General features: G+C 42.1%; 59 protein-coding genes, 12 tRNA genes, 2 pseudogenes and 1 riboswitch. Of the genes and pseudogenes, 20 read left to right on the top strand and 53 right to left on the bottom strand.

The window, feature by feature from the left end:
* Window positions 1-87 precede the first annotated feature (87 nt).
* The 3 genes from BSG1_RS08150 to BSG1_RS08140 form a co-directional block, all read right to left on the bottom strand.
* On the bottom strand, window positions 88-2484 hold the full coding sequence (locus BSG1_RS08150; RefSeq protein ID WP_044022596.1) for an immune inhibitor A domain-containing protein: 2397 nt from the start codon (window positions 2482-2484) through the stop codon (window positions 88-90).
* Between the two features lie 323 nt (window positions 2485-2807).
* Window positions 2808-3881 (bottom strand): tetraprenyl-beta-curcumene synthase family protein, encoded by a 1074-nt coding sequence (locus tag BSG1_RS08145; RefSeq protein WP_006836499.1) that lies wholly within the window; start codon window positions 3879-3881, stop codon window positions 2808-2810.
* A 33-nt stretch (window positions 3882-3914) separates the two neighbouring features.
* Complete coding sequence (locus BSG1_RS08140; protein ID WP_006836498.1) at window positions 3915-4724, bottom strand: alpha/beta hydrolase; 810 nt, start codon at window positions 4722-4724, stop codon at window positions 3915-3917.
* Between the two features lie 85 nt (window positions 4725-4809).
* Between BSG1_RS08140 and BSG1_RS08135 the strand changes: the two genes are divergently transcribed.
* Window positions 4810-5328, top strand: coding sequence for a gamma carbonic anhydrase (locus BSG1_RS08135; RefSeq protein WP_006836497.1), 519 nt, complete (start codon window positions 4810-4812; stop codon window positions 5326-5328).
* Between the two features lie 847 nt (window positions 5329-6175).
* Here BSG1_RS08135 and metK read toward each other — a convergent pair.
* Window positions 6176-7375 (bottom strand): methionine adenosyltransferase, encoded by a 1200-nt coding sequence (metK, locus tag BSG1_RS08130; RefSeq protein WP_006836496.1) that lies wholly within the window; start codon window positions 7373-7375, stop codon window positions 6176-6178.
* A gap of 206 nt (window positions 7376-7581) precedes the next feature.
* Window positions 7582-7827, bottom strand: a riboswitch (SAM riboswitch).
* A gap of 516 nt (window positions 7828-8343) precedes the next feature.
* Here metK and pckA point away from each other — a divergent pair.
* Window positions 8344-9933 (top strand): phosphoenolpyruvate carboxykinase (ATP), encoded by a 1590-nt coding sequence (gene pckA, locus BSG1_RS08125; RefSeq protein ID WP_006836495.1) that lies wholly within the window; start codon window positions 8344-8346, stop codon window positions 9931-9933.
* Window positions 9934-10204: 271 nt separating this feature from the next.
* Here the strand turns inward: pckA and BSG1_RS08115 are convergent, their stop codons facing one another.
* Window positions 10205-10447 (bottom strand): DUF2584 domain-containing protein, encoded by a 243-nt coding sequence (locus BSG1_RS08115; RefSeq protein ID WP_006836493.1) that lies wholly within the window; start codon window positions 10445-10447, stop codon window positions 10205-10207.
* A 15-nt stretch (window positions 10448-10462) separates the two neighbouring features.
* Window positions 10463-11248 carry an alpha/beta hydrolase family protein gene (locus BSG1_RS08110; protein ID WP_006836492.1) on the bottom strand — a complete coding sequence of 262 codons (786 nt, stop codon included), beginning with the start codon at window positions 11246-11248 and terminating at the stop codon, window positions 10463-10465.
* 587 nt (window positions 11249-11835) lie between these two features.
* Between BSG1_RS08110 and BSG1_RS08105 the strand changes: the two genes are divergently transcribed.
* The 3 genes and pseudogenes from BSG1_RS08105 to BSG1_RS08095 all read left to right on the top strand — a co-directional run.
* Window positions 11836-12840, top strand: a complete 1005-nt coding sequence (locus tag BSG1_RS08105) for an ABC transporter substrate-binding protein (protein ID WP_006836491.1) — start codon at window positions 11836-11838, stop codon at window positions 12838-12840.
* An 83-nt stretch (window positions 12841-12923) separates the two neighbouring features.
* Window positions 12924-13697 (top strand): ABC transporter ATP-binding protein, encoded by a 774-nt coding sequence (locus BSG1_RS08100; protein ID WP_006836490.1) that lies wholly within the window; start codon window positions 12924-12926, stop codon window positions 13695-13697.
* A pseudogene (locus BSG1_RS08095) lies at window positions 13630-14148 on the top strand (ABC transporter permease); the annotation flags it as partial. The gene BSG1_RS08100 and the pseudogene BSG1_RS08095, both read left to right, overlap by 68 nt.
* A 59-nt stretch (window positions 14149-14207) precedes the next feature.
* Here the strand turns inward: BSG1_RS08095 and BSG1_RS20815 are convergent.
* The 8 genes from BSG1_RS20815 to BSG1_RS08060 all read right to left on the bottom strand — a co-directional run bounded on the left by BSG1_RS20815 (window position 14208) and on the right by BSG1_RS08060 (window position 18522).
* Entirely contained in the window at window positions 14208-14348 is a 141-nt protein-coding gene (locus BSG1_RS20815) for a hypothetical protein (RefSeq protein WP_156791438.1), read from the bottom strand.
* A gap of 293 nt (window positions 14349-14641) precedes the next feature.
* Window positions 14642-15526, bottom strand: coding sequence for a hypothetical protein (locus BSG1_RS08090; RefSeq protein ID WP_006836487.1), 885 nt, complete (start codon window positions 15524-15526; stop codon window positions 14642-14644).
* A 68-nt stretch (window positions 15527-15594) separates the two neighbouring features.
* Window positions 15595-16026 carry a hypothetical protein gene (locus tag BSG1_RS08085; protein WP_006836486.1) on the bottom strand — a complete coding sequence of 144 codons (432 nt, stop codon included), beginning with the start codon at window positions 16024-16026 and terminating at the stop codon, window positions 15595-15597.
* A gap of 89 nt (window positions 16027-16115) precedes the next feature.
* Window positions 16116-16661, bottom strand: a complete 546-nt coding sequence (locus BSG1_RS19785; protein ID WP_052302373.1) for a hypothetical protein — start codon at window positions 16659-16661, stop codon at window positions 16116-16118.
* A 105-nt stretch (window positions 16662-16766) separates the two neighbouring features.
* Complete coding sequence (locus BSG1_RS08075) at window positions 16767-16988, bottom strand: hypothetical protein (protein WP_006836484.1); 222 nt, start codon at window positions 16986-16988, stop codon at window positions 16767-16769.
* Between the two features lie 102 nt (window positions 16989-17090).
* Window positions 17091-17891, bottom strand: a complete 801-nt coding sequence (locus BSG1_RS08070) for a hypothetical protein (protein WP_006836483.1) — start codon at window positions 17889-17891, stop codon at window positions 17091-17093.
* A gap of 177 nt (window positions 17892-18068) precedes the next feature.
* A complete protein-coding gene (locus BSG1_RS08065; RefSeq protein ID WP_156791437.1) occupies window positions 18069-18296 on the bottom strand; it encodes a hypothetical protein in 228 nt (75 codons plus the stop codon).
* Between the two features lie 46 nt (window positions 18297-18342).
* Entirely contained in the window at window positions 18343-18522 is a 180-nt protein-coding gene (locus BSG1_RS08060) for a hypothetical protein (RefSeq protein WP_006836480.1), read from the bottom strand.
* A gap of 288 nt (window positions 18523-18810) precedes the next feature.
* Between BSG1_RS08060 and BSG1_RS08055 the strand changes: the two genes are divergently transcribed.
* Complete coding sequence (locus BSG1_RS08055; RefSeq protein WP_006836479.1) at window positions 18811-19191, top strand: helix-turn-helix domain-containing protein; 381 nt, start codon at window positions 18811-18813, stop codon at window positions 19189-19191.
* Between the two features lie 40 nt (window positions 19192-19231).
* Here the strand turns inward: BSG1_RS08055 and BSG1_RS20810 are convergent, their stop codons facing one another.
* From BSG1_RS20810 to BSG1_RS08015, 10 genes are all read right to left on the bottom strand, one after another.
* The gene (locus tag BSG1_RS20810; protein ID WP_156791436.1) at window positions 19232-19387 is read right to left on the bottom strand and encodes a hypothetical protein; all 156 of its coding nucleotides are present in this window, start codon (window positions 19385-19387) and stop codon (window positions 19232-19234) included.
* 13 nt (window positions 19388-19400) lie between these two features.
* Complete coding sequence (locus BSG1_RS08050) at window positions 19401-19613, bottom strand: hypothetical protein (protein ID WP_006836477.1); 213 nt, start codon at window positions 19611-19613, stop codon at window positions 19401-19403.
* Window positions 19613-20149, bottom strand: a complete 537-nt coding sequence (locus tag BSG1_RS08045) for an HNH endonuclease (RefSeq protein ID WP_044022593.1) — start codon at window positions 20147-20149, stop codon at window positions 19613-19615. Before BSG1_RS08045 ends, BSG1_RS08050 begins: the two co-directional genes overlap by 1 nt.
* A gap of 55 nt (window positions 20150-20204) precedes the next feature.
* Entirely contained in the window at window positions 20205-20624 is a 420-nt protein-coding gene (locus tag BSG1_RS08040; protein ID WP_006836475.1) for a phBC6A51 family helix-turn-helix protein, read from the bottom strand.
* A gap of 3 nt (window positions 20625-20627) precedes the next feature.
* The gene (locus BSG1_RS20805; RefSeq protein ID WP_006836474.1) at window positions 20628-20792 is read right to left on the bottom strand and encodes a hypothetical protein; all 165 of its coding nucleotides are present in this window, start codon (window positions 20790-20792) and stop codon (window positions 20628-20630) included.
* 155 nt (window positions 20793-20947) lie between these two features.
* Window positions 20948-21190: a hypothetical protein gene (locus BSG1_RS08035; protein ID WP_006836473.1), complete on the bottom strand. Its 243-nt coding sequence runs from the start codon at window positions 21188-21190 to the stop codon at window positions 20948-20950.
* Window positions 21187-21732 carry a hypothetical protein gene (locus BSG1_RS08030; RefSeq protein WP_006836472.1) on the bottom strand — a complete coding sequence of 182 codons (546 nt, stop codon included), beginning with the start codon at window positions 21730-21732 and terminating at the stop codon, window positions 21187-21189. The genes BSG1_RS08035 and BSG1_RS08030 overlap by 4 nt, the downstream gene beginning before the upstream one ends.
* A 19-nt stretch (window positions 21733-21751) precedes the next feature.
* Window positions 21752-22435 carry a hypothetical protein gene (locus tag BSG1_RS08025; RefSeq protein ID WP_006836471.1) on the bottom strand — a complete coding sequence of 228 codons (684 nt, stop codon included), beginning with the start codon at window positions 22433-22435 and terminating at the stop codon, window positions 21752-21754.
* Window positions 22436-22681 (bottom strand): hypothetical protein, encoded by a 246-nt coding sequence (locus tag BSG1_RS08020; protein ID WP_006836470.1) that lies wholly within the window; start codon window positions 22679-22681, stop codon window positions 22436-22438. It abuts the gene before it with no gap.
* Window positions 22682-22828: 147 nt separating this feature from the next.
* Window positions 22829-23074, bottom strand: a complete 246-nt coding sequence (locus BSG1_RS08015; protein WP_006836469.1) for a helix-turn-helix domain-containing protein — start codon at window positions 23072-23074, stop codon at window positions 22829-22831.
* Window positions 23075-23397: 323 nt separating this feature from the next.
* On the opposite strand from BSG1_RS08015, the gene BSG1_RS08010 reads away from it, so the two are divergent.
* Together BSG1_RS08010 and BSG1_RS20800 are read left to right on the top strand one after the other, a co-directional pair.
* Window positions 23398-24144, top strand: a complete 747-nt coding sequence (locus BSG1_RS08010; protein ID WP_006836468.1) for an AsnC family protein — start codon at window positions 23398-23400, stop codon at window positions 24142-24144.
* A gap of 306 nt (window positions 24145-24450) precedes the next feature.
* A complete protein-coding gene (locus tag BSG1_RS20800) occupies window positions 24451-24609 on the top strand; it encodes a hypothetical protein (protein ID WP_156791435.1) in 159 nt (52 codons plus the stop codon).
* Window positions 24610-25845: 1236 nt separating this feature from the next.
* Here BSG1_RS20800 and BSG1_RS08005 read toward each other — a convergent pair.
* A complete protein-coding gene (locus tag BSG1_RS08005; protein ID WP_006836466.1) occupies window positions 25846-26283 on the bottom strand; it encodes a hypothetical protein in 438 nt (145 codons plus the stop codon).
* A 240-nt stretch (window positions 26284-26523) separates the two neighbouring features.
* Between BSG1_RS08005 and BSG1_RS08000 the strand changes: the two genes are divergently transcribed.
* Both BSG1_RS08000 and BSG1_RS07995 read left to right on the top strand, forming a co-directional pair.
* On the top strand, window positions 26524-28083 hold the full coding sequence (locus BSG1_RS08000; protein ID WP_006836465.1) for a recombinase family protein: 1560 nt from the start codon (window positions 26524-26526) through the stop codon (window positions 28081-28083).
* Window positions 28084-28142: 59 nt separating this feature from the next.
* Window positions 28143-28496, top strand: a pseudogene (locus BSG1_RS07995) (ABC transporter permease); the annotation flags it as partial.
* 28 nt (window positions 28497-28524) lie between these two features.
* On the opposite strand, the gene ytkD reads toward BSG1_RS07995, so the two are convergent.
* From ytkD to BSG1_RS07980, 3 genes are all read right to left on the bottom strand, one after another.
* The gene (ytkD, locus tag BSG1_RS07990; RefSeq protein ID WP_006836463.1) at window positions 28525-29001 is read right to left on the bottom strand and encodes an RNA deprotection pyrophosphohydrolase; all 477 of its coding nucleotides are present in this window, start codon (window positions 28999-29001) and stop codon (window positions 28525-28527) included.
* A 234-nt stretch (window positions 29002-29235) separates the two neighbouring features.
* Window positions 29236-29559 carry a hypothetical protein gene (locus BSG1_RS07985; protein ID WP_006836462.1) on the bottom strand — a complete coding sequence of 108 codons (324 nt, stop codon included), beginning with the start codon at window positions 29557-29559 and terminating at the stop codon, window positions 29236-29238.
* A gap of 61 nt (window positions 29560-29620) precedes the next feature.
* Window positions 29621-30025 (bottom strand): phage holin family protein, encoded by a 405-nt coding sequence (locus BSG1_RS07980; protein ID WP_156791434.1) that lies wholly within the window; start codon window positions 30023-30025, stop codon window positions 29621-29623.
* A 139-nt stretch (window positions 30026-30164) separates the two neighbouring features.
* Between BSG1_RS07980 and BSG1_RS07975 the strand changes: the two genes are divergently transcribed.
* Window positions 30165-30422 carry a DUF6154 family protein gene (locus tag BSG1_RS07975; RefSeq protein WP_442852154.1) on the top strand — a complete coding sequence of 86 codons (258 nt, stop codon included), beginning with the start codon at window positions 30165-30167 and terminating at the stop codon, window positions 30420-30422.
* A 201-nt stretch (window positions 30423-30623) separates the two neighbouring features.
* Here BSG1_RS07975 and BSG1_RS07970 read toward each other — a convergent pair whose 3' ends face one another.
* Window positions 30624-30815, bottom strand: a complete 192-nt coding sequence (locus BSG1_RS07970; RefSeq protein ID WP_044022590.1) for a hypothetical protein — start codon at window positions 30813-30815, stop codon at window positions 30624-30626.
* Between the two features lie 142 nt (window positions 30816-30957).
* Here BSG1_RS07970 and ytzI point away from each other — a divergent pair, with 142 nt between their 5' ends.
* The 6 genes from ytzI to BSG1_RS20255 all read left to right on the top strand — a co-directional run bounded on the left by ytzI (window position 30958) and on the right by BSG1_RS20255 (window position 35777).
* Window positions 30958-31134 (top strand): YtzI protein, encoded by a 177-nt coding sequence (ytzI, locus tag BSG1_RS20260; protein WP_006836458.1) that lies wholly within the window; start codon window positions 30958-30960, stop codon window positions 31132-31134.
* 118 nt (window positions 31135-31252) lie between these two features.
* Window positions 31253-31489 carry a membrane protein insertion efficiency factor YidD gene (gene yidD / locus BSG1_RS07965; protein ID WP_006836457.1) on the top strand — a complete coding sequence of 79 codons (237 nt, stop codon included), beginning with the start codon at window positions 31253-31255 and terminating at the stop codon, window positions 31487-31489.
* 130 nt (window positions 31490-31619) lie between these two features.
* Window positions 31620-32720 (top strand): metal ABC transporter solute-binding protein, Zn/Mn family, encoded by a 1101-nt coding sequence (locus BSG1_RS07960; RefSeq protein WP_006836455.1) that lies wholly within the window; start codon window positions 31620-31622, stop codon window positions 32718-32720.
* A 399-nt stretch (window positions 32721-33119) separates the two neighbouring features.
* Window positions 33120-34472: a cytochrome ubiquinol oxidase subunit I gene (locus tag BSG1_RS07955; RefSeq protein WP_006836454.1), complete on the top strand. Its 1353-nt coding sequence runs from the start codon at window positions 33120-33122 to the stop codon at window positions 34470-34472.
* Window positions 34473-34514: 42 nt separating this feature from the next.
* Window positions 34515-35543, top strand: a complete 1029-nt coding sequence (locus BSG1_RS07950) for a cytochrome d ubiquinol oxidase subunit II (RefSeq protein WP_006836453.1) — start codon at window positions 34515-34517, stop codon at window positions 35541-35543.
* Window positions 35544-35621: 78 nt separating this feature from the next.
* On the top strand, window positions 35622-35777 hold the full coding sequence (locus BSG1_RS20255) for a DUF1540 domain-containing protein (RefSeq protein ID WP_006836452.1): 156 nt from the start codon (window positions 35622-35624) through the stop codon (window positions 35775-35777).
* A gap of 141 nt (window positions 35778-35918) precedes the next feature.
* On the opposite strand, the gene menC is transcribed toward BSG1_RS20255, so the two are convergent.
* The 6 genes from menC to BSG1_RS07920 form a co-directional block, all read right to left on the bottom strand.
* Entirely contained in the window at window positions 35919-37025 is a 1107-nt protein-coding gene (menC, locus tag BSG1_RS07945; protein WP_006836451.1) for an o-succinylbenzoate synthase, read from the bottom strand.
* Window positions 37015-38511, bottom strand: coding sequence for an o-succinylbenzoate--CoA ligase (locus BSG1_RS07940; protein ID WP_044022589.1), 1497 nt, complete (start codon window positions 38509-38511; stop codon window positions 37015-37017). Before BSG1_RS07940 ends, menC begins: the two co-directional genes overlap by 11 nt.
* Window positions 38512-39049: 538 nt before the next feature.
* Window positions 39050-39868, bottom strand: coding sequence for a 1,4-dihydroxy-2-naphthoyl-CoA synthase (gene menB, locus BSG1_RS07935; protein ID WP_006836448.1), 819 nt, complete (start codon window positions 39866-39868; stop codon window positions 39050-39052).
* Window positions 39869-39883: 15 nt separating this feature from the next.
* Window positions 39884-40687, bottom strand: coding sequence for a 2-succinyl-6-hydroxy-2,4-cyclohexadiene-1-carboxylate synthase (menH, locus tag BSG1_RS07930; RefSeq protein ID WP_006836447.1), 804 nt, complete (start codon window positions 40685-40687; stop codon window positions 39884-39886).
* 125 nt (window positions 40688-40812) lie between these two features.
* Window positions 40813-42546 (bottom strand): 2-succinyl-5-enolpyruvyl-6-hydroxy-3-cyclohexene-1-carboxylic-acid synthase, encoded by a 1734-nt coding sequence (gene menD, locus BSG1_RS07925; protein WP_006836446.1) that lies wholly within the window; start codon window positions 42544-42546, stop codon window positions 40813-40815.
* Window positions 42536-43942 (bottom strand): isochorismate synthase, encoded by a 1407-nt coding sequence (locus BSG1_RS07920; protein ID WP_006836445.1) that lies wholly within the window; start codon window positions 43940-43942, stop codon window positions 42536-42538. Before BSG1_RS07920 ends, menD begins: the two co-directional genes overlap by 11 nt.
* Window positions 43943-44218: 276 nt before the next feature.
* Between BSG1_RS07920 and BSG1_RS07915 the strand changes: the two genes are divergently transcribed.
* Together BSG1_RS07915 and BSG1_RS07910 are read left to right on the top strand one after the other, a co-directional pair.
* Window positions 44219-45139: a 1,4-dihydroxy-2-naphthoate polyprenyltransferase gene (locus BSG1_RS07915; protein WP_006836444.1), complete on the top strand. Its 921-nt coding sequence runs from the start codon at window positions 44219-44221 to the stop codon at window positions 45137-45139.
* Between the two features lie 728 nt (window positions 45140-45867).
* Window positions 45868-46623 (top strand): TraR/DksA C4-type zinc finger protein, encoded by a 756-nt coding sequence (locus BSG1_RS07910; protein WP_006836442.1) that lies wholly within the window; start codon window positions 45868-45870, stop codon window positions 46621-46623.
* A 94-nt stretch (window positions 46624-46717) separates the two neighbouring features.
* Here BSG1_RS07910 and BSG1_RS07905 read toward each other — a convergent pair whose 3' ends face one another.
* From BSG1_RS07905 to glgB, 6 genes are all read right to left on the bottom strand, one after another.
* Window positions 46718-47140, bottom strand: a complete 423-nt coding sequence (locus BSG1_RS07905) for a hypothetical protein (RefSeq protein WP_006836441.1) — start codon at window positions 47138-47140, stop codon at window positions 46718-46720.
* Between the two features lie 148 nt (window positions 47141-47288).
* The gene (locus BSG1_RS07900) at window positions 47289-49697 is read right to left on the bottom strand and encodes a glycogen/starch/alpha-glucan phosphorylase (protein WP_006836440.1); all 2409 of its coding nucleotides are present in this window, start codon (window positions 49695-49697) and stop codon (window positions 47289-47291) included.
* The gene (gene glgA, locus BSG1_RS07895) at window positions 49687-51138 is read right to left on the bottom strand and encodes a glycogen synthase GlgA (protein WP_006836439.1); all 1452 of its coding nucleotides are present in this window, start codon (window positions 51136-51138) and stop codon (window positions 49687-49689) included. The genes BSG1_RS07900 and glgA overlap by 11 nt, the downstream gene beginning before the upstream one ends.
* Window positions 51135-52163 carry a sugar phosphate nucleotidyltransferase gene (locus BSG1_RS07890; protein WP_044022588.1) on the bottom strand — a complete coding sequence of 343 codons (1029 nt, stop codon included), beginning with the start codon at window positions 52161-52163 and terminating at the stop codon, window positions 51135-51137. The genes glgA and BSG1_RS07890 overlap by 4 nt, the downstream gene beginning before the upstream one ends.
* Before the next feature lie 32 nt (window positions 52164-52195).
* Window positions 52196-53356, bottom strand: a complete 1161-nt coding sequence (locus BSG1_RS07885) for a glucose-1-phosphate adenylyltransferase (protein WP_044022587.1) — start codon at window positions 53354-53356, stop codon at window positions 52196-52198.
* Entirely contained in the window at window positions 53286-55238 is a 1953-nt protein-coding gene (gene glgB, locus BSG1_RS07880; RefSeq protein ID WP_006836436.1) for a 1,4-alpha-glucan branching enzyme, read from the bottom strand. Before glgB ends, BSG1_RS07885 begins: the two co-directional genes overlap by 71 nt.
* 210 nt (window positions 55239-55448) lie before the next feature.
* Here glgB and BSG1_RS07875 point away from each other — a divergent pair, with 210 nt between their 5' ends.
* A complete protein-coding gene (locus BSG1_RS07875; protein ID WP_006836435.1) occupies window positions 55449-55628 on the top strand; it encodes a hypothetical protein in 180 nt (59 codons plus the stop codon).
* A 747-nt stretch (window positions 55629-56375) separates the two neighbouring features.
* On the opposite strand, the gene BSG1_RS07870 is transcribed toward BSG1_RS07875, so the two are convergent.
* From BSG1_RS07870 to BSG1_RS07815, 12 genes are all read right to left on the bottom strand, one after another.
* Window positions 56376-56447 (bottom strand) — tRNA-Glu (locus BSG1_RS07870).
* Between the two features lie 9 nt (window positions 56448-56456).
* Window positions 56457-56547 (bottom strand) — tRNA-Ser (locus BSG1_RS07865).
* A 7-nt stretch (window positions 56548-56554) separates the two neighbouring features.
* Window positions 56555-56629, bottom strand: a tRNA-Asn gene (locus tag BSG1_RS07860).
* A 9-nt stretch (window positions 56630-56638) separates the two neighbouring features.
* A tRNA-Ile gene (locus BSG1_RS07855) sits at window positions 56639-56715 on the bottom strand.
* A 1-nt stretch (window position 56716) separates the two neighbouring features.
* Window positions 56717-56790, bottom strand: a tRNA-Gly gene (locus BSG1_RS07850).
* A 9-nt stretch (window positions 56791-56799) separates the two neighbouring features.
* Window positions 56800-56875 (bottom strand) — tRNA-His (locus tag BSG1_RS07845).
* An 18-nt stretch (window positions 56876-56893) separates the two neighbouring features.
* A tRNA-Phe gene (locus tag BSG1_RS07840) sits at window positions 56894-56969 on the bottom strand.
* 169 nt (window positions 56970-57138) lie between these two features.
* Window positions 57139-57215, bottom strand: a tRNA-Asp gene (locus BSG1_RS07835).
* A gap of 36 nt (window positions 57216-57251) precedes the next feature.
* A tRNA-Met gene (locus tag BSG1_RS07830) sits at window positions 57252-57325 on the bottom strand.
* Window positions 57326-57340: 15 nt separating this feature from the next.
* Window positions 57341-57433 (bottom strand) — tRNA-Ser (locus BSG1_RS07825).
* A 19-nt stretch (window positions 57434-57452) separates the two neighbouring features.
* Window positions 57453-57529 (bottom strand) — tRNA-Ile (locus BSG1_RS07820).
* 6 nt (window positions 57530-57535) lie between these two features.
* A tRNA-Met gene (locus tag BSG1_RS07815) sits at window positions 57536-57609 on the bottom strand.
* Window positions 57610-57671: the final 62 nt, after the last annotated feature.

The following is a 57671-nucleotide window of genomic DNA, read 5'->3' as shown; positions in this document are numbered from 1 at the left end:
AATTCTGTCTTAAGCATTATTTCTAATAAGTGCATATCAATAACACGCTTAAAGGGTGAGAGCCTCGGCCCTCACCCTTTAACTTTTTTATTTGTAAATCAATACTTTACCTACAGTTTTGTCAGCACTTTGACCAACAACACGGAATTTCAAGCCGTATTCAGGGACGTTTCGGCCTGCATCTACAAGGCCTTTGTTGCTGTAATCTGCACTGTCATTGAACAATGGATTGCGTTTTGTGTAATTATCTTTCATTGTGATACCCAGGAGATCAGAGTAATCCAAGAACATTTTCTCAGACTTTTCAAGGCTGAATGCCGCATCATGAACCTGGTAGCGGGTCGATGCAACAGAACCGTCACTCCAGTAGTTTGTATGCTGGTCAGCATCGACTACCCCTACAAAGCCATCGCCAGGGTGAAGTCCAGTCCAGTTTTCGCTGTACTGCTTATCGACATACCATACGACTAGACCTTCATCAAATGTCATCAAGCTTTCGCCACGGCGAATGTTCTCAAGACCTTCATCCACCCCATTGTGGCTTCTCCACTCTAACAGGTAGTAATGATCAGAGCGTTTGATACCATCGTTTTGCTCAAAGCCTGCAAGCGTGAATTGAGTGTCTCCCTCAGCATCATCAAACAAAACTTCTTCCCCGTCTACTACAATTGAAAGATCATCTGCAAATAGACCAGGATTTGAAACCGCTGCATCTGTTACATATTCAATCGCCACTTCAACTTGCTGACCAACATAATCGGAAAGGTCGAAGGAAGCATCGATCCAGCCGTCAGAAGAACCTGTGATTCCATTTCCAAGATTCGAACCATGTGGATTGGTGTTAGTTGTGATATCACTTGCCACCGGCTCACCATTGACTGTTACATAAGCATAATCCCAATCCACTTCAATGTCATACCAAGCTTTAAAATTGAACTCGGCAGTTGTAGCATTTGTTAGGTCTACAGTTGTCGAAATTTCGTTGTGCAAGTCATCTGCACTTCCAGAGAAGTATGCATTTTTGCCGCTTGCCGGCGCTGTAATAACTGTTTCCTTTTGTGGAAGGTTAACTTTTACTACATCATTGTTCGTACCTTTGGTTACTGCTTCATCAAGAAGAACATCAATACCACTGCTGGTTACCTCGTCAACACTGATCTCTGTACCAGTCAGCCAGTTGCCTTTAGTTCCTTCACTGTCTACAACCGCTGACTCTTGAAGCATTTCTTTCATATAAGGACTGAACCCAGTCGGCATTGTACCGCCGATTTTACCTGCCCAGCTTCCGCTTGACATGATGGACCAGTAACTTACCGGCTCGCCAGCACCTGTATATTGAGTGTCATACTCATCCGGTAAACCTAAATCATGACCAAATTCGTGGGCCATAACGCCAACTGCTCCGTCTTCCGGCTCGATTGTATAGTCATATGCTGCCATTTGACCTCCCCAATATGGAACTTCAGCTTCTGTACCTTTAAGTGTATGAACGCCGCCAAGATTCCAGCGGTGAGACCAGATTGCATCAGACCCTAAAGATCCGCCGCCTGCTTCTTCACCTACACCAGAGTGAATGACCATCAAGTGATCGACAAGTCCATCCGGCTCCAGGTAGTTTCCGTCTCCATCCAAATCATATCGGTCCCATTTATCATAATCGGCAATATTCACAGTCGGATCTGCAGCTGCTGCTTCCAATGCTTCTTTAACCAGACCGCGTGCATTTACGTCACTGCCATCATCAGTCGGATAGTTTCCGCCATATTCAGCCGCAGGTTTGCTTGCTGTATACCAGCCTGCTACTTCACCTTCTACTGAATAGCTTCCGCCTGATTGCTGTTCGTAGTATTGCTTCATCGATACATAGGTTTCTCCGTCAGGGCCGACCCAGCCCCCGTCACCAAACAGCATATCCTGATAATGTTCAGGGGAGTATGCATCTTCACCTTCATAGTACATATCTGTTTCATCAGCACTCAAAGTATTATGAGGCTTGTCCGGATAATCGACTAGAAGAACCAATACTTTATCAGTTCGCATTTTTCCATTATATGCTTCTTCTTGGACTGGATCTGGTGAGTTCCTTTTAGCTTGTCCAAGCTTGTTTCCCTTACCGCTGGTCAAACTGTTGTTCTTCATTTCTTTTTGCAATTGTGCTTTAACTTCTTTTTCTTCGCCATGAAGTTCTCCTGCTTCTTTTTCAGCCGCATCCGCTTTTTTTGCAAGGAATTTATTCAGGGCTGTCTGTGCTTCAGCAGCAGTCGCACCCTTTTCAATTACTCCTTCTTTTTGAAGCATTTCAATTAAACGGTCATCATTTGCAATCCCAAGATCAAACGGACCTCCATGATGATGTTCCACGGCCTTAGCAGGCTTAGCCAAAACGTTCTGAGGTGAAAGAGTTGCTGCAGAAGCGGGAACTGCAAACGCCCCGATACTCATGGCAGCTGTCATCGCTAAAGATAACACTTTACGTGATTTCACACGCGATTCCTCCTTTATGTAAATGAAATGTGATTTTTCCTTAACAAATGTAAATATAACTTATTATTCAGAAAAATACATCGACTCAAATAAGAAAGGAATCTATAGTACTATAATATTTTTTTACGCCTAGGTCTTAAGGTAAGTTTAATACCATATAGTGGAACTATTATGGAAATTATCCCGAGTAAAACAATGAGTCCTACAACTCAAAAAATTACTAAATATAGCCAACACTTGGTTTTATCAGGTAAAACACCGCTCCAAGGACCCTTAAAAATCCCATAAAAAAGATGACCATTTTCATGGTCACCTGCTGGTGGTCAGGAAGTTTTCTTCCATCCCTGTAACTTCCGATATATTTTTCCATTATAATAAAAGAACTTTGTCACCCATCCAGACGCATTGAGGAACTCTTTAGAAAAAGAGTATACCTTTTGCTGTTTCCATGCTTTCTCGTCTGAAAGATAGACACCAATCAGACCCTTGTTGATCAGTCGATGAAAGTTGGCATGGGGCAGCTGGCTCGTATTTTCATCTGCCTTTTCGAGGAAGTGCAGCAATCTTCGTTTTAACTCTTCTTCGCTCTCGTAATAGAAACAGAAGTTTAAATCTCCGCCTTCTACATCTTCCTCCTGATCGATAAAGTAATCAAGGAGGATATGCAACCCTTGAATATAAGGGAAGTATCCATTCCGGATTGAATCTGCCTGAAAGCCTTGGAAATCTTCCCTGAGTCCATATGACACCAGGCAGAAGATGCCCAAAGTCGATCCCGAGCAGGCTGAAAATTCGTACCAGTCCATTTCCGGCAGTGTATCTTTATACTGATTAAACCAACTTTTCAGCCTGTCGGTTCTTTCTTCTTTTTTAACATGCTTATGTATTTGCAAATCGCAATAATAGTCACAGAGTTCAAGCAGATATGGTTTAATGGAAGAGTAGCCCGGCACTTCGGACAGCACAGACTGGCAAGCTTGTACAAGCCCCGCTAGATAACCGCCATCCTCCTGATCTTCTCTATGCCGATAATATTTCCTCAGAGGTGCCCCCACCGTCAGGGCATCTTTCATAGATTCATGCAGGGCCGAAAAGTCCTTAGGATCAAGCGATGTGCTCCTGTCACATAGATTATCAAGATAATCGCTTATTGTCTGGTAAGCGACAATAAACTTTATCGCCTTATCCTTCTCCATTAAAGCCAGCAGCGCCAGTATGGAGCCTCCTTCACAATGAAAGGTCTTGTGACGGATGCTCGCGAGTGCCTGAGTTCTAAGCTCTTCGTTAGGGATCGCTTGTGCTTTATGTGTCCAATGAGCCAGCTCCCTATGGACAGCAGGGAAAACCTTGCGATAAACCTGACTCATCAATGAAATAGGATGAGTGGGAATGGACATATACATCACCTCACACTAGTTTCTTCTGGGATTTTACTCCTGTACGACGTAACCGATTGCTTTTAATCTCGATTCCACGAATGTTTTCGCATATTCGAATACTTCATCACGCTCAGGCTCATTAAAAATTTCATGATAGCATTTAGGCCATTCTTTATAGTGCATTTCTGAAAGCGAAAGTTCATTGAACCATTTTTTCACGAGAGACTTATCTACAATCTTATCATCTCCGCCTTGCATGACTAACAAAGGAATATCAGGCATTTTTTGAATGTTCACAAAAGCCTGCTTGATGGCATGTTCGAGTTCCCGGTACCATCTGACTGAAACCTTCGTTACGTATAATGAGTCATTACTGTCGATTTCCCTTACTTCCTCGTTTCTGGTAGCAAGGTCAACCGTTAACCCTGACGAAAATTTCACATGCGGTGCAACCTTATTGAGAATGTGAGAAAGGAGTTCCAGCGGCTTTGGAATCGAATCAACCAGTCCCAGACAAGGAGAAGACAAAATCAAACCAGCGATATTGATATGGGATTCCTGCATCAATCTTGCCGCAACCAATCCTCCCATGCTGTGTCCAATCACAAACACCGGCAAGTCAAATTGATAAGCGGCCTGGACCCAATCCTTCACTTCAATGATATATTCATCAAACGAATCGATATGTCCTCTTTGTGCCCTAGATGTCATCCCTTGGCCCGGAAGATCTCCCATAATCACGTGATAGCCTGATGTCCGCCACATTTCAATGAGCCACCCGTACCGGCCATGATGCTCCATTGCCCCATGAATGATGACAATGACCGCCTTCGCTTCCTGTTCAGTTTCCCATTTCCACATGGCTATTCCTCCTTATTGCAACCTTTAATATGATAAACTCAAATTATTAGATATATTATACCTGCCTTTTGAAAGGAGAAGCAAAATGATTTATGAATACAATGGTAAAAAACCAAAAATTGCTGAGAGTGCCTATATTGCTGATTATGTAACCATAACGGGTGATGTAGAAATCGGCGAGGAATCCTCTGTCTGGTTCAACACGGTTATCCGCGGGGATGTTGCACCGACAATCATCGGCAGCAAAGTAAATATCCAGGATAACTCGGTTCTTCACCAAAGCCCCAACAATCCATTGATCCTGGAAGATGAAGTCACAGTCGGTCACAGCGTTATCCTGCATAGCTGCAAAATCAGGAAAAAAGCATTGATTGGTATGGGCTCCACCATCCTGGATAATGCAGAAATCGGTGAAGGCGCGTTCATCGGTGCAGGCAGCCTTGTCCCGCCGGGTAAAGTGATTCCACCGAACAGCATGGCCTTCGGCAGACCGGCAAAAGTGATCAGGGAGTTAAACGAACACGATATCAGCGAGATGAAAAGAATCTCCAGGGAATACGCTGAAAAAGGCCAATATTATAAATCATCGGAGCCTCTTAAGTAATAGATTCTACTGTTTTTTACCCATTATCCCTTCCAGGTATTCTTTTTTTTGCAGGGAAAGTATAATGTTGAAAGGATTTCGCCCTCTCCTGGACGATGGAGGGGGTAAATCTTTTTAGAATTGTTGGCCACGGCAGGCTGATTTTTGATCTGCAGGGGCTAATTAGTCTTTTAACACGGTCGATTTGAGTTTTTTCCCATTCCACAGGGTCTAACATGCCTTTTAACACGGTCGATTTCTTTTTTCTTCAATTCTACAGGGTCTAACCAACCTTTTAGCACGGTCGATTTCTTTTTTCTTCAATTCCACAGGGTCTAACCAACCTTTTAACACGGCCGTTTTGAGTTTTCTCACATTCCACAGGGTCTAACTTGCCTTTTAACACGGCCGATTCGAGTTTTCTCGCATTCCACAGGGTCTAACTTGCCTTTCAACACGGTCGATTTCTTTTTTCTTCAATTCTACAGGGTCTAACCAACCTTTTAGCACGGCCGATTTCTTTTTTCTTCAATTCCACAGGGTCTAACCAACCTTTTAACACGGCCGATTTCTTTTTTCTTCAATTCCACAGGGTCTTACCAACCTTTTAACACGGCCGATTCGAGTTTTCTCGCATTCCACAGGGTCTAACATGCCTTTTATCAAGGTCGATTTCATATTCACCCATTCCATAAGATCAAATAAGCCCACTAATCCCTCTAATTCTAATTCTTCGCTTTGCCAATGGCGACATCCCCCTTAGACGTCCACATCCCCCAATCATCGTACTCTAACGGCAGCCCCAAATTATTTCCGAAACAAAAAACCCGAAGCAATATGCCCCGGGCTGTAAACGATTATATTATGATTATGCTTGAGCCTGCTGTTTAAGAGCCTCTGCTTTGTCAGTGCGCTCCCAAGGAAGATCAAGGTCGCTTCTGCCAAAGTGGCCGTAAGCAGCTGTCTGTTGGTAGATTGGACGGCGAAGGTCAAGCATTTTGATGATTCCAGCTGGACGAAGGTCGAAATTGTTGCGGACAACTTCAATCAATGTCTCTTCAGAAACATCGCTTGTACCGAATGTGTCGATGGAGATTGATACAGGTTGTGCTACACCGATTGCGTATGCAAGCTGAACTTCACATTTATCAGCCAATCCTGCAGCGACAAGGTTTTTGGCAACATAACGTGCAGCATATGCAGCAGAACGGTCAACTTTCGTCGCATCCTTACCAGAGAATGCTCCGCCGCCGTGACGTGCATATCCGCCGTAAGTATCAACGATGATTTTACGGCCAGTCAAACCGGCATCCCCTTGAGGTCCACCGATAACAAAGCGTCCTGTTGGATTGATGAAGTATTTTGTATCTTCATCAATAAGCTCTTTTGGAACAACCGGGTCGATTACATATTCTTTCAGGTTACGCTGGATGCGCTCTAAAGAAACTTCCGGATGATGCTGTGTAGAGATGACGATTGTATCGATACGAACAGGTTTGTCATTTTCATCATACTCAACTGTTACTTGAGTCTTACCGTCTGGACGAAGATAAGGAAGTACATCGTCTTTACGTACTTCAGTCAAGCGGCGGGAAATTTTATGAGCTAATGAAATCGGAAGAGGCATAAGCTCTTTTGTTTCATTACATGCGAAACCGAACATAAGACCTTGGTCTCCAGCTCCGATTGCATCGATTTCTTCGTCACTCATTTGGCCTTCGCGGGCTTCAAGCGCCTGGTCAACACCCATTGCGATATCAGCAGACTGCTCATCGATAGAAGTCAATACAGCACAAGTTTCAGCATCGAAACCATATTTAGCGCGAGTATAGCCAATTCCCCTGATTGTTTCACGAACAATTTTCGGGATATCTACGTAAGTACTTGTTGTAATCTCTCCAGCAACCAACACTAGACCAGTTGTTACAGATGTTTCACAAGCAACACGTGCATTCGGGTCATTAGTCAGGATTGCATCTAGGATTGAATCGGAAATTTGGTCACAAATTTTATCTGGATGTCCCTCCGTTACGGACTCAGATGTAAACAGACGACGTTTTTTTGACATCGGTGTTCCTCCCTTAAGAAAAATAATAAGCGAACAGAAATCAGGTCTGTTCTCAATACGTAATCACGGTACTCATTCCCTTAGTAGTATGAAGTAAACATAAGCATTTTATCAAAAGACTTCATCTACAGGGCTGGAAAATTTCCAATAAAAAAACCTTCCCGTCTACTTTAGAGGAAAGGTTATGATTTAAGCCGCGCCTTTCACTCTTATCGATCAAGGAAAACCTTGCATCAGATTAGCACCTTTGCTTAGAATAGCTCTTTGAGCAGAGTAACTTTCATCCGAATAAGCATTACCGCTTAAATCATGTAAAATGATTCTGGTTCAACCAAAAAGAAAACGTACTATCTCCTTGTTTGGACCAATCCTTTTGAATGTCCTGTCCAAAGTTCTTAAAGCAGGTTGCTGGGTTTCATTGGGGCTGTCCCTCCACCGACTCGGAATAAGAGTATCCGTTCAATGCTAAATATTAACGTACTTTGTCAAAACGTGTCAACAAATTTATTTAATGCCAAATATTCTGGCTACTCAACGTCTTCCCGTTCTCCTGTAAAGGTGGAAGATTCTTTCTTAAATTTAAGATTTTATGCTTAATTTCCCGTAAAACTTCCTATATAATATAAGAATCATATTGAAAACGGTAACATTTCAGCACCCTTGTAATAGCATAACTTAATATATATATAACAAATCTTTTATAAAATAAATGTTTACTCCCTTTTATTTTAGACTAAATCATTAATACAGCCCTTGAGTCAGCGCTCTCATAAAATAACGATTATTGTAAGGACAAATGTGACAATTTAAAACATCGTTTAAAAAATACTTAATTAGTATAGACTAATTGTTTTATTGTGTTATACTAATCTTGAGAAACAAAGGGGTATTTATATAAGGCTCTCCTTTTTTCAAGGGATGGACAAAAAGGGGAGCAATAAATAACGTACAAAGGAAGGTTATTTAATATGACTTCAGTTAGCCTGTCTAATAAACTTAATGAATTACTTAATGGGAAAAATACGAAAGTTCAACTATCGGTTCCTCAATTAGTTGAGAAGGTTATGAATCGAAACGAAGGAATCCTGACTAATTCAGGTGCTGTCCGTGCAGAGACAGGCAAATATACTGGCCGTTCTCCAGAGGATAAGTTCATCGTTGAAGAACCTTCTATTAAAGATAAAATCGAATGGGGTTCTGTTAACAGGCCGATCTCCGCAGAAAGCTTTGACAAACTCTATAATAAGGTAATTGAATACTTACATGAAAAAGATGAAATTTTTGAATTTAAAGGATTTGCAGGTGCAGATCCGAAGCACCGCATGCCGATCAGGGTCGTAAACGAGTATGCTTGGCATAACCTTTTTGCCCACCAGCTTTTCATTCGCCCTACTGCTGAAGAGCTTAAGGATCATAGTGCTGAATTCACAGTCATCTCAGCTCCAACTTTCAAGGCGGATCCTGATGTAGATGGAACAAACTCGGAGACGTTCATTATTGTATCTTTTGAAAAAAGGACAGTATTAATTGGCGGAACAGAGTATGCAGGTGAAATGAAGAAGTCCATTTTCTCTGTCATGAACTTTATACTTCCTGAAAACGATATCCTTTCCATGCACTGTTCGGCAAACGTTGGCCAGGAAGGGGATGTAGCATTGTTCTTCGGACTTTCCGGTACTGGAAAAACCACTCTATCCGCTGATCCGAACCGCCGCTTGATCGGTGACGATGAACACGGCTGGTCACCAAATGGCGTTTTCAATATTGAAGGCGGCTGCTATGCAAAAACTATCGATCTTACTCGTGAAAAAGAACCGCAAATCTTTGATGCTATCCGCTTCGGTTCTGTGCTGGAAAACGTAATGGTTGATGAAGACACACGCATTCCGGATTATGAAGACAGCACGCTGACTGAGAATACACGTGCAGCCTATCCGCTTCAAGCGATCGATAATATCGTGGATCCAAGTGTTGCGGGTCATCCGAATACAATCATCTTTCTTACTGCAGATGCATTCGGAGTATTGCCTCCTATCAGCAAACTGACAAAGGAACAAGCGATGTATCATTTCTTAAGCGGATATACTTCTAAATTAGCAGGTACAGAGAGAGGAATCACTTCTCCACAAGCTACTTTCTCAACGTGCTTCGGGTCACCATTCCTGCCGCTTCCTGCCACAGTTTATGCAGAGATGCTGGGCAAGAAGATCGATGAGCACAATGCGCAAGTCTATCTTGTCAATACCGGCTGGACTGGCGGGGAGTACGGAGTTGGAAACAGAATGAAGCTTTCCTACACACGCGCGATGGTTCAAGCTGCACTTGAAGGTGAGCTGACTAACGTTGAAACGGCTACAGACGATATCTTCGGACTTCAAATTCCGGTTAATGTACCAGGTGTTCCTGATGAAGTACTTCAACCGCGCAAAACATGGTCTGACGAAGAAGCCTATGTAGAAAAAGCAAAAGAGCTTGCTGGCAAATTCAAAAATAACTTCAACAAGTTTTCAAACGTCCCTGAAGAAATCAAAGCTAAGGGCGGACCGATTAAGTCATAATAAAATAAAGCGGCGGACTCCATTTAGGAGTCCGCCTTCTTTGTTAAAGGCTCTTTTCTTAAACTTTGTTGCTATTTAATATTAATTTCCTGAGATATGCCTTGATTCACAGTAAATATACTGGTAAAGAAGCAAGAAAAGAGCTAATTCACATTGTTCAGAGAGAAAAAAGCCCATGTCTCCAAGGGAAAAATCCGGCTCCTTGGATTTTTCCAAGAGCAACAATATATACAAAAACAGGGGAAATACTAGGTTTTATAGAAAAATCTCTTTAGTTCGTGCTGTTTAGCGATATCAATTCATATGTAATAACTGTTTCCGCATTTTCCCATTGAAGCTTTGTAATTCTTCCGATACCGTTCGTTTCGCCATCTTTCGTTCTTTTAACTTCAATAGGAATTTCCATAGGATATAAGCGATACCCTTCCTTTACAAGCTGAAATGTATTTTCCTCAAGCCTTTTTTCATTGCCTTTCGTGACAATCATAGTGTTTAATTCCAGACCCATACCCATCGTGTTACACTCCCTTTAACTGTATTTTTTCATCCAGCTGCATACCATGACGACAATCTCCCTGTTGACCGCTGGAGGAAAGTAATGTGTATACTCCTCAAAATAATAGGAATCCACCTTTTTGTCCAGTTCTTTCAATCTCTTTTCGAGCCTGTAGGCATGTTCAATGGATACATTATGATCTCGGGCTCCGTGAACGATAAGGATCGGAGCCTCAATCTCTTCCAGCCTATACAAAGGCGTCCTCCACTTGTATCTCATCGGGTACTTTTTAGGAGTCCCGCCAATCACCCTCTTCATCATCCGCCGAAGGTCTTTCCTTGCACCATATGTCAGCACCATATCTGACACCCCGCCCCATGTAACAACAGATGCGGCTTCTTTCTTCTCGATCCCGGTAAGCAGAGCCATCACGCCTCCCCGCGAGAATCCAAAGACATGCACCTTCCTGCCGGAGACACGGGGATAGTCTTTCAACAAATCAAAAGCGGCAAAAGCATCCTGACGATCGTCCCCCGCAAAATCCTCATTGCCTTCTCCCCCTTGGTTACCCCTGTAGAAAGGGGCAAACACGATAAAACCTTCCGAAGCAAACTGAGCAATACGGGCCGGCCGCACCTGGCCGACATTCTTGATTCCCCCTCTTAAATAAAGAAAACCGGGATAAAGCCCATCATCTTTTGGCTGTGCAACCATTCCTTTGATCCGGAGACCGTCAGCATAGTATGTGATTGAAAACAGCTCCACCTTAGGATTCGGTGATGGGAAAATTTCTTTTTCTAGTATTGTCCCGCTCTTCATCTTCTCATCCTTTCTTAAAACGAGTGCCTATATATAAGACAAGCTGCTGCCTAAAAATTAAGTCCAATATCCTTTTCTGATGGGCTTTAGTTTGCAAAAGACTAACTAACGTCTTCTAAGGTCTTCCTAGAGGACTTTAATCCCCATAAAGACAATTAACGTCCTTTAAACCCTTCCTAAAGGTCTTTATTTTTTAGGCTTTGTTAGTTAATGACATTGTTATTCCAGATTAAATGCAGATTATCCGAATCTGTTTTTAACAAAGCCAATTTAAAAAAACAAATTATCGTCCTCTAAACCTTTCCTATAGGTCTTTCTAAAAAACTAACTAACGACCAGCCTAAACCGATTCAAAGTCAAAAACTAAACCAGCATCTATCCCCTTTATCCCCTAAACCCACAAGCAATAATTCAAACAGACAAGCTTTCAATTTACCATAACCCTCTATGTGACATAGGCTATCACACATTTTTCATTTTGACATACGATAGGTAGCAAACAATATATATGTCTGTCATCCGGGCGCAGCGACTCATTGCAGCCACTATGCCCCGGGCCATGACCTGACAAAAGGAGAGGAACCAATTTGAAAAGGCTGCTGAAGATTAGTTTTTCTTTATTTATGATCCTCATTCTCTCAATCGGTGTCTTGGGCTGTGCAAACCAAGAGCAGGAATTAGAAAAGGTGAGGGTTGCCGAAGTTACCCGTTCTATTTTCTATGCTCCTCAATATGTCGCCCTTGAAAAAGGCTTTTTTGAAGAAGAGGGCTTGGAAATTGAATTGACCACCACATGGGGCGGAGACAAAACGATGACCACCCTGCTTGCTGATGGGGCTGATGTGGCACTGGTTGGATCAGAAACAAGTATTTATGTCGATTCTCAAGGCTCAAGTGACCCTGTCATCAACTTTGCACAGTTAACGCAAACGGATGGAACCTTCCTTGTTTCCAGGGAAAATGTAGAGAACTTTGATTGGGAGCAGCTGAAAGGCTCGACGTTCCTTGGGCAGCGCAAAGGCGGCATGCCGCAGATGGTGGGCGAATTTGTATTGAAAAAACAAGGTATTGATCCGCACAAAGACCTAAACCTGATTCAGAATATTGATTTCGCCAATATTGCTAACGCTTTTGCTTCAGGTACAGGTGATTATGTACAGCTGTTTGAACCAACGGCTTCCATTTTCGAAAAAGAAGGCAAAGGCCACATTGTTGCATCTTTTGGTGAACAATCCGGTCATGTACCTTATACCACATTTATGGCAAAAGAAAGCTACATGAATGAAAATAATGACACTATTGAAAAATTCACACGAGCGATTTTTAAGGCTCAAAAGTGGGTGGAAGAGCATGATCCGGCTGAAACAGCGGAGATCATCCAGTCATACTTCGAAGATACCGAACTAGATATCATCAAAACGGTAGTCGACCGTTACAGAAGCCAGGGCTCCTACGCCACTGACCCGATTTTGGATGTAGAAGAATGGAATAACCTCCAAAATATTATGGATGAGGCCGGTGAGCTTCCAGGCCGGATCGAGCATGATAAATTGGTGAATACCACTATAGCTGAAGAGGTCATAAGTGAATAAAGTAAAAGAAAGTCACTGTTGGTTAGTCCATTTTAGGGCTAGCCTCTCTTCTCATTTACAATAAAAAACAAGGAGGGATAAGGGTGGAACTGCTGGAGATCGAACAAATTCATCATACCTATTTCACGCCAAATTCTGCTACAACAGCTCTGGAAAATATCTCCCTGACTGTCCAAGAAGGGGAATTCGTCTCGTTTCTGGGTCCGAGCGGCTGTGGAAAAACCACATTGCTTTCTATCATTGCTGGATTATTTAAGCCGAGTGCAGGGACTGTCAAAATTGAAGGAAACACTCTTGAAAAGAGCAGACATAAGATCGGCTACATGCTGCAGCAGGACTATTTGTTTCCCTGGAAAACGATAGAGGAAAACATCCTGCTCGGTCTTAAGACAATGGATCTCCTAACTTCTGAAAAGAAAAATTGGGCACTGAACTTACTCGACGAAATCGGCTTGGAAGGGGTTTCCAAACAATTTCCAAATCAATTATCTGGAGGAATGAGACAGCGCGCGGCACTCGTCAGGACTTTGGCGGTGGAACCTAAGCTGCTGCTCCTTGATGAACCTTTCTCTGCCCTCGATTATCAAACAAAGCTTAAACTGGAAGACCTCGTGTTTGAAACGTTAAAAACATTTAATAAAACTGCACTCCTTGTGACCCACGATATCGGGGAAGCTATCGCTATGAGCGACAGAATCGTCCTCTTGTCAGCCAAACCCGGGAGAATCCATCAGATTTTTGATGTCCCTGAAGAACTGAGAAAATCTAAACCCTTCCAATCAAGAAACCATGAAGCTTATTCAGACTGCTTTCAACTCATATGGAAGGAGTTGGAGACTCTTGAGTCCACAAAATAACATTGAACAACAACATAAACAGTTTTTACAAAACCTGAAAAAAGAAAAAAAAATGGTACGCCTCTACCAGCTCTTAATCTTTATTTCCTTCTTCTCTTTATGGGAAGCCGCAAGCAGAGCCAAATGGATCGATCCGTTAATTTTCAGCTCACCTTATAAAATATGGAACTTGCTCATGCAAAAAATGGGAGACGGCTCTCTGATTACCCATATTACGATTACCTTGGGAGAAACGGTGGCAGGATTTATCCTCGGAACTCTGATGGGAACGATGCTGGCTGCTTTATTGTGGTGGTCGCCCTTTCTATCAAAGGTTTTGGACCCGTATCTTGTCATTTTGAATGCCATGCCAAAAGTGGCACTTGGACCGATCCTTATTGTAGCACTCGGTCCCGGGCTGACATCCATCATTGCAATGGGTGCCATCATATCCGTCATCATTACAAGCGTTAATGAAAAAGTTATACCAAAAAGAACATAAAGAAGGACGCCCTTTGAAGGCGTCTTTTCTTATGCGTTCATTCGTTTATTCATTGCTTCGTTTACCTTGCGATTCGTATTTTCAATAGCCGCTGCCGAAGGTCTTCTTGTTTCGAAAATAACCACGTTATACTTCCCGCTTTTACTTCTGAACGTGTCAATTTTCTTCATACGCTCAACCCCTTTATACAAGATATGAAGAATCCGATTGTCCAAATTCCTTTCACTCGCATATGTGGTTTTCAAGGGGGGCGTTTGTGACGAATAGCAACAAAACATTTTTGGAGAATTCCAAAGTCCCAGGAAGCCGTATAAGCGTTTCAGAATGTTATGGCTGTATTACCGTTCAAATTATATTTAAACTTCACATTCAGGGGGAGAAAAAGGTTTGATGACACCTTAGCGTTATACCGTTATTATTGAAGACAAAAAAAGGACGCCCCTGATAGGGACGCCGTTATTCGTTATAATTGCGATTGAATTTCTTGCATTCGTTCAATGAATTCCTTTTCGATTGCAGGATAATCAACTTCTTCACCTTTGTCGATTTTCTTCAAATTTGAAGCACTAAAATCTTTGAACGATTCAACTTCTTCCGTCAAACCACGCTCAACAACGTCGTCTTCAAAATAGTTGAAGTAGGCGATTGCGCTTGAAAGAAGCGTGTGCGTTGCAGAACCATTGCCTTCCCGATATTCGGAATCAGGACGCATTGCTTCTATGTTCCATTCAACAAAAAATTCGAATGTGGCGAATTCGGTCTTCTCGACTGTCCAATCATAAGTAAGGGAAAGTCCGTACAAATCTTCATATACTTCATATAATTCGTCAGTAAAGTTTTTTCCTAACCGATCAAGTTCTTCGGTATTTCCTTTTTCGTATTGCTTCCTAATTTCATATGCAACCTTCGCAATGTTATCAAATTGTTTTGTTGCGCCTTTTTCTGCAATGTCGTCTTCAAAATATTCGATATATGGAATTGTGGAAATCGCTGCACTATTAAGTGCCGAATATTTATCAACGTGTATATTCTGAAATTCCGAATTTCCTCTTAGATCATCAATCTTTGAACGGATAAATTCTTTTAGAGTATTAAATTCCGACTTTACTACTGGCGACATTTCATCACCTTCTGCTTCTTTTACTTCTTGGACATCACTATTCTTCACAACAACAGAATTATCTTTTTCAGACTTGTCCTTTTCATTCGTCACTTCAACAACTTCATTATTGGATTCAGATTCCGCCGCCTTGACCTTTGCTTCCTGCTGCCCTTGTTCTACTGTATTACAACCAACCAACAAACTTCCTGCGACAAAAAGTGTTCCAAATGAAGCAAGTTTTTTCATTATTACACACCCTTATATAGATTCTATCTCAATTTTAACATACATAAATTGTAAGAACGAGTATCCTATTATAAAAGTGAGTTAATTTTATGTCTTGTATTATGTAAATTAAGTTTATCAAGGTTTGAAAAAATAAAGTTTGCTTCATAGATAGATATATGCGACCTGAAAACAGTATGAATAATATCGTTTACCAAAATTGATTTGAAATAGTCGCTCTTCTTTCCATAATTCTGACCTAGTTCAGAAAAATTATAAGTATCAAAACCTGTATACTGATAAATAACTATATGAATTGTAGACCTTAAGCGACCAAACAATTCTTTTGAAGGTTTATCTAAATCATCAACCGTAAGACCTTCGTTATTCAAATCCTTTCCAAATTCTTTTATTGCAACTAATATCCAATGTATTGTTGATTCATTTTCACGGAAATCTTCTACACTAGGAAGCCTTAATTCTTCCATCATGTTTTGAATTCTTATTTCAACATTTTCCACAATATCGCCCCGCTTTGAATTATAGGATACAAAACAACTTAAATAAAAAACAGGACTTCAATAAGCCCTGCTTTGGAGTTTCCCTGACTTTAGTTCATTTTCCATTCAAACGCGTTTGCAAACTCTTCAACTTCCGGAGATATCTTTTCAACTTCAGAAGCAGCTAACACAACGTCTGTCATTGGTTCGCTATCATTCGGAACAAATTTCGCTAGATCAACAGTATATTGAAGAACTCTCTTATCTTTAACCATAACACCAACTGTTAAAGTTTCCGCACCCTTTATATCCTCTTGTTGAAGAAAATCATAAGTTTGACTTAAAACATGTTGTGCTGCGAGTCCTCCTTTCAGTTCGTCATTCATGTAAACAGTAGCGGTAATATGTTTAGTGATATCCCTAGCGTCTGTAATATCAACATTTGTTGCATATACGAAAACCGAAGTATCTATGGAAGATTCTTCTGATTCCTCCGTTGATTCCTCTTCACTTACTTCCTCTTTCGGTTCTTCATTTACTTCTTCTTGCGGTTGCTCATTTGTTGAATTCTCTTCGCTTGCTTGTTCTTCCGTTTCATTTGAACTACAACCTATCAAAAGACCTACAAGCAACATTAAACTAAATATTATCTTCATAAATGTCCCCCCCAAAAAAATATAACACTAGTAGAAATTCTACTTGTATTACCTTTATTTTACAAGTGTTTTTGAAATAAAAAGGCGACCGAAGCCGCCATTACTTTATATTCCAAGTTCTTTCAGAATCTCGTCAAGTTTGTTGTATAAATCATTTGCGCCACGAACGGATTCTTTTCCACGATTGTTGACGCTTGTCAGTTTACCGTTCACCTTTATTGCAATACCGTCTTCATGACGGAAGATCCGAACCCCGTCCAATTGAGCCGTCTTTTCACCGACAAATGTCGCCTTGAAAGTTCCGTTTGTGATTTGTTTGTTTTCCATCTTTAACGCTTCCTTTCATCTGTTATAATAGATTCGTAACACTTGGAGAAGGGACGGACGGGGAAGCCGCCAAGCATAACCCCCGCCGAATCCTTTCTTCCCTTAAATATTTGAAGCATAGTGAACACGTTCGCCATTAGCGTTGACAAAGTTAATTCCTCTTTCCCCGATTGCTTCCGCTGTCGTGTACGTTGTGGAAGTTCTTTCTCCTAACGTTAACGCCGAAAAATCCCCTTCTACTTCATACGCAAGCAAGTCCGTACCCATATAATTGAACTTCACAACCCGTTTAATGTTTACCGTGACACCCTTTTCGGCAAATTCCGCTTCAATCGTTTTGACTGTATTTTCATTTGCCAAAATTTCTGCATTGGCTGAATTGAATGCCGTTGCTTCTTCCGAAATACGGATTGTAGGGTCGACAACGGCTTGTCCATCAACAGTATATTGCGTTTGATCGATTGCAGTATATGTCGCTGCGTCGTCCGCTTGTTGAGCATACGTTTCCAGTTCTGCAATTTGTTGATTTGCCTTATCAAGTTCGCTTTCCAAACGGTCGATTTCCGCTTGAATTTCCGCTTGTTCTTGTGTTCCGTCCTGTGCTGCCAAATCTGATTGAAGTTGGTCAACCTGATTCAATAGCTGATTTCGTTCTTGTGTCAAGGAATCAATCGTTGCATTCGCTTCTTGGACACTTGAAGAATATAAGTTTTTCAAGCTATCAAATTGACCTTTCAAGAACTCGTTATCCTGAACTGCTTCCGTCACTTCCTGCTTCATATTGTCCAGATTGCCTTTGATTTTGTTCACCGATTCGCCGCCTGTCCAAACAATACCCGTAACCGCAATTCCGCCTGCCAGTCCCGTCGCAATAAATGTTTTTGCCATTGTAGATAATGCCATTATAACACCCTTCCGATAAGTATTTTTTGTTAATCGTTATCCATTGACCGAGCCAACCAACGACAATTGACATCTATTCATCAATCACCCCTTTCAATGTTTTTTTTGACGCCAATCCTTCAAGAATCAAAATCCGGTAATGAATAGGAATCGCTTTCCATTCCTTGACGATTATTCTCATAGGAAACGCCCGTACCCTTGAAGTTCGAAATCTTGAACATTGATACCCTTTGCAGCTTCCAAAACTTCATTCACATCAAATCCGAAAGAAGTCGCCATTTCAATTAAGGCGTCAAGACGTCCCTGATAATACTCAGCGTCTTCCTTCATTCCGAATTGTTGGAAGTGATGAAGAAGATTGTTTGATAGGGCAATTTTTGCAGCAATAGAATTGAAGATTTTCATATTCTCTTTCACAACCCTTTCCAAGCATTGATATTTTGTTGTTACATTATTCGAATTCCGTTTTTACCTGACCCGTTATCAAGTCGTAATAACAAACCATTGTTTCGCCTGTTTCGTCCCTTAAAAGTTTTCCATATGGAAACAAAGGGAAGTCTTCGATTTCAAAAGATTCTGTAACGAAGTTTTCCTTGATGAAATCGTCAACCTGTTTTTCTGCTTCTTTCATTCGATCACCCCCGCCTTCCTTCGTTATAGTCGTGCTTGTCCTAGCATTGCCGCCGTTTGGAGTGCGTCGGTCTTGGGGAATGTTGAAGAAAATTCAAAGGTTTCTTGCGTGGAAAGATTAGAAGTGACGGTGTAACGTATTTACGCTTACCCGTCATTTAACTAACTGTCTTCATGTTAGCGCATTTACGCTTACCCGTCAACAACTTTATTTACTTTTTTTCGGGATTGCGCCATAATGCTAATATAGAAGGGAATTATCCACTATTGAAAGGAGGAAAACAAAATAATGTTAAAGTTGAGATTGAAGGAACTTTATAAGGAAAAAGGGGTTACACAAAGGGAAGTTTCAGAAGATTTGGGGATAAGACAAGGAACTCTTTCAGGTCTAGCAAACAATGCCCGATCAAGTTGGGACATAGATATATTGTTAAGTTTACTTATTTATTTTGAAATAAAGGATATTAGAGAATTAATTGAATATGAATCACCATTAGAATTCATTGAACAAATGAACAATAATTTTAATTTAAACCTTGAAAAGAAACATTTTATAGATTTTATTAGAGAAAGAAATGATTTGAATAATAAGGATTCTAGTGAATATCTAAAGTATTATATCAATTCAATAAATTATAGTAATATAAGCAAAAATAATAAAAATGACTAAGTGAAAGGGCGACAACCTAACGATAGGAAGTCGCCTTTTTCTATTTATCCGTGCCATGCTTCATTGCCGCTTTTCGGTCGACTGCCCGTTTTTGTGCGGTGTAATTATAAGCGCTTCTGTCTTCCTTAATCGGCTGCAAGCTACCCGAATGCAAACGATAAGATGAACGTTTTCTTTTGGAATATTTGATTTGCATACTGTTACCTCCTTTAAGCGTCGGGATCATTTTCGTTTATTGCGTCCACAAGCCACGGCTTCCCCGTCCGGCTTTGGTAAAACGTCCGTCGTCGGTCTGCAACCGTTCCTTTATAACCGAGAATCCCAAGCGCACGAAATTCTATTTCTGTTTGCGTCAAATTGCTATAATCAATCCCATTCGAAGCCAATATTTGAATAAAGAACTCCTTTCGCATTTTCGGCATTATAACACCCCCTGAATTACTTGCTTCATTCGTTTTATATTGAACGCTTCCACGCTTTCGGACGGCTTTTCTCCGAACAATTCAAGTCGTGTATCCCGTGCAGTTTTGTCGGCTTCCTCTATTGTTCGATAAGAGCCGATATACGTCCCTTGAACCGAAACCATGAAAGTTCCATTACTGTTTTGGTAAACATTCCTCACTTTCAGAACGCCCCTTCCTTGCCGGAATTGAAGGTTTTTCCTTACCGTAACATTTTCAAGATTATCTTTTCGATTGTCCAGCCTGTCACCGTTTTTATGATGACATTGCAGACCTTTTGGCGTATTCATCAGAAACCTATGAAGCCGAACCATTGTACCGTCTTTCTTCAAGCCCCGAACGTATAAACCGGAATTGCTTTCAGTTAAATGAAGAGACGTGAATGTTTCATTTAATGCTGCAATGTCTTCTTCGTCTACAAACACCAAAAAGTCCCGTCCCTTATGCTTGATGGATACTAGACCGCTGTTTTCACCTATCCGTATTCGATTCTTCAATTGTTACGCCCCCTTTAAAATAAATAATTGACGGGTCGCAATGCCCGCCTTTCTCTTATGCTTCGTCTTTGTGAATGTCAATCAACTTGCCAAGTTCCTTCAATTCTTTTTCAAGGTCTTCATTCGATTGTTCCGAGAATTTTCTTCGATCGTCAATTTCTGTTGTCTGCTTCACTTCCGACCTATCCACAAGAAGACCATTCATCTTTGCGTAAAGTTCGGCAAACTTATAATGTCCTTCCTTTATCGCCTTGCGTTCAACCATCTTCGTAAATTCCGAAACTGATTCTGACATTTCTTCCATTGCCCTTTTATGCAGAGCCGTCTTGAATTCCGGTTTCTGCCTGATTCGATAAAGCTGCCGTTCAGAAATGCCAACTTCCTTTGCAACTTCTGCATATGATTTCGTTCCTTTATTGCCGACCGCTTCAACTGCCTTTATTTCCGTATCAGATAACCCTTGCAAATAGTCCATCTATTACACCCCCTTCTTTAATCGTTTTTGTCGCTTATAATATAGGTTGGTTGGAACTGTTTTATAGTCCGATTTCTGATTGTATTTATAAGCCGCTTTGTCCATTTCTTCTAATTTTCGAAACAATAATTCAAGTTTCAATTCGAAATAGCGTTGTTCTTCGTCCATAACAATAACCCCCTTCTATACAAAAATAAGGGACGACCTAAGCCGCTCCGTTCAATGACCTTCGACAAGAAAAAGTGCCATACTAACAAGATAAAGAGTTTGAAGGGAATCATACCTTAATAGCAGATAACCCGAATTCCTGTCGTTGGTCAAAGTTATCTATTTTCAATTTCGTTATAAGTGCTTTCCTTTATTTTCTTTTGTGCCAGGTCATCAAAACCAAGCATTAATAATTGCATAGGATTCAGGGAATCAACGTCCAACTTTCGAAGTCTGTCCGTTTGGGAAATGTTGTTTTTCTCCGTGTCCTGAATCTGCTTTTTTGTGTCTTCGTGTCCGTCCTTCTTGTAACCTTCCGCAATATCGTGAAACGGTGCTTTACCATTGTCAAACTTCATATAATCGCCCCCTTCCGTAATTCTTTTCTAATCCTTCGAACATCAATATTCTGCAAGCCGCAAATCTTTGCAATATATTCAGGCGTAAATTCTTGTTCAGCTAAGAGCATATTTTTCGCTTGCCTGATTTTCGCTTTCTTCAACCGCAATTTATATTCTTTGGATACTTCTTCACGACGGGCAGCTTTTTCAATTTCAAACGCCTTTAGCCGTTCTAACCTTTGCTGACTTCGTTCAAGAAGCAAACTTTGATTTTCCACACGCTTATTCTTCATTTCTTTCGCCTTTAGTTCAGGAAAACTAATTACGTTTAAATGCTTCGGTCGTTCAACAAAAGGACTTTTCCCCGCTTCCAACCTTCGTATAGTACGAACGGGCAATTTTGTTACCTTTGCAATTTTGAATACGTCGTTCGGCTGACTATTGTTCAACAAAGATAGAGCATGTTCAATTTTCGGTTCGATAATCTCCCTTACTTCTTCCTTATGCAAATCCGGTTCTTCTTGATTGGGATATAATAATTGTTCCGTCACGTCGATCAATTCGAATCAACCCCTGCAATTATTTTTTGTCGTCAAACTTGATTTCGCCCGTTGCTGCATAATGACTAACCCATTTCGGAAGGCTTCCGTTTATTGCGTCGGTTGCCGCCCATGAAGGCAAAGAGAACGCTTTTTGAAGAGCAATATCTTTTCCGAAATAAGAAGGATTCGGGGACATTGGCAGTTCTTCAAACGATTTGAATGTCATAAACTGACCGCCCGACTTCGCTTCGTTGCTTTCAGGGTCGAATTCTTCCATCAGTCGAACAAATTCACCTTTGACCTCGTTCCCTTTGTTTCGAAGTTCATGCAGGTTGTAGAGCGCAAGAAGAAATTCCGCTTTTGCTTTCTGCAACTCTTCAACACCGTCATTCCATTCCTCTTCTACCGATTCAAATTCTTTTTGCTTCCGTTCCTTCAATACCGGAATTTGATTGATGAACGCCTGATTGCGTCCCTTTCTGACAATAGCAATCTTTTGTTCTACTTTTTCAATTTTGGTTTTCTTGTCGTCAATCTCCTTTTCAAGTTTGGCTTCGTCCTTGAAATCCGCAAGTCCAAGCGCATCTTTTTCAAGTTTCGTTTCATACTCTTCCACAATGTCGGCAAGTTCCGCTTCCAGTTCCGCCTTTTGTGCTTGCAGCGTGTTCAATCGCTCATTATATTTTCCTTTCGCTTCTTGGATATCTTTGAAGAATTTCATTTATACGTCCCCCTTATCATTTTGATAGTGTTCAATTTGCTTTTCTAATCGATCAAGACCGTCATTCACGACTTGGAATATTCTGAACAACAAAAATGTTTCTTGAAGTATTCGTTCGGCGTCTGGATATTTCGCCTTTGCTGCTTCTAATGAACGACAATCTTTTGTAATACCTTCCGCAACCCGTTCATATTTGGCGTTAATCTCTTCCATTGTTGGAAGTCTATCTTTCTTAAAGAATCCCAATTCACACACCCCTTTTATTCTTGTTCTTGGTTTTCGTTACTTGGTTCTAGTTCAATATCTCTTTCTAGTTCTTGTGAAATACGTTTCACAATGTCCCTTCCTTGATATTTCACAACCCCCCGTTGATAACTTCACAACCTAAGTGAATTATTCGCCCTTCTTTCTGATTGTTCTAATCGTCTTTTGAACCGTCATCAAATCACGCATTGTTATATCAAGTTTCTGAATAAGAATTGCCGTGTCTTTCTTCGTCAAAGTACGCTTTCCTGTTTCAACAAAAGAAACCGTTGTATTTGTTTGTTTATTCAGGATTTTTGAAACGTCTTCCTGACTAAGTTCGAATAGTACCCGCAAGATTCGCAATGTCTTTCCGCTCATTCTGAAATCTTCCAAGTTTCACACCCCCGAAAATGGTATTTATAGCTGTGTTGTCGCTATATGTAACCCGCAAGCGGCAGCGGAGAAAGTAGGGCAAATTTTATGGCAACCGTTGAAGACGTGCCGCTTTATCCGCCTTCAATATTCAATTAAGCTGTAAGACGTTTTGACAAGTTCCATTACGAATTTTTCTTGAAAAAGTAATAAAAATCTTAAATAGTCCTTGTCAACGCCCCCTTTCGACCAATTACGAAGTAAAGGCAACGTAACAAACCTTCACCTTTTGCCCACATTTAGAGAAAAGGTTTCAGCACTCTACAACAAAGGGGGCAGTATATATGGAAAACAGAGCATTAATAATTGTACGTGGCGAAGAAGTGAAAGGAATCCTTGACCCTGCTTCGGAAGAAGCACAGGAACTTCGTTTGCGGTCGAAATATTCACAGGAGAAAATAAAGTTCATTTGGGAAGTAGAAAACGCTTACCATTCCGCAAGGGAAACAAAGCAAGCGGGAAGGTTGTTGTCCCTTCTTTGGGGAAATCCTATAACCGGAAAGAGGGCGGAAATTCAAAAGACGGCGGAATATTACGAACGACGGTTTTCAGGATATCGTGTAAGCCGCCATGATTTTGAATCGATTTTTATTGAAGAACTGATTCGCCTTCTTCCCAAAGGAAAGACGAATGATCGATATACTTTCTATGAAACATTCAAACAGGCATTACAAATGCGAGCATTGGACGTTGTAAGGCGGGAATCAGGTCAAACCAACAAACAGATAAAATTCGAAAAGGAAGCCGTTCCATTTGAGGAACATCACGAAGGGAAAATATTTCAGGGCGTTATTATTGCAGCACGTTCAACAATGGAAGAAAGGGCGGAAGCAAAAGACCTTGTTGCGGGGATAATGGAAAGCGAAAAATTGAATGAAGAGGAAAGACGTCTTCTTGCTGCAATGAACGAAAATCCCGAAGCGTCCTTCCGTGAACTTGCGAGGACTTGCGGATTATCCGACCACAAAAAGGCGAAGAGAACGCTTGAAAAGATTCGCAACAAAATGGCAGAGTATAACCCTTTCCAGTAAGTGCAATCTATTTCACATTGTAACAGCGGGGGACAATTCTTCCCCTTCTTCCTCTCTATATCTCTATCATTAATCATTAGCGTAATAAGGGAAAGATAATGGTTTGGCGATAAGGGCGATAGTATAGGGCGTATGTATATATTATTTTGCGTTTTGTTTTTCATTTATTTATTCGAACAAAGATGAGCGATTGGGGCATTTTTTCAAAAAAAGTTTTATTTTTTTTCGTTGCTTTATTTCGTCACAATAAGGCGAAATTATACCACAATGTATAGTGAGGACTATTTTTTCGAAAGGGGGACAATTATGCAGGAATTTGATTTTTCAATGTACGATTATGAGCGACCAAAAACAAATGTCATTCCATTCATTCCGAAAGAGGAACGGGAAAAAATAAGGAAGAAGCGACAGGGAATCAAGGAAATGCTTGCCAAGTATTCAAAATATCGGCGGGTTGAAAAGTAACCGTCAAGAATCATTGTATTTTCGTCCCTTGCAATAATTATTTTATAGGCGGTTTTCTTCGCCTTACAATTATCTTTTTTCCAATTATACGTTCCCTTTTAACCGTCCCTTATTGCGTCATTATTGACGTGATAGGGGACTTTTTTTGTTTCTATAACGTTATCTATGAAGCCCTTTTCGTTTAATATAGGCGTCCTTATTTACCGGATAGGGCGGTCAAGAATCGTTGCAGGACATTTGCCTTTCGAATGAAGGGAAGACGTTATACAAGCGAAATAAAGTCGAAATCAATGCCCTGAATGCGTGTTTAGTGCGGCGTTAAATCGACAAGAATTCGAACTGAATCCGTACAATGTAATATTTTAATTACGTTGAATTACGCTTAAAATATCCGCTACCCGTTCCGAACGTGTCCAAAGGTGTAAATTTACACTATCGATATTCAAACCCGAACATTCCCTATCGTGCCAATACTTACGGCAACCTTCGAATATATGACATTGTAACCATAACCGGACAAAGCTGCCGACAATTGATCGCTTGAATTCCGTCCAGATTTCCGCAATTATTCCCTTCGGTTTCTATAAATATATTTGTCGTGGAATTAAGAATATACGACGAAAGGGAAATAGGTCGCTGCCTTCAACCCTCATTCTTCCGCTTGGAATTCGTCGTGTATGCCTATCTAATAATCTTTATTTGTCGTATATGTAACACCTGCAAAACAGGTCAATCAACGAGCATACAACCGAATGAATAATTAATTACGGTATAGATTCATATAATGGTTCTGACGATTATGGTAAAGACGAGACGAAAGAAGCGTCAGCCAATGAAAGATAAGCGAATGATAAGGTCTAAATTGCTGATTTCGTTCGGGGGTACACAAGGGGGACGGGGGGCATTCAGCCGCTCAAAAGGCTATCAAAACGAACTTATAAATTTTTCAAAATGTTGGGGGCAAGCGAACAACCAACGTTCCACTATCGTTCCCCTAACTCCCTTCTCTTCCGTTTCCTTCCCGTTACCCCTCCGACAACCATACGAACAACTTCCTTACAAGACATAAATATCGTTTATATTCCGCTTTAAATCGCTGCAAGGACGACAAGGTTTCATATTTATTGGCGCAACCCTTTCGCCTTGATTTCGCCCTGACCGACTTCGCTTCGCCTTATATCGCCTTAAAAAACAAATCCAAACGAAAGAGCCGTCCAGACGGACGACCCAAGTTCTTTATACTTCAAATTCTTCTTCGTGCATTCCCTGCATATGCTTTCTCGAATATTCGTCTGCATACTTTATTGTCACGCTTGTAGGATAAGGCGTATTAGCACTTGCCGCCATCTTAAATTGCCTTGTCTGCCTTTTTCCAATTGAGGAGGGTTCATCAACAATAAACAGACCGGACTGATCCCACCCCAAGTCGTCAATCAGTATTTTACCTATGTTGGCAGGATTGTCACTATTGTTCGAAATAATAAGATATGGCTTTTGTACCTCTACCAATACTTTTGCCTTTAGTGCTTCTATTTGTTCTTCTTTCTCTTTCTTAATTCTTCTTCGTCGGTCAACCATATCAAAAAAGAACTTCCAAAAACTAATCAGTAATGCCAACGCTGAAAACACAAGTGATATGTACGGTATTGTTTGTGTCCAAGTGTAACCAAACATGTAAATTTCTCCTCTCTTTTATTTAAGTCCCCTTTATTCTACAAAATTATAAAATTCAAAAGTAAAAAAATGCCGAAAACTTTTTATATTTTCATATTTTTTTATAACTACTGCTGTAACCATTGTCACAAAAGGGCATATTTGTACCACAAAATTTAGTAAGGACTATCCTTGAACTTATTACGCTATTGCGCTATCCCGTAATTTTTATTATACTTTGTATAAACTAACACGGAAGGAATGATTAAAATAATGGCAACAAAACGACTCGACAAAGACGCAAGCATAGCGGTTTATTTACGAAAGTCACGGGAAGACGCAAACCAAGAAGACACTCTTTCTAAGCACCGCCAACAATTAAAGGAATATGTTTCTTCCAACGGGTTCAATAACGTTACTTGGTATGAAGAAATCGGCAGCGGTGATTCAATCGAAGGTAGACCCGTTTTCAAATCATTGCTGCCAATGATCGAACAAGGAAAGTTTGACGCCGTATTGGTCGTTGCTCAAGATAGATTGTCAAGGGGAAGCCAAATTGAAGCCGGTATTATACAAGAAGCGTTTGAAGAAAGCGGTACAATATTGTTGACCCCTTCCCGTTCATATAATTGGGAAGATGAAGGCGACATTATGCTTTCTGAATTTGAATCGGTAATATCTCGAAATGAATATAGAGCGATAAAGCGTCGGTTAAAGCAAGGAAAAATTAATGCAGCAAAGGAAGGGCGACTTCATTCGGGGAATCCGCCGTTTCCTTACTATTGGGATAAGAATACAAAAACCGCCGAAGTTGACGAAGAACAAGCGAAAATATATCGCCTTATGGTTGAATGGTATGTTAAAGACGGACTATCAGGCGTGGAAGTGGCGGAAAAATTAAATGAAATGCAGATACCGACACCAAGAAAGCGGGGTAATTGGGGAAAATGGAGAAGCGAAGTTGTCACACGGATTTTATTGAATGATTTTCATTTGGGATTTGTTTGTTACGGACGATACAAATTGAATAAGAATGGAAACGTCGAAAGGAATCCCGACCCTGATTCCGCAATAGTCGTTCGGGGCAATCATACACCGCTAAAAACAGAAGAAGAACATGCAGCAATAATGAAGCATATCGCAAGTTTACGAACTCACAATCGTCAAGACCGTAAAACAAGAAAAGATTCTTTTCGTCTTTCCGGTTTGGTACGTTGCCCTTATTGCGGGAAATGCCAATCCGTTTACAAACAAAAAGGAAAGAAAGAGCATTTAGCAAAGTGCTATAAGAAATCACAAACAAGAACGGCAGCTTGCGATACAACAAAAGGAATTTATGAAGAAGAAGTTTTTCAAGCCGTACTTCGATATATGCGGGAATATAAAGAAGAATTATTTTCACCAAGCGAAATCAACGAACAACAAACCGAAAGTTCTCTTCAAAGTTTGATTGAAATTCAAGAAAAAATTGTTGAGAAGTCAGAACGTCGAATTGAAAAAGTGAAGGAAATGTTCAAAAACGATTTGATCGAAATTCAAGAACTGAAAAACGACATTTCCACGGAAGAAGCAGCGATTAAGAAAGCTGAAAACCAAATTTCTGAATTAAAGAAATCCTCTTCTTATCTGGATAAGGCGGAAGAAGAAAAACGTCGTCAACAATGGTCTTCGGCAGACGTTGAGCGATTGCTTTCAGGGGACGAAATGCAACCTTCTGAAATAAACGCCATTCTTCGAAGATTAATCGAATCAATATCATTTACTATCGAACAAACGGAAGCAGGGACGCTCGATTTGAATGTTACAGTTACACCGAAGTAATGTCGAACCCGTATCCCGTAAGGCTTCCGTCCTCTTTCCCCTCCGGTATAACAATTCCGTTAATTCCTACGACCATCGTTGTCTATACATCTTTCAGGGAGGTTGATCAAAACTACCTGAAAGTCATGCAAACCTTCGGGGCAACCAGAAGCCAAACTTTCAAAGAGGCCATCCTGCCGGCATCTTTTCCAACCATCATCTCCACTTTGAAAGTTAATGTCGGCCTGTCCTGGGTAGGAGTCATAGTCGGGGAGTTCCTTGTTTCTGCCAAAGGACTCGGCTATATGATCATTTATGGGTTCCAGGTATTCAACTTCTCGCTCGTGCTGCTCTCGCTGCTGATCATCGCTGTATTTGCTACGCTTATGTATAAAATTGTCGAGATTATTGAAAAGAAGTTAATAAGGAAATAAAAAAACGAGGCATAATCAAAGGCCTCGTTTAATTTTGCAGATATCCCTGGTCTTGTAAAAATTTCAGTGCAGCACTGATCACATCATCCTTCATTACAAAGCTGAATCTGCCGTCTGCTTTTACAGTCTCGAAATCTCCATTCCAGAGCCGGGGCCCGGCAGTTTCCAGGTAATCGTTTTTTCCTTCTAAAAAGTCGATTTCGGCAAAAAAGATTGCTTTCGCAAATGGTGGATTCTGTTTTACCATATAGGTACCGATCCTGGTCAAGCTTAACACTTTTGCACCGGTTTCTTCATACAACTCTCTCTCTGCCGCTTGTTCAACCGTTTCCCCTTCTTCTGCTTTTCCGCCGGGAAATTCAAGCCCCCGGACTTTATGCTCGGTTAAAAGCCAGGTTCCCTGATGACGGGCAATTACCAATACATGCTTCGGTTCCATTGGAAGCTCAGAACTGCCTAACTCCAGATGAACCTCATACCCATTTAAATCTATAAATTTTTCCATTTAATTTCACCATTTCTATGTAAACTCTCATATATTTTAACATTTTTATTCTTATTCCTGAGGTTGTGGGAAAACCTCTATGCAGCAAGGGAGCGATTGCAGAAGCACATCTTAATCAAAGTTAGAACCTGCGCTGTTTTTCACCTATCCAAAACTCATTATACTACTCTTCTCGAACACATTCATTCCTCTTATAGTATCAGCATAGAAAAAACAGCATCCAAAAGAATGCTGTCAAGTCAGATCTGTTAATATTCCCATGCTTTTAATGTGGTTCTTGGCTTCTTCATCGCCTAATGTGTAAATCATCTGGTAGACATGGAGCAGATTATCGTCATAGGCATCATTATCTTTGTCAAAGTGGTATTGAAGATATGGGGTATGGGCTCGGTAAAAGTTCCGCCAGTCAACAGAATGCTGCTGATCGAATACTTCCCTTAACCTTGTGATTTCTTCATCCGTAGCCGAGATTTTAAAATTCCATGGAGAATCGGTAGAACTTCTGGATATTTCTCCTGTGGCAATTTCAATATAATAATCATGTTTTTCTTCTGCCATGAGTTCCACCCCTTAACAATAGTATTTATCTTTTTCCTAAAACCAGGCGATTTTATTCAATTTATTTTTTCTTGATTTTGATTTTATTACGAAGCGTTTCCACCGCATTGCTTAAAAACGGTGGTAAAGGCAGTCCAGCCCGGCCCGCATTTTCAATGATGGATAAGATTTCATTACAAAAATAAAAAATTATAGTGGAATCCCGAATAATATGCTGATTTCCAAGTATAGTATCAATAAGGTGGGCAACAGCCACTAAGCTGAGCACCAGAATCTTTTTACCGATTCCTTTTAACCCTGCTTTGCTCGAAAGACTGCCATTGATTCCTGCCGCAACCAGGCCGGTAACATAATCAAGTACCATCGCTACAATCAAGATTGTCAGCAATTGGCTCCAGCCGCTGCTGGTCATATTGGATACAGTTGACGTAATGATCGATGCGAAAGGAATGACCATCTTGTACATCCCATTCCCTCCCTTCTGACGATAAAATGGGATTAACCTTTTGTAAAAAGGGTAAATATTGAATAACTAGTTGTCCCTTCTATTCATCATATGAAAAAAGAAATAAAAGGTTATTTATATGACAAAAATGTGCTGGGAGGTGGAATACTTGAAACTTGTAGAGGAACTTTATGAAATTTACAGAGGTAAGATCAGGGGAACCGATGAAGATCTGGATATGATCGCCCTGACGATCCTGGAGGACTCCTCAAGGCAGGAACTGTTGAACATCATTGAGGAAATGGACAATGATGAACTACAATATTTTATCCGCTTATACATATTAGAAACGTTGAAAGAAAAGCTGACTTCAGGTGATCATGAGAATCGGCATAATTACAGAAGGAATATTCATTAATGAAGGTACTTTTCTTACACTTGGTTGCTATTTAATTTGAATTACAAATATAGCCAAATTCAAAGAGCTCTCCTGGTAAGCACAGAAATCAGATAGAATAAATCTTGTACCAGGGGGAAAAATCAAAAACAACAATCTATACCAAAACTTCCTTAATGAAAAACCCAAACCCCCAAAGAGACCTCTCTTCGGGGGGTTTTCTTACCCTTTTAAGTCGACGGAACCGCCTTTAAAAGGGTGAGGAGCATCTTTTGAACCAGCCGCCTCTGTCATGTTTTCCATCATAGCGGTTGCCCCAGCCATCTGGGACGCCATCTGGCTTTGCAGCAGGCTTAAATTCAATGTGTGCTGAAGTTCAGCTGTCTGCTTGCTCATCATTGAAGATAAATTCATTGCGCTTCCCTCATCTCTTGTAAAAATCTCAGTTATCACTATGGAGACTTACTTTAAACTTAACAGAGTTTTACAATAATAGAAATAGTATTAACTCGTTTTTACCTTCATGGTAAACTATAAGACAAGGGAGGAATGAGTTATGGGTTATGTTGGTGTACTTGTCATCTCTATCATCCTAATTTTTGTCATCATTCTCGTAAGCGTCCTTACAACCAGCAAAGCATATGACTACAAACATACAGTGGATCCGATCGAGAACAATCCGCACATCGATAATGATGAAGATGAAAAAGAGGATGAAACAAAACAAACTTAATATCATTGAAAGAGAGCAGCTTTCTTCTTGAAAATTGTTCTTTTTTAGTTTCATAATGCTTTTCATTTCATTAGGCTAGTGTTATATTTCTGATAATAAGTAACCGGGGAGGCCTTTCATGCAAAAATTTTTCCTGGCTTTAATCCGCTTATATCAAGTCGTGATTTCCCCCCTCAAGCCTCCAACCTGCAGATTTTATCCAACCTGTTCCCATTACGGTTTGGAATCCATCAAACGATTTGGAGCCGTTCGGGGAGGCTGGCTGACAATAAAGCGAATAGTAAAATGTCATCCCTTTCATCCTGGCGGGATTGACCATGTTCCAGAAGAATGGCCATCAAGAAAAAAATCTTGATGGTTTTTTACTTGCTTTTCAGGAATGGTGATAGTAAAATCATCTAGGGAACATAAATCGTAATGATTACTTTTTAAACGTAACAATAATGATGAACTGCCCATAAACCCTATACAAAGGAGGAGTACAATTGAAAAAAATAAAGCTACTCATCAGTATTGCTTTCCTCTTGCTGCTCGCAGCTTGCGGAACAGATACTGAACAAGAAAAAAGCATTGATTCAAATATATTAAAAGTTTATACAACTGTATATCCGCTGAGTGATTTCACAGAAAAAATCGGCGGTGAGTTTGTGGAAACAGCATCCGTCTATCCACCTGGTGCAGATGAACACACGTTTGAACCTTCTCAAAAAGATATGATGGAACTGTCAGATGCAGACTTATTTTTCTACATCGGACTGGGGCTTGAAGGATTTGTAGATAAAGCAGAAAGCGTCCTGGAAAATGAAAATGTGAAAATGGTGGCTACAGGGGCTGAAGTGGCAGGCAGCCTTGAAACCGAAGAAGTTGAGCATAATGAAGAAGGACACACGGATGAGGAAGAATCCGAGCATAGTGAGGAAGGACACACTGACGAGAAAGAAGCCGACCATAGTGAAGAAGCTCACACTGATGAAGAAGAAGAACATAGTGAAGAAGCACACACTGACGAGGAAGAACATGAGGAACATGCCGAAGAAGAAAGTCATGGACATGATCATGATGTCGACCCGCATGTGTGGTTAGATCCTGTTTACGCCAAGGAGTTGGCACACAGCATCTATGAGACCCTCTCTGAAGAAATGCCGGAACAAAAAGCAGTATTCAAAGAAAACTACGAAAACCTGATTTCTCAACTGGATGAATTGAATGCATCCTTTGAAACAACTGCAGCAAACGCGAAGAACAAACAAATCTTCGTTTCCCATGCTGCATACAGCTATTGGGAAAAACGCTACGGTATTGAACAGGTGGCCATATCCGGTATCTCTTCTTCAGACGAACCTTCTCAGCAAGAACTGAAGAAAATCATAGATGCCGCAAAGGAAAACAACATTTCCTATATCATCTTTGAACAAAACGGATCATCCCGTTTGACAGAAGTGGTCCAAAAAGAGATCGGTGCTGAAAAACTGACACTGCACAATCTCGGTGTACGGACTCAGGAAGATATCGATCAGGATAAAGACTACTTTGACTTAATGAATGAAAATATCCAAACACTGCAGAAAGCTCTTGGCAGTAAATAATGAAAAGCGCTGACTTTGATGAGTCAGCGTTTTTTGTTTTCTTGTCTATTTTTATCAACTAATATTACTATTTACTTTATTGGCAGGCTTTACTCTGACAGTTCCTATTCAAGCATAAATTAATGCCCTATTTGTGGGTGATTCTCTGTTTAGGGGTAATCTCATACTAATCCACCCTACTTTTGTATGTGATTCTCCGTTTTAGGGGTACTCTCATACTAATCCGCGGCGTATTGTATGCTCCTCTGACCATTATTGTTATAATCCGCCCCTCAAAGATTCAGCTGCTCCCTCATAATACCGACTGATAATTCGTTTTCCACATTTGGATAACTCTGCATAATTTGTTCCATTTAGAGAAGAATAAAACCGTCAATCACTAGCTAAAGGAGTAACAATATGGATGATTTGGTAATTGCACGGTCGATGTTCGGCACGACAATGGGTTTTCATATTATTTTTGCCACACTTGGAGTCGCCATCCCAATGATGATTCTAATTGCGGAATTGCTATACCAGAAGACGAAAGACCGCGAGTATGAAATTATGGGAAAAAGGTGGACAAAAGCATTCGCAGTGCTGCTCGGAGTCGGAATTCCATCCGGGACGATTGCCGGTGTCCAGCTTTCTCTGTTGTGGCCCGGTTTTATGGAGGTTGTCGGAAGAGTCATGGCCCTCCCTTTTCAAATTGAAATCTACGCATTCTTTGTGGAAGCGTTATTTATGTCCATCTATGTATATGCGGCCAACCGCATCGCTCCATGGATGAGGATCCTGAGTTTGACGCTGGTTGTGATCGGGGGACTGGCTTCTGCGGTTCTCATTACAAACGTCCATGCATTTGAAGGAACGCCTGCAGGTTTCAGGATGGTCAACGGTGAGATTGTGGACGTTGATCCTTGGAAGGCATTTTTCAATCCGAGCTTCTTTGTGACAGCAGGCCATGTAGCGTTGTCGGCATATGTCACAGGAGGATTTGTCATTGCTTCAGTGGCTGCTTACAAAATGCTGAAAGCGGACTTTGGCAGCAAGGTGTATAAATTTCACCGGAAAGCGTTGATGCTTGGGTTGATCATCGGCGGTATCTTTGCGTTTTTCACGGCCATCAACGGCCATGAATCCGCTCAAATGCTACATGAATACCAGCCTGAAAAACTCGCTGCCGCCGAAGGACTATTTGAAACACAGCGGTATGCCCCTTTGGCCATCGGCGGTTTTACTGACAGAGAAACACAGGAAGTAAAGTGGGAAATAGAAATCCCATGGGCACTGAGTTTCCTCGCAGGGGACAGCTTTAAAACGGAAGTCATCGGGTTGAATGACTTTCCTGAAGAATATTGGCCGCCGCTTTTCGTCCATACCCTTTTTAATGCAATGGTCGGAATCGGAACTCTGTTGATATTGCTCGGGCTTATGGCATATGTGTGGCACAAATTCCTGAAGAAAGACCGCTTCCCTAAATGGATGATGTGGCTATTCATTGCTGGAGGGCCTCTTTCCATTCTTGCCATTGAATTCGGATGGATATTTGCCTGTACCGGCAGACAGCCTTGGACAATTTACCGAATGCTGAGCACGGAGGATTCCGTCACGACTACTGGAAACCTGGCGACGCTGTTTGTTGCCTTCACCTCTGTTTATATTGTACTAGGAATTGCGGTCGTTTCGGTTCTCCTCTACTATTTCAGAAGACATCCTGTTGAAGACGACCTGAATAAAGTGGAGAACACAGAAGTAGGATTTTTCTCATAACCTCATATACAAATTCTTAAGCACAACACTGGAGGTGAAAAGATGTCGAATGAATTACTGGCGATAACGGTATTATGGGGATTTGTTTTCATTTATGCCGTTATGGCCACAATGGATTTCGGAGCGGGTTTCTGGTCCATGGTGTACATCAACCGTGAAAAAACAAAAGCGACCAACATCGCCAACCGATATCTCTCTCCCACCTGGGAAGTGACCAATACCTTTATCGTGGCGATTGTGGTCGCAGTTTATAGTTTTTTTCCGGGGGCTGCCTATTCGTTAGGTACGGTACTCTTGGTTCCCGGGAGTATGATACTTCTATTGCTTGCTCTGCGAAGCGCCTTTCTGGTTTTTTCCCATGTTGCGGATGACTACCGGAAAGTCCTGACTTATATTTCTGGACTTAGCGGCCTGCTGATTCCAGGGTTATTGATCACAGTACTGCCTATCTCTCATGGAGAATTTGTTGACTTTGAAAATGGGCAGACGCTGATGCTGGGGGAACTTTTCACAAGTCCGAATGAGTATGCTTTCATTGCTTTTGCCATTAGTTCGACCTTGTTTCTATCTTCCCTGTTGCTTGCGGATTATTCGAAAGCTTCCGAAGAACTCGATGCCTACAGGGTTTACAGAAGAGATGCAATGATCACCGGTCCCATCTCTTTGGCATCGGCATTGCTGATTATGTTTACGTTGAGAACCGAGGCAGGCTGGATTTATGAAAAAATGATGGAAGACAGGCTTCTCCTGATTTTTTCGCTGCTGGGCTTCCTCGTCGCTGGTGCAGCGCTGTTTTTGCCGACTGATAAAAAAGGGATCAAAGGGATGCCTAGAATCGCTGTGATCGCCATCACTCTTCAATACTTGATTGCCAGCTATGTATACGGCAAGGCGCACCTCCCATACATTATTTACCCTGAAGTAACCATCAGTTCAGGTTTTACCGATCCCAATTCTTTTAAAGCGGTATTCATCACCTACATAGTCGGGTTTGCCATTCTGTTTCCCGGTTTTGTATACTTCTGGAGTTTATTTATGAATGATAAGCGATACCTGAAACAGAAGACTTGATATTGTTACCACTCATAAAATAGTGCTGTAACATAAAAAATAATCATGTACGGCATTTCTAACAGGAGGGTGATAACGATGGCAAAAGATGTACTTTGTGAAGTAAACAACTGTCACTTCTGGAAACAAGGAAATCATTGCGGTGCAGAACAAATTTATGTTGTCAGCCACACAGGAAAACAGGCTGAGGACCAGCATGAGACAGATTGTAAAACTTTTGAACCGATTTCCTAATAGAAAAGCGTAAACAGCGGCTCAGTGCTTTACTCTCATGAGATTCAGGAATCACGCGATTCAATGTGACTTATCAAGTCCGAAATCTGCCGCTGGATTTAGTCAAAGAAAAGGGAGGCTGTCCACTCAGCCTCCTTTTCGCTATTTCGAGTATTCCTGTGTAAACAATGAAACTTGCTGCAGTCTCCGCCGGTTTAATTCAACACCGATTCCCGGTCCTTGCGGCATAGAGATTCTTCCATTCACCACCGATATGGCCGGTTCAATGATATCTTCTTCCCAGTATCGCGATGATGCGGATATGTCTCCTGGAAAGTCAAAGCCGTCCAAGGTAGAAAGAGCAATATTATGAGCACGGGAAACACCAAATTCAATCATGCCACCGCACCATACACGGACCCCTTCCCGCTCGCTTAAATCGTGGATAGATACAGCCGGCACATATCCTCCTACCCGGCCCAGCTTAATGTTGATGAATCGGCAGCTGCCCAAAGCAATCGCACTCTTGGCATCATGCAGGGAAGTGATACTTTCATCAAGGCATATATCGGTTTTCATTTCCTTTTGAAGCAGGCTGTGTTCATAGATATCATCTATCCCCAATGGCTGCTCGATCATCTCCAATCCGAAATCATCCAGCTTTTTAAGCTGTTCTATATCACTTAACGTATAGGCCGAGTTCGCATCTGCCATTAATCTAAGCTGCGGAAACTCTTTACGGATTCCCTTTATAAGTTCATAGTCCATTTCAGGAGATATTTTCACTTTGATCCGCTCATAACCGTCTTTAACAAAACCATGAACCTGCCTGATCGTTTCCAATACAGACGGAGCACCCGCAACTGCCCCTGCCGCAATCGTTTCTCTCTTTCCCCCTATTACCTTCCACAACGGCTGATCCAACTGTTTTGCATACAAATCCCATAAGGCACACTCCAGGGCCGCCTTAGCCATATTATTTCTTCTCACAACCGAGAACATCGGAAATACTTCTTTTGGATGACTGATAGATGTTCGGTGCAGCAAAGGAATTAACACTTCCTTAAGGATATGCAGCGAAGTGCCGACAGTCTCTTCTGTATACCATGGGGTGGTGAAGGCAACTCCTTCCCCGAATCCCCTTAATCCGTTTTCATCTATGACCTCCACTATTATGCCTTCCCGCTCCTGTACAGTGCCGAGATGAGTTGAGAAAGGTTTCTTCAGATTCATTTTTATAACATGCAGGATGATTCTATCAATTTTCATTGACTTTCCCCTTTTGAATAAGTTCCCTCAAGTCCTTGCGCAATAGTTTATTGGATGCATTTCTGGGGAGGTTCTCCACAAAATAAACTTGATGTGGAACCTTATACCCCGCAAGCTTGGTTCGGCAAAATTCCTTTACCTCGGAGGTTTCAAGTGGTATTTCCGGAACAAGGAACGCCACTGGGACTTGTCCCCATTCTTCTGACTCAATCCCTACGACACCAGCTTCTGCGATTTCAGGGTGTGAAACAAGAACAGATTCAATTTCAGCAGGATAAATATTTTCCCCTCCAGATATAATCAAATCCGAACGGCGGTCCAGTACATATAAAAATCCCTGTTCATCCTGGTAACCGATGTCACCGGTCAGGAACCAGCCATCCATAAAGCTTTCTTTATTTGCCTCTTCTCTGTTGTAATAACCTCTTGTAACATTCGGACCTCTGACAGCAATTTCTCCTTGAACATGGGCCCCTGCTTTCTGTCCGTTATGGACAATCATCAGCTCACAAGGAAATAATGGCTTGCCTGCCGATCCCAATTTTTCAAGACTGTCCTCTGGTGAGAGGGTTACAATCTGAGAGGAGGTCTCTGTCATTCCATAGGTCTGAAACACAGGGATGCCTTTTTCCTTACACTGCTGGAGCATGCTTTTGGGTGCAGGACCGCCGCCAAGCAGCATGCAGCGGAAATCGGGATGATAGATATCTTCACCCAGGTTCTTCAAAAGCCTCTGCAGCATTGCACTGACAACGGAGATAATCGTGACTCCACCTTTTTTCAGATCCTGATTAATCATCTCTTCGTCAAACCGCTCATAAAGTTTAATCTCCATTCCATAAATAATGCTTCTCATCAAAATGGAATATCCGCTGATATGGAACAGCGGCACGGCACAAAGCCAGGTATCCGTTTCCTTCAGGCCAAGATTCAAAGCAGACCCTACCGCACTCCACCAGTGATTATTGTAAGATTGTAAAACTCCCTTTGGCTTCCCAGTGGTCCCCGACGTATACATGATCGTACATACACTGGACATTTCTACCTGATCCTGCGGTTGAAATTCATCCGTTTGCCTAACCTCTATTTCAGAAATTGAGAAAACTCTTTTATTAGCAATGCTTTCTTTTAACTCAAGTGCAACACTTTGGAAATCTGCATCATAAAACAACGCATCCACACCCGTGTCTTGTATTTGAAATGCTAACTCTTCAATAGTCAGGCGGTTATTCAACATCACGGCCGTCACCCCTGCCTGTTGCAGTGCGAGCAGGAGAAAGTACCCCTCTTTGTTGTTCTTGATCAAGACACCGGCTTTACTGCCCTGTTTTAACTCGATATCATGCAGAGCACCCGCCCAGCTTCTCGCAACATCATAGACTTCCCGGAACGTATACCGATGCCCTTCAAATGTCAAAGCCCTTCTCTTAGGAGTCAAAAAAGCTCTCTGTTTTAATAAGTTGGGTAACAATAAATCAATCTCCATTTTGAAGTCTCCCATCAAACTTGTTCTATCTTTAATCTGTTGTTAATCTTGCTTTGGTATTCAGAAGCCTTAGGTTAAAAAGGCAACGTTATTCTCCTATCCGGCGACAATTTCTAGCGCGGTACATCATTTTCTCTGTTGCTCCTTTTGATGTCCCTCGCTTCCCAAGCGCCGTACATCATTTTTCCTTTTGCTGCTTTTGATGCCCCTCGCTATCCGAGCGCGGAACATCATTTTTCCTTTTGCTGCTTTTGACGCCCATTGCTTCCCGAGCGCGGTACACCATTTTTCCTTTTGCTGCTTTTGATGCCCATTGCTTCCCGAGCGCGGTACAACACGCAGTATGGATCTGGATATCTTGATAGCTGAGGAGAAGAGAAACTGTCCGACTATGGGTTACCCTGTCCCGCTCCAATATATATTGAAGTATGTAGGAAATTTGAAAAAAGCTTGATGGAAGATTCCATCAAGCTTTTGTTGCTATTATCATTCCCCTGCGCAGGTCATGCGAACCGCCATGCCATTGCAACCTTACTCATTAAGGGAAACGAGGGAATTGTCCGAAGTCCGGTTTGCGTTTTTCTTTGAACGCATCGCGGCCTTCTTTCGCTTCTTCAGTCGTGTAGTATAGAAGTGTCGCGTCACCAGCAAGCTGCTGAAGACCTGCAAGGCCATCAGTATCTGCATTGAACGCAGCTTTCAAGAAGCGTAGAGCGGTCGGGCTCTTCTCAAGCATTTCACTTGCCCATTGAACTGTTTCCTCTTCCAATTTCTCATAAGGTACAACCGTGTTGACCAAGCCCATTTCAAGAGCTTCCTGTGCGCCATACTGACGGCATAGGTACCAGATTTCTTTCGCTTTCTTATGACCGACGATACGAGCTAAATAACCAGCACCATATCCGGCATCAAAGCTTCCCACTTTAGGGCCTGTTTGTCCAAATACGGCATTGTCTGCAGCAATCGTGATATCACATACTACATGCAGTACATGCCCGCCACCGATTGCATATCCTGCTACCATCGCGATAACCGGCTTAGGAATCACACGGATCAAACGCTGTAAATCAAGGACATTTAAACGAGGAATTTCATCTTCGCCTACATAGCCGCCATGGCCGCGGACTCTTTGGTCTCCTCCTGAACAAAACGCATGCTCTCCAGCACCTGTAAGAACGATGACGCCTACCTTGGAATCATCTCTTGCATAAGCAAATGCATCGATTAATTCCATTACCGTCTTCGGACGGAATGCATTGCGGACCTCAGGACGATTAATCGTGATTTTCGCAATTCCGTTATATGTTTCGTACAGAATATCTTCATAATTTCTTTCGCTTACCCATTCAAAGGACATAACGGGAAAACCTCCTTATGTATTCTTTAAGAACTCCCTTACTATTGTACCAAACTTTTCAGGTTCTTCCACATGTAATGCATGTCCAGCTCCGTCAACTTTTTCAAAAATTGCATTTTTTGCTTTGGCCTGCATTTCCTCGGCAATCCTGCAGAACTTGGAATCCAGTTCACCTGTAATGAATAGCATCTCCATTGGCAGATTCCTTAATTCCTCCCAGTAATCGGGCTGCCTTCCAGTTCCCATTCCCCTCAAACTGTTCGCAAGGCCCAGCGGGTTTTGGGACAACCTGTTCTGCCTGATTTCTTTCTGCTTTGAAATAGGAAGCTGTTTCTGGGATGAGAACAAGGGGATGTTCTCCCAGTAATCTACAAAATCTTTCAAGCCTTTATCTACTATCATACCTGCCAGTTTTTCATCTCCGGCAACTCTTTGTTTTCGTTCCTCTTCCGTTTTCAACCCTGGTGATGAACTCTCCAGAATCAACGCTTTGACCCGCTCTGGATAGGCTGCTGAAAAAGCCAGAGCCAGTCTTCCACCCATTGAATACCCAAGCAGATACACTTCTTCGGTATTCAATTCATCGATGATTGCTTTTAGATCCTCTATCGCATGCTCAATTTGATAACGATCCGGGTTGTCAGGTGTATCCGTTCTGCCATGCCCAAGCAAATCCACAGCAATTGTTCGGTAGTTTTCCAAGTAAGGAAGCAGTTCATCCCACGTACTGTTGTCACCGGTAAATCCGTGAAGAAGGAGAATCGGTGTTCCTTTGCCATGCACTTCGATATGATACTGTACACCATTTATAGACATCATTTTTATCACCTGTGAAAATTAATTCCCCTTTTAATCAGCTTGTTTCTATTTGGGCATATTAATGGCCCACTAAACGTTGTAATCGATCTGTCCCAGAGCTGCTTTTATTGTGTTAACTTGACGAACTAGAGCAGACTTTCTATTTCCCGGGAAACATTTTCCCACATTTCTCGATGGTTACGGACATTTTCTTCTCTATTTGTTACTGCCTCAATAATAGAAAAACCTTCATCCGTCTCCCAATCCGACAATGCCGACATATATTCTTCATATGTTAGGGCTTTCTTGTAGTTTGCTCCATAAAGATTCGCTGCATGGGAAAACTCCAGACCGGCCGGCGTTCCGAACAGAAGTTCAAAATGCTCTTTCTCATTTGCTTGAGGAAGGTATGAGAAGATGCCGCCTCCATTGTTATTGACCAGAATTATTTTCAAGTTGAGTCCGTACATTTTTCCTGCAAGCAGGCCATTCATATCATGGTAAAAGGCTAAATCGCCAATCAGCAAGTAAGTCTGCCTGCCAGATGCACTGACTCCCATTGCAGTGGAGATCACTCCGTCAATTCCATTGGCTCCCCTGTTGGCCATGACGGTAATACTTTTATCATTGTTAACAAAAAATGTGTCCATATCCCGGATCGGCATACTGTTGCTTACAAAGACTGCTGAATGGTCCGGCAGGGTTTCTATTAAACCTCTGACGGCCATTCCCTCATCCAACGGGTCATTCCCTTTACGGTAATTCACTGTCAGTTCTTGTGTTTTTTGATTGATGGTCAGCCATTTATCCAGCCATTCATCATCAGCACCAGAAGCATTCACAATCTCTGTAAGCTCATTCAGTACCTGTGCTTCTTCAGCAAATATCATCTCTGTAGCTCTCCCTGCTGGGTCGCGCCACTGCCCTCCAGAGTCAATGATCCAATGATCGACATCCTGATCTTTAAGATAGAGTGTCAATGCTTTGGATACCGGCATTGCCCCTATACGAATCACAAAATCCGGTTTAACCGATTTTTTGAATTGATTATTCCTGAGGAAACTGTCGTAGCCGTCAATGACCTGCGATTTGTCATGTTTCCCGCTTCTTAGAGACGAAAGCGGATCTGCCAGGACAGGGAAATTGAACTTCTCCGCAAAGTTGATGACGACGTCGGCCAGTTTGGGATCTGAATGTGGACCGCATACAATAATTCCTTTGCGTTTCACATCCAGAACGCCAGCCAGTCGCTTCAAATCAAATTCAGAAACAGATCTTGCTCCCTCTGAAATGATTGTCGCGTTTTTTTCTTCCTTAAATGAATAGCTCATATCGGGTAAAAGCGGTTCGCGGATAGGGAAATTAAAGTGAACAGGACCTTCGGGAATACTCCGTGAAATAGCAGCCCCGCGCGAAGCGGCTCTTTGGGCATATGTCTTCATTGAATCTGACTGTTCAGGAAGCGCCATTTCATCAAACCATTTCACATGACTGCCGAAAAGGTTGATTTGATCAATCGCTTGGGGTGCCCCTACCTCCCTCAACTCGTGAGGCCTGTCCGCTGTCAGGACAATCAATGGCACCCGTGAATACTTTGCTTCAATGACAGCAGGATAATAATTTGCACCAGCTGTTCCCGACGAGCACAGTATCGCTACCGGTTCTCTATCGGCTTTAGCCATTCCTAATGCGAAGAAAGCTGCCGACCTTTCATCGATATTCACGAAGACCTCAATTTGAGGGTGTTTGGCAAACAGCATAGCCAAAGGAGTCGAACGGGAACCCGGGCTGATTACCACTTTTCTGACCCCGGAGTGATGAAGGGCCTCTATAAATGAAGCAAAGTATTCTGTTATTGCTTTCTGATGATCATAGTCCATCAGTATTTCCTCCTAGTGCCCTGAACATTGGTTTGAATTTAATCTGAGTTTCACGGTATTCGCTCTCGGCTGTTGAATCTGCTACCACTCCACAACCAGAGAATAAATAAGCCTCATCTTTATAAATCAGACCGGACCTGATGGCGACCGCGAACTCCCCGTTTCCGTACGAGTCCATCCATCCCATCGGTGCAGCATAAAGACCCCTGTCCATATTTTCAGCTTTCTTGATCGTCATCATTGCTTTATCCCTTGGCACTCCTCCAAGCGCAGGAGTCGGGTGAAGCTGTGAAACAAAGTTTAATATGGAAGTTTCTTTTTCTGTTTTTCCTTTTACCGGGGTATAAAGATGCTGTATATCCCTTACCTTCATCAAAACCGGCTCATTGGGAATGTGCATCTCCGAACAGTGCTGCTCAAGAACATTCTTAATCATCTCAACCACCAGGTTATGCTCATAACGGTTTTTCTCATCTCGCAGCAGGCTCTCTCCCAATTTATTGTCTTCTTCTGGGCTGGTCCCCCTGGCAATAGAGCCGGCGAGGCAGGTGGAAAGAATTTCAGTTCCTTCTTTTTTAACAAGCCTTTCTGGTGAGGCACCAAGGAAACAGCTGTTAGCCACTTCCATTGAAAAAATGAAGCTGTCCCTCTGTTCATTCCTTAGATTATGAATGACTTCATCAGAAGACGGCTTGTGTTTAAAGTTCATGAGCATCTTCCTGGCAAGTACGACTTTCTCCATCTTCCCTGCTTTCAGCTGAGTAACAACTTCTTCAACGGCCGATTTCCATTCGTCTGGCGCTAGCTCCGTCGCTTGAAGTAATTGTAGCTCTGGTCGACGCGCATATACTTCTTCAAACAGTTCTCTCTGTTTCTTATCGATTATATCCAATAGACCTTCATCATCCTGTGAGGTGCAAAGAATGTTCGTTGTTAAATAACAATCTTCTCCCCTTACCGTCAACATAAAGGTTGGCATTTGAAAGATTCCATGGGAAAAATCCGACCATTCTTTCGACCTTGGAACGGTTGGATCAAATGAAAACCCTCCAAATAAAAGAGGACCTGTTCCCGCAATTTCACCTTCGGCATCTACAACCGCATTTCCAATTAAGCGCTTCCACTCTTTTTCAATCGAAGTGTAACGGCTATTTTCAGAATCATTTCTAAGCATATATGTGCTGCCTAAACCGGCAATTTGTATAGTGTTTTCCTTGTCCTTCCAAAAAAAGCGCTCTCCATGATAAAGCGAAAAGCCCTTTGTATAAAATGAAAGGGGGTTTACGTGGCTGATTTTTTGTACTGCACTGTATAAAACCGGAATGCTTTCAGCTTTCGCTCTTGCCAATGCCTCTTCAAAGCTTCCTCCGATTTTGATATCCTGAATAATACTCAAAACAATCCCCCCATAAAGCCTTTTCCTAAAGATTTAAACCTATTTTAAGATACACCTGACATATATTGATGTCAACGCTCATCACATTATTTCCTTATTATATAATAACCTCTTTTGAGCTATTTGAGAAACGGAACGTTTGGTAAAATAGATTTGGAAAATAACACCTTCCGGCTTTTTGAAAAAGTTATTGACACTTTTGTGTCCTTTACCTAAACTTTAATCTGTAAAGTAATTGTAACGTAACTATTTTCCACAATTAAGGAGAGGACCAAGATGGAGACATATACATCCAATATTGTGGAGTCAGATAAAGGCTGGCGTATCTGGTGGCAGCTGACCAGACCGCATACACTTACAGCCGCATTTGTGCCCGTCCTGTTAGGAACTGCCCTGGCCGTTCAGTACGGGGAAATTGACTGGCTTCTATTTTTAGCAATGTTGACGGCAAGCATTTTAATTCAAGCCGCAACCAACATGTTCAACGAATACTATGATTATGCCAGAGGTCTTGATAATGAGAACTCCATTGGAATTGGCGGTGCGATCGTGCGAAATGGCGTTAAGCCCTCTACTGTAAAAGGGCTCGCATTCGGTCTCTACGGAATCTCATTCTTACTCGGCTTATACATCTGCGCAAACAGCAGCTGGTGGCTGGCTGTAATAGGCTTAGTTTGCATGGCGGCAGGCTACTTTTATACTGGTGGACCTGTTCCAATTGCCTATACGCCCCTCGGCGAAATTGTCGCAGGATTCTTCATGGGTATTGTCATCATCCTGATTTCCTTCTTCATCCAGACAGGGACAGTGACTTCATTAAGCGTACTGATTTCCATCCCGATCTTTATACTCGTTGGCATGATCCTGATGGCCAATAACATTCGCGACCTTGATGGAGATAAAGAAAACGGCAGAAAGACACTGGCCATTCTTATCGGAAGGAAAAATGCCATCAACCTGCTGGGAGCAGGGTTTGCCCTATCCTATATCTGGGTGGCTGCCCTGGTCATCGCCGGTTTCTTCACACCTTGGCTGCTCATCACGTTAATCAGCATCCCGAAAGCCTTTAAAGCGTACAAAGGATTTATCGGAAAAACAATGCCGATCCAAATGATGCCTGCCATGAAAGCAACGGCGCAGACCAACACGATCTTTGGATTCCTGCTTTCAATCGGATTGTTTATCAGTTATATCTAAAGATTTTACAGGGAAGACCAATCGCGTTTCGATTGGTCTTTTTTTATAGGTATGTCCTGGTGCATAAGCACCCGTTTTAATTACGTAGGGGTTTCACTCGGGAAAGTGGTCCTCTAATGATTATTTAGCCTTATTTTAACTGGTGAAAACCCATGCTTTTGTTAAAGTAACTGCGTTTGAGCTGATAAACATTCTTATGAGGAACCCTAACTGCAAATCCACCTTGTTTTTGGTCTTATGAAGCATTCATGAGACACCCTAACTGCAAATCCACCTTGTTTTTGGTCTTATGAAGCATTCATGAGACACCCTAACTCCATTTCCACCTCAGTTTTGGTCTTATGAACCGTTCATGAGACACCCTAACTCCATTTCCACCTTAGTTTTGGTCTTATGAAACGTTCATGAGACACCCTAGCGGCAAATCCACCTTAGTTTTGGTCTTATGAACATTTCATGGGACACCATAACTCCATTTCCACCACTGCAAATTCCTCATTTTCACCTTTATCTATTCCTTTTGATTTACCCTGTATACGACGCCTTGCTGCCTTTTCCAAGCGAACATCGCCTCCCGCTTAACCGCCCTTTCAATGTTTTCCATCCTCAAAATAATGTTTCCGGCCTGTTCATTATGGATAAAGTACAACATACCAGAAATCAACTTTACTTTTTCACACTAAGAGGTTTACGACAATATAAAAACAGGAATAAAGGACGTGAAGCGGATGTTGACGGATAAACAGCTTGGCAAGTTAAAGGATGAACTGTTGGAGCGAAAGAAACAGCTGCAGCAGCATTTGGATAATGACGAAAAGACTTTGCACGGCCAAAGCGAGCAGGAACGGTACGGTGAACTGAATACGTATGATAACCATCCCGCTGATCTGGGCACTGAGTTATTTGAACGTGAAAAAGAATTTGCCCTGGATGAGCACGCAGAAACAGAAATGGAGAAAGTGGAACAAGCTCTTTCTGCCATGGAAGAAGGCACATATGGGAAATGCAAGGTGTGCGGCAAAGAAATTGAGTACGAAAGATTGGAAGTGCTGCCGACCACCCTTTACTGCATAGACGACACACCAGAGACCACCCGCGCAACAGACAGGCCGGTTGAGGAAGAAGTGCTGACTCCGCCTAAAAATGACAGTTTCATCAAAGGCAGACAAGATGAAATCAAAGACTACCAGGACAGCTTCCAGGAAGCAGGCAGGTACGGCACTTCTGAAACCCCTTCCGATTTTCAAGGAACATACGAGGACTATGATTCCATGTATCAGGACGGTGTCAGGTCGAATGACGGAAACACCGAAGACATGGATTCCTTCTCGGCAACAGACATTGAAGGTAAGAACAGGAAAGTTGTCCCTAATGAAAAAATGGATGAATATGAAGACAAATTGGATCGAGAAGATCTAGAATCACCGATTGGAAACATCCCTTATAAAAAGGGAGACAGTTACGTTTCCGATAAGAAAAAATAAAAATCACAGGCATCCGTGCCTGATGATAAATAGATATCTTTACTCACACTTGAGGGCCGGGTGGAATCGGTCCTCTACATATGGAAAACATTAGTTAGCCTATTTGGCAGTTATTGTTCCTTAAGATGATTCTAGGGGACGATGGCTGCTCTTTTTTTATTTTAATGTCCTTTAAGCTTTTTCTAAAGGACGATAACTCTTCTTTTGGTAAATTAACGTCCTTTAAAAGGGCTTTAAAGGACAATAATTCCTCTTCTCCTAAATTAACGTCCTTTAAAAGGGCTCTAAAGGACGATAATCCCTCTTCTCTCAAATTAACGTCCTTTAAAAGGGCTCTAAAGGACGTTAATTCCTCTTCTCCCCAATTAACGTCCTCTAAAACAGCTTTAAAGGCCGATAATCCCTCTTCTCTCAAATTAACATCCTCTAAAACAGCTTTAAAGGTCGATAATCCCTCTTCTCTCAAATTAACATCCTCTAAAACAGCTTTAAAGGTCGATAATCCCTCTTCTCTCAAATTAACGTCCTCTAATTACAGCTTTAAAGGCCGATAATCCCTCATTCCCCTAATTCTAAATAAACATCCTTTAAGCCCCCCTCTTTGCGCAGAAAGGTCAATAACCACTAAAAAAAAGAAACACCGTAAAGCCGGCGTTTCCCTTCTCTTATTTCTTCTGAAGTTCTTTACCTGCGATTCCCCAGATATTCTCTGCGTACTCTCGGATCGTGCGGTCACTGGAGAAGTATCCGGATCCAGCGATATTGATCAGGCTTTTTTTCAGCCACTGTTCTTTATCTTCATAGGCTTTGCCGGCTTTCTCCTGAATATTGGCATAGGAAGCAAAGTCGCGCAGCACAAAATATTGGTCATTTTCAGCAAGCAGGGAATCAAAGATCTCTTCATAATGATCGGCTGAGTCTGGCAGTGTGCCATCAATCAGCTGGTTGACGACCTGCCTGATATGTTCGTCATGATGATAATACTCCATGGAATAATATCCACCTTCAGCATAATACTTCATCACTTCTTCGGCTGTTAATCCAAAGATAAAGATATTTTCAGGTCCCGCTTTTTCAAGGATTTCAATGTTCGCCCCATCCAGTGTACCTACCGTCAAAGCACCGTTCATCATGAATTTCATGTTGCCCGTACCGGAAGCCTCTTTGCTTGCTGTCGAGATTTGTTCGCTGATGTCCGCAGCCGGAATAATATCCTCCGCTAATGAAACACGGTAATTTTCCATGAACACCACTTTGATGCGGCCTTTTACAACCGGGTCATTATTGACCAGCTTTGCCACCGAATCAATTAATTTAATGATTTTTTTCGCGTAAAAGTAACCAGGTGACGCCTTTGCCCCAAAGATAAATGTTCTCGGATGCATGTCAAAACTCGAATCTTCCCTGAAACGGTTATACAAATGAAGGATATGCAATACATTCAGCAGCTGCCTTTTGTACGCATGGAGACGTTTAATTTGCACATCAAAAATCGAGTTCGGGTCTACCTTCAACCCATTCTGTTCCATTATTTTCTGAGCAAGCTGCTGCTTCTTATGTGTTTTCACCTTTTGTAATTCCTCAAGGAACATCCGGTCATCTTTGAAGGCATGGAGCTCCTCCAGCTTCTCCGGCTGGTGAATCCAATCATTGCCTATTGCGTTGGTCACTAGTTTGGAAAGCGGCTGGTTCGCCTTTAACAGCCATCTCCGGTGAGTGATTCCATTCGTCTTATTATTGAATTTTTCAGGATAAAATTGATAGAACAGATTCATTTCACGCTGCTTCAAGATTTCGGTATGTATCGCTGCCACACCATTCACACTGAAGCTTCCTGCTATCGCAAGGTGTGCCATTTTAATTTCGTCATGAGAAATGATCGCCATTTGCTCAATCCTGCTCCAGTCGCCGGGATATTGGCTCCAAAGACTTTGACAGAACCGTTCATTGATTTCATTCACAATCATAAAGATGCGTGGCAGCAATGGTTCGAATATCCTGACAGGCCATCGCTCTAACGCTTCGGATAATGTCGTGTGATTCGTATAAGCAAACGTCTTTGTCGTGATTTCCCAAGCCTCTTCCCAATTCAGTCCATGGTCATCCAGCAGGATTCTCATCAATTCAGGGATGGCCAATACGGGATGCGTATCATTGATGTGAATCGATATATACTCATGCATTTCACGGATATCACGCTTCTTTGCCAGATAGGACCTGAGAATGGACCGAAGACTGGCACTGACAAGGAAATATTGCTGTTTTAAACGCAGCGTCTTTCCTTCATCATGCGTATCATCCGGATAAAGAAATTCAGTGATCGCTTCCGTTTCTCTTTTATGTTTCATCATATCCTTGCCGGCCTGATAGGAGGAGGGCTCAGCACTCCATAGCCTCAGGGTGTTGACGGTGGAAGTCTGGTATCCGACAACCGGCATATCATATGGAACGGCTGTGACAGCTTCCGCATCCACGTGCCTGAATTTCCAACGGCCCTTGTGTTCGTAAGATTCTACTCTTCCCCAAAAGAGAACCTCCACCGCTAAATCGGGCTTTCTTACTTCCCACACATGGCCGTGACGCAGCCACTGTTCCGGCAGCTCGACTTGAAATCCTTTTACAATCTTCTGCTCAAAGAGACCGTGTTTATATCTGATGCCGCAGCCATGGCCCGGTAAATCCAGGGAGGCAAGAGAATCAAGGAAGCAAGCCGCCAGTCTTCCAAGGCCGCCATTTCCAAGGCCTGCATCGGCTTCCTCTTCTTCGATTTCGTCAAGATCAATTCCAAGGTCGTTTAATCCGTTTTCCACAACTTCATAGATTCCGAGATTCATAAGGTTTTGACGAAGGAGACGACCGAGCAAGAATTCGATCGACAGATAATAAACCTGTTTCTGTCCGTTGAACCGATATTGCTCGTTTGTTCCAATCCAATTGATACTGATGTATTCCCTGATCATATTACCAAGGGTGAAATATTGATCACGCGCGGTTGATTCAGGAAAAGTTTTGCCATACATCATTTCAAGACGTTTTAAAAAGGCTTCTTTAAAATCATTCGTATCAGAAAACATGGCTCTCACTCCTGGATGATATTTTTGCGTACAGCTGATTGTACTTAAACGCAGATTGGGCCCATCCACAATCGATTCCCATCGCTTCTCTGACAATCTTGTTCCATGTTTCCCTGTCATTATGATAAAACGCCAACGCACGATTTAACGTATAGAGCATATCATGCGCGTTAAAATTCCTGAATGAGAATCCATGCCCTTCTTTTGTTTTCTCATTATAGGACAAGACGGTATCATTCAATCCTCCTGTTTCACGTACAAGAGGAAGAGTGCCATATCTTAGAGCAATCATCTGACCCAATCCACATGGCTCAAATCTTGACGGCATGAGAAACAGATCGGCTCCCGCATATATTTGCTTTGCAAGGTCTTCATCAAAGCCGATATGCACACGAAGCTTATCCGGATAAGCATGCGCCATTTCTTTGAAGAATTGCTCGAATTCATGATCGCCTGTTCCAAGAATAATAAATTGAAGATTTTCCTGCATCATCTCATGAAAAACTCTTTTCACTAGATCCAGTCCTTTTTGCTTCGTTAACCTTGAAACAATTGAAAGGACCGGTACATCAGGATTTTGATCCAATCCAAATTTCTGCTGGAGGCGTTTCTTGTTCACTTGTTTCCCAGTGGGATCTTCCTTTGTATAAGGCGCTATATCGCCGCCTGCATCGGGAGAATAGTAAGAGTCATCAATACCATTTAAAATGCCCTGCAGGCTGCCTGCACGCCCCCGCAGCACTCCTTCAAGCTTTTCTCCATAATAGGCTGTCAGAATTTCATCACGGTAGGTAGGACTGACTGTGGTAATATAATCGCTTGAAATGAGGCCGGCTTTCATGAAATTGATGTTTCCGTAAAATTCAAGCTGTTCCGGATGAAAATAAGACTCTTCGATTCCCAATAACCCTGTCATCACCTCTTTAGGAAAAACGCCCTGAAACTGCAGGTTATGAATCGTAAAGATACTTCGGATAAAACTGTATCCTTTTCTCCATTGATACTGAGTACGCAATAAGAATGGGATCATTGCAGTATGCCAGTCATGGCAGTGGAGAATATCCGGGTAAAAGTCAAGGTGCGACAAACTTTCCAGCACGGATTTTGTAAAATAAGAGAACCTCTCTCCATCATCCCAATAGCCATATAGGCCATCCCGTTTAAAATAGTATTCATTATCAACAAAGTAGAACGTGACCCCATCAAGTTCCAATGATTCTATCCCGCAGTACTGTTCCCGCCATCCCAGGGACACAGAGAACTCGCACACCTTTTCCATTCTATCTTTATACGGTTGTGCGATTGTTTGATATTTGGGCAGAATCACCCTCACATCTGTTCCAAGACTTTTCAATTCCTTTGGCAGGGATCCCGCTACATCGGCCAAACCTCCGGACTTTATGAAAGGGACACATTCCGAGACAACAAATAATACTTTCACGAGTTCATCAACGCTCCTTGAATCATTCCTTTTCTGATGACAACCGGATTCTCCGGGCTTCCGATAAGCTTCACATTGTCCTCTATCTTCACATCTTTGTCCAGAATGACATATTCTAAAACACAATTTTCTCCAACCTGGCTTTTTTGCATAATAATACTGTTGGAAACAGAGCTGCCTTGACCGATTTTGACTCCCCGGAAGATCGTGCTTTCCTTTACATCCCCTTCAACAAAACAACCATTGGCAATGATGGCGTTCTTCACGACTGTTCCTTTTTGATATCTTGTAGGTGGTTCATCTTTCACCTTTGTAAGGACTGGGTACTCTTTCCGGAACAGCTGCTTCCAGCAATCCGGGCTTAATAAATTCCTGCTGGCTGTAAAATAACTTTGAATGCATTCAATTCTTTCCACATATCCAAGATACTCATAGTCACAGATCGTTAAATTGCTTGAAACGTCTTCTACAACATCCTTCATACAGGTATAACCTGTTTCCCCGCGCTTCTCGATTAAGTCGATTAAAAGGGACTTTTCAATCAAGTAGATCTCCATCGACTCTTGATTATGATTCATTTTAGTAATATCACAGCCAGTCTCAATATGACGTTTAAGCATCGGATTGAAGTCGGTTGTGAAGATTGTATTACAATTGCTGATCAAGGCATATTTCTGTTTGCTTCTATAGAAATAATCCATATGATGAGCAAAATGGTTGAAAGAGCCCATTCCCTCATCGACCGAATCCAGCGCTGGTGCCGGAAAAAAGAATAGTCCATCCCTTTTCCGGTTTAAATCCCAGTTCTTCCCTGAACCCAAGTGGTCCATCAGCGACCGGTACTGATATTTTGGAAAGATTGCCACACTGTTGATCCCGGAATTCACCATATTGGATAAAATAAAATCGATCAATCGGTATCTGCCGGCGATTGGAACAGCCGCCAGCGAACGGTTCAGCAATAAATCTTCCAGAGATTGATGATAAGCAGTTGCGTCAATTACTCCAAGCATTGATTTATTCAAGTGATTTCCCCCTTGTCACATAGATGAAATGATTATTGTGCTTCCTCTTCTGCCATGATTGATTCAAGGAACGTCTCTGATACTAGGATGACCTCGTCGGAACCTTCCTCAGGAATGATGCATACTCCATCTGGAATCCGAACATTTGGCGGTACTATCACTTTCTCCAAGTATGCTCCCTTACCGATTACTGCGTCCGGCATAATGACGGATTGTTTTATATGAGCACCGGCTTCCACTCTGGTTCCCTGGAATAATACCGAGTGATCGACAATTCCTTCAATATAGCAGCCTTCATTAATTAACGAACCCTCGACCTCTGCCTGTTCTGAAATATATTGTGGCGGCTGGTTAGGATTCACAGAGTAGATCCTCCACTCATGGTCAAAGAGATTGAGGTCACAGTCGTCATCTAGTAGGTCCATATTCGCTTCCCATAGACTTTTAACTGTTCCGACATCCTTCCAGTAGCCCTTGAATGGATAGGCCATCAGCTTCTTCTTTTCTTCAAGCAGCAACGGAATCACATCTTTTCCAAAATCATGGCTGGATTCAGGATTACGGTCATCCATTTCAAGGTACTCTTTCAGAAGTGACCAGTTAAAAATATAGATGCCCATGGAAGCCAGGTTGTTTTTTGGGAACTGAGGCTTTTCATCAAATTCTACTACTCTCATATCCTCTGAAGTATTCATGATTCCAAAGCGGCTCGCTTCATCCCAAGGGACTTCAAGTACGGAAATGGTCACATCTGCTTTTTTGCTGATATGGTAATTCAGCATTTTTTCATAATCCATTTTATAAATGTGATCACCGGATAAAATCAGGACATGCTCAGGGTCAAATTGCTCAATATAATTGAGGTTTTGGAAGATGGCACTCGCAGTCCCTGTATACCAGCGCACTTCAGATGACTCAGCGTAAGGAGGCAGGACCGTCACTCCTCCACTTTTTCTGTCCAGATCCCATGCACTTCCAATCCCTATGTAAGAGTTAAGGAGCAGCGGCTGATATTGGGTCAGCACACCCACCGTTTCAATGCCTGAATTGGTACAGTTGCTCAAAGTGAAATCAATGATTCGATATTTTCCTCCAAATGGAACTGCGGGCTTAGCCAGGCTTTTAGTCAGGGAACTTAACCTGCTTCCCTTCCCTCCTGCTAACAACATTGCGACACAATTTGACTTTGCCATATTTAATGCGCTCCTTCCTGTGATGAATTGGTCTTAAATACACTATTGCATATGGTGGGATGGTCATCTCCACATGACATGGTTTCCCATGATACCCCTCGTTCTTTACAGTCAAAATCTCTGGATTTATTTGGTGAGAGCCTCCAAACCTATGATGATCGCTGTTCCAAATTTCTCTGTAACCATCTGCCTTTGGGACGCCAACTTTATAATGGTGATAAACCTCGGGACTGAAGTTACAAATGACCATCACGTAATCATCAGGCTCTTCTCCCTTTCTGATGAAAGAAAATATCTGCTGGGCGGCATTATTCGCATCCACCCATTCGAAGCCTTCCGACCGGTGGTCCTGCTCATACAATGAAGGCGACTTTTTATATAAATGCAAAAGTTCCTTGAGATATGTGTTAAACCCTTGATGTTTTTCAAAATCCAGCAAATGCCAGTCCACTTGCTCCAAGTCTTTCCATTCGGAAAATTGAGCTACCTCGGTTCCCATAAATATAAGTTTCTTGCCCGGATGAGCTGTCATGAATCCCAGCAGTAAGCGTAGCTGGGCAAATTTCTGCCAGTAATCCCCCGGCATCTTATCCAGTAATGATTTCTTTCCATGTACCACTTCATCATGTGAAAATGGCAGGATGTAGTTTTCAGAGAATGCATATAAGAGAGAAAAGGTGATCAGTGAATGTTGTTCCTTTCGCTCAGAAGGTTGGGATTCCATATATTTCAGCACATCGTTCATCCAGCCCATATTCCATTTATAATTGAACCCAAGTCCTCCATAATGGACAGGTGACGTAACCTGCGGCCAATCTGTGGAATCCTCTGCAATCATCAAAGCATGAGGATCGAATTCAAACACCGATTTGTTCATTTTTTTCAAAAAAGCAATTCCCTCATCATTGACGCTTTTCTCTTCCTGGTTTGCTCTGTAAATGATATTTGCTACCGCATCCACCCGGAAACCATCGATATGGTATTCTTCCATCCAGAAACGGGCACTGGAGATTAGGAAACTCTGAACCTCCCCTTTTCCGAGATCAAAGTTGGCGGTTCCCCAAGTATAATTCTCGCGATCATGGGCCTGCGCATAGTCATAGAGGAAGGACCCGTCAAAACGGTAAAGCCCATGTGCGTCTTTGCAAAAATGCCCGGGAACCCAATCCATGATGACCCCCAGCCCATGAGCATGACATTCATTAATGAAAAATTTAAAATCAATAGGAGAGCCATAACGGCTGGTTGGAGCAAAATAACCTGTCCCCTGATAGCCCCACGACCGGTCGTAGGGGTGTTCAATAATCGGAAGTAGTTCAATATGTGTAAAACCATTTGAGACAGCATGAGGAATGATTTCAGCGGCCATTTCCCGATAACTCAAAAAATCTTCTTTACCCTTTTTGCGCCAAGTCCCCAGATGGACTTCGTAAATAAACATTGGCTGGTCATAAGGAGGAACTTCACTTTTTTTGGCAAGCCACTCTTCATCCGTCCACTCGAAACCACCCAATTCGCTTACGATGCTTGCCGTATTTGGACGAAGCTCATTACAAAAGGAATAAGGATCGCTCTTCAACAGAATTTCGCCTGTCGCTGTCTCGATCTCAAATTTATATGTTTGTCCAAGAAGGTCTTGATCGACTTTCAGGAACCAGACCCCTTCATTATTGAGCCTCTCGCACTTATAGCCCTTGCCATCCCAATCATTGAAACTTCCAACCACACTCACAGAACGTGCAGCAGGAGCCCAGACACAAAAGGTCGTGCTGTATCCTTCACCATTTGCAATACGGTGAGCACCAAGCATACGATGGGCCTCAAACAAATTCCCTTCATGGAACAAATGAATATTAAAATCAGTAGGAATCACAGCATTCATCTCTTTCACCTGCAGTTAAGTTTAAAAGTATTTTATACTACTTCTTCGTGTAAACTGAAGAGAATCCTTCAGTGACATTTCGCTCAATTCCGACACAGTCGAAATATGAAAGCGTTTAACTCGGAATTTGACTTTTAAATAGCAGTGAGTCCTAAGAGAATATGACGGTTTATGTCGAAAAGTTTTTACGAAAATGGAGGAAGAATATAGGTGAAAGAGAGGACTTCAAGATCATGGGCAGTAGAATATCGTATTGATATGTTAAAAAATGGTAGCAAAGAAAGGGGTTCAGTGAGGGTGATAGGAGTATTGGGATTAAACATAATGAGCTTAAAAGAATACGACGAGGAATCTTTAGATATACCAGGTAAAATAGGAACTTTGACGTGAGTGAATGCAGTGGATTTAAAATTCAAAACACTAATTTTATTGATTACTTTTTCTACTTTTTTTAAAGCCTAATGAAACGGCTTTTGCTATATCTTTTCAAGTAACAACTGTGGTCTAATAGAATCGGTTTCCTTAGTACATTTAGAGATTTAGTAACTGGTGAACTAATAGTGCGGGTTTCCATTCATCAATTACTGCCTCTCTTACCGTCCATGTTGTTAATGAATAGCATTTACTGCAGCATTTTTAGTTCTACTTGTATTATGTAATAATAGAGTTACTATTCCGGCATCATTTCAAGGACTCCAGTAGATGGTGACCTAATACGAGGGTTTTCAAACATCTTTTCTCGGTCTTCTTGTATTTGATGTACTAAAAGAACTACTATTCTGGCATCATTTCAAAGACTGTAGTAGATGATGACCTAATGACGAGGGTTATCATACATTATTTCTCGGTTTTCTTAATTTTATGTACTAAAAGAATCATTCAAACCATATCTCAGGGGATTCCCTTGTTTTTACTATCATAATATCCAAGTTCCTTTCCTCGTCACCATCTATAAGACGAAGACTTTTTTGCAAATACATAAGACTCTGCACATAAAATATTCAAAGGGTTAGAACAAGCCTCTCCGAGCAACTCTCAGCCCAGATGTTCCGTTGACTATCAGAAGTGAGAATGTATTGTTAACTAAATTTTTTTGACTATAAAAAAGAGACTATCTGTTTAGATAGTCTCTTAGGATGACCCATACGGGATTCGAACCCGTGTTACCGCCGTGAAAGGGCGGTGTCTTAACCGCTTGACCAATGGGCCATATTCAGATGGCGGAGAAGGAGGGATTTGAACCCTCGCGCCAGTTGCCCGACCTACACCCTTAGCAGGGGCGCCTCTTCAGCCACTTGAGTACTTCTCCGTATAAATGGCTCCGCAGGCAGGACTCGAACCTGCGACCGATCGGTTAACAGCCGATAGCTCTACCACTGAGCTACTGCGGAATAATACCATGGTGGGCCTAAGTGGACTCGAACCACCGACCTCACGCTTATCAGGCGTGCGCTCTAACCAGCTGAGCTATAGGCCCATGGAGCGGGTGAAGGGAATCGAACCCTCATCATCAGCTTGGAAGGCTGAGGTTTTACCACTAAACTACACCCGCAAAACTTAATGGGGCGACTGATGGGAATCGAACCCACGAATGTCGGAACCACAATCCGATGCGTTAACCACTTCGCCACAACCGCCATAATGTTTTAAAAAGATGGTGGCTCAGGACGGAATCGAACCGCCGACACATGGATTTTCAGTCCATTGCTCTACCAACTGAGCTACTGAGCCGTAATAGTTTCGGCTTCCACTAAGCTGCGAATCTCTTCGTCAGTTCCATCACTCACATCCTCACGCACTCTAGTGCGCTCCGGTGTTCGTTCAGTCACTTCCTCGACCTTCTTGCTTATTGAAACCCTTTTATTCTGGAAAAACATCCAAATGATATTTCTAAGAAAAATGGCGGTCCGGACGGGACTCGAACCCGCGACCTCCTGCGTGACAGGCAGGCATTCTAACCAACTGAACTACCGGACCATGTGAGGCTTTCGCTTATGGCGAAAGCCTCTTGTATTGCGGGAGCAGGATTTGAACCTGCGACCTTCGGGTTATGAGCCCGACGAGCTACCGAACTGCTCCATCCCGCGACGATAAGGGAAATATGGCGGAGGAAGAGGGATTCGAACCCCCGCGGGCTTTAACACCCCTGTCGGTTTTCAAGACCGATCCCTTCAGCCGGACTTGGGTATTCCTCCGTATTATAAATCAAAGTAGTGGTGGACCTTGTAGGACTCGAACCTACGACCGGACGGTTATGAGCCGTCTGCTCTAACCAACTGAGCTAAAGGTCCCTTAAGTAGCGGCGGAGGGGATCGAACCCCCGACCTCACGGGTATGAACCGTACGCTCTAGCCAGCTGAGCTACACCGCCATGTTATTGATTGTTTATCGCTTCAGCTTTTAAAAGCATTTATTGCTTCACTTTTGCTGCGC

This window comes from Bacillus sp. SG-1, assembly GCF_000181495.1.
Lineage (GTDB): Bacteria > Bacillota > Bacilli > Bacillales > Bacillaceae_B > Rossellomorea.
The sequence above is the reverse complement of the archived record's forward strand: the minus strand, read 5'-3'. Positions and strand labels throughout refer to the sequence as shown.

Coding starts and splice junctions, on each gene's coding strand:
- metK (WP_006836496.1), bottom strand. CDS start 7,375: ATGTCAAAAAAACGTCGTCTGTTTACATCTGAGTCCGTAACGGAGGGA.
- BSG1_RS08040 (WP_006836475.1), bottom strand. CDS start 20,624: ATGGACTATTTGCAAGGGTTATCTGATACGGAAATAAAGGCAGTTGAA.
- yidD (WP_006836457.1), top strand. CDS start 31,253: ATGCAAAAATTTTTCCTGGCTTTAATCCGCTTATATCAAGTCGTGATT.
- menC (WP_006836451.1), bottom strand. CDS start 37,025: ATGAAAATTGATAGAATCATCCTGCATGTTATAAAAATGAATCTGAAG.
- BSG1_RS08090 (WP_006836487.1), bottom strand. CDS start 15,526: ATGAAAAAACTTGCTTCATTTGGAACACTTTTTGTCGCAGGAAGTTTG.
- BSG1_RS08140 (WP_006836498.1), bottom strand. CDS start 4,724: ATGTGGAAATGGGAAACTGAACAGGAAGCGAAGGCGGTCATTGTCATC.
- BSG1_RS08060 (WP_006836480.1), bottom strand. CDS start 18,522: ATGAAAGAAGCAGAAAAACAGGTTGACGATTTCATCAAGGAAAACTTC.
- BSG1_RS08005 (WP_006836466.1), bottom strand. CDS start 26,283: ATGTTTGGTTACACTTGGACACAAACAATACCGTACATATCACTTGTG.
- BSG1_RS19785 (WP_052302373.1), bottom strand. CDS start 16,661: ATGAAGATAATATTTAGTTTAATGTTGCTTGTAGGTCTTTTGATAGGT.
- BSG1_RS07970 (WP_044022590.1), bottom strand. CDS start 30,815: ATGAATTTATCTTCAATGATGAGCAAGCAGACAGCTGAACTTCAGCAC.
- glgB (WP_006836436.1), bottom strand. CDS start 55,238: ATGAATGCTGTGATTCCTACTGATTTTAATATTCATTTGTTCCATGAA.
- BSG1_RS08145 (WP_006836499.1), bottom strand. CDS start 3,881: ATGTCCATTCCCACTCATCCTATTTCATTGATGAGTCAGGTTTATCGC.
- BSG1_RS08000 (WP_006836465.1), top strand. CDS start 26,524: ATGATTAAAATAATGGCAACAAAACGACTCGACAAAGACGCAAGCATA.
- BSG1_RS08055 (WP_006836479.1), top strand. CDS start 18,811: ATGTTAAAGTTGAGATTGAAGGAACTTTATAAGGAAAAAGGGGTTACA.
- BSG1_RS20805 (WP_006836474.1), bottom strand. CDS start 20,792: ATGGACGAAGAACAACGCTATTTCGAATTGAAACTTGAATTATTGTTT.
- BSG1_RS07950 (WP_006836453.1), top strand. CDS start 34,515: ATGTCGAATGAATTACTGGCGATAACGGTATTATGGGGATTTGTTTTC.
- BSG1_RS07980 (WP_156791434.1), bottom strand. CDS start 30,025: ATGTACAAGATGGTCATTCCTTTCGCATCGATCATTACGTCAACTGTA.
- menB (WP_006836448.1), bottom strand. CDS start 39,868: ATGTCCTTTGAATGGGTAAGCGAAAGAAATTATGAAGATATTCTGTAC.
- BSG1_RS20255 (WP_006836452.1), top strand. CDS start 35,622: ATGGCAAAAGATGTACTTTGTGAAGTAAACAACTGTCACTTCTGGAAA.
- BSG1_RS08135 (WP_006836497.1), top strand. CDS start 4,810: ATGATTTATGAATACAATGGTAAAAAACCAAAAATTGCTGAGAGTGCC.
- ytkD (WP_006836463.1), bottom strand. CDS start 29,001: ATGGAAAAATTTATAGATTTAAATGGGTATGAGGTTCATCTGGAGTTA.
- BSG1_RS08035 (WP_006836473.1), bottom strand. CDS start 21,190: ATGAAGTTTGACAATGGTAAAGCACCGTTTCACGATATTGCGGAAGGT.
- menH (WP_006836447.1), bottom strand. CDS start 40,687: ATGATGTCTATAAATGGTGTACAGTATCATATCGAAGTGCATGGCAAA.
- BSG1_RS07915 (WP_006836444.1), top strand. CDS start 44,219: ATGGAGACATATACATCCAATATTGTGGAGTCAGATAAAGGCTGGCGT.
- BSG1_RS08075 (WP_006836484.1), bottom strand. CDS start 16,988: ATGGAAAACAAACAAATCACAAACGGAACTTTCAAGGCGACATTTGTC.
- BSG1_RS08110 (WP_006836492.1), bottom strand. CDS start 11,248: ATGAAGAGCGGGACAATACTAGAAAAAGAAATTTTCCCATCACCGAAT.
- BSG1_RS07955 (WP_006836454.1), top strand. CDS start 33,120: ATGGATGATTTGGTAATTGCACGGTCGATGTTCGGCACGACAATGGGT.
- BSG1_RS20815 (WP_156791438.1), bottom strand. CDS start 14,348: ATGAAGAAAATTGACACGTTCAGAAGTAAAAGCGGGAAGTATAACGTG.
- BSG1_RS07885 (WP_044022587.1), bottom strand. CDS start 53,356: ATGGCAAAGTCAAATTGTGTCGCAATGTTGTTAGCAGGAGGGAAGGGA.
- ytzI (WP_006836458.1), top strand. CDS start 30,958: ATGGGTTATGTTGGTGTACTTGTCATCTCTATCATCCTAATTTTTGTC.
- BSG1_RS08025 (WP_006836471.1), bottom strand. CDS start 22,435: ATGAAATTCTTCAAAGATATCCAAGAAGCGAAAGGAAAATATAATGAG.
- BSG1_RS20800 (WP_156791435.1), top strand. CDS start 24,451: ATGCAGGAATTTGATTTTTCAATGTACGATTATGAGCGACCAAAAACA.
- BSG1_RS07900 (WP_006836440.1), bottom strand. CDS start 49,697: ATGTTTTCTGATACGAATGATTTTAAAGAAGCCTTTTTAAAACGTCTT.
- BSG1_RS08065 (WP_156791437.1), bottom strand. CDS start 18,296: ATGAAAATCTTCAATTCTATTGCTGCAAAAATTGCCCTATCAAACAAT.
- pckA (WP_006836495.1), top strand. CDS start 8,344: ATGACTTCAGTTAGCCTGTCTAATAAACTTAATGAATTACTTAATGGG.
- BSG1_RS08070 (WP_006836483.1), bottom strand. CDS start 17,891: ATGGCATTATCTACAATGGCAAAAACATTTATTGCGACGGGACTGGCA.
- BSG1_RS07910 (WP_006836442.1), top strand. CDS start 45,868: ATGTTGACGGATAAACAGCTTGGCAAGTTAAAGGATGAACTGTTGGAG.
- BSG1_RS08050 (WP_006836477.1), bottom strand. CDS start 19,613: ATGCCGAAAATGCGAAAGGAGTTCTTTATTCAAATATTGGCTTCGAAT.
- BSG1_RS07940 (WP_044022589.1), bottom strand. CDS start 38,511: ATGGAGATTGATTTATTGTTACCCAACTTATTAAAACAGAGAGCTTTT.
- BSG1_RS07985 (WP_006836462.1), bottom strand. CDS start 29,559: ATGGCAGAAGAAAAACATGATTATTATATTGAAATTGCCACAGGAGAA.
- menD (WP_006836446.1), bottom strand. CDS start 42,546: ATGGACTATGATCATCAGAAAGCAATAACAGAATACTTTGCTTCATTT.
- BSG1_RS08010 (WP_006836468.1), top strand. CDS start 23,398: ATGGAAAACAGAGCATTAATAATTGTACGTGGCGAAGAAGTGAAAGGA.
- BSG1_RS20810 (WP_156791436.1), bottom strand. CDS start 19,387: ATGCAAATCAAATATTCCAAAAGAAAACGTTCATCTTATCGTTTGCAT.
- BSG1_RS08115 (WP_006836493.1), bottom strand. CDS start 10,447: ATGGGTATGGGTCTGGAATTAAACACTATGATTGTCACGAAAGGCAAT.